This is a genomic window from Mesorhizobium sp. LSHC420B00 (genome assembly GCF_000503055.1).
GTDB lineage: Bacteria > Pseudomonadota > Alphaproteobacteria > Rhizobiales > Rhizobiaceae > Mesorhizobium.
Genome location: NZ_AYVY01000005.1, coordinates 55748 through 112477 on the forward strand (window position 1 = coordinate 55748; position 56730 = coordinate 112477).

Below are 56730 nucleotides of genomic sequence, written 5' to 3' on the forward strand. Positions count from 1 at the left end.
CGCCGTCTGGCTTGGCAATGACGACTTCACCGCGACCAACAAGATGACCGGCGGCACCCTGCCGGCCATGGTGTGGCAGCGCCTGATGCTCTATGCGCACCAGAATATCGACCTCAGACCGATCCCTGGCCTCGATCACCCCTTCGTCGATGCCGAAATCGCTGCCAAGGCCGAGGAAGCGGAAAAGAAGAGCGCCGAACAGGCAGCAGCCGATGCCGCCGCCGAGCGTCCGCCGGTGCTGTCCAGCCGGACCACCCAGACCCTGAAGGAACTCACCAAGCTGTTCCAGGCGGCACCCGTGCTCGACGCGCCCGCTGCACCGGAGACCCTCTCGGCGCTCTGAGCGGTCAATTCCACAGGGCCGCTTGCCACAAGCCCCCGCACCGCGATATCCCGAGCGACAGTCTTTCAGTCCCCGGCCTTCGGTTCCCCGGCTCCTCATGCTCAAGAATGCCTTCCTGACACTGCTTTCGCTTGCCATCGCCGTCGTCGGCGGTGGCGGCAGCGTCTGGTATGCACTGAAGCTGCAGGACGGCGTCGGCGCCATCAGGATCGGCCAATGGACCGCCTTCCCCGATATCGGCACGCCGACGGCGGATCCTTATTCGAAGGCCCGCGTGGCGCGCGAAGGCGTGCTGGCGCTCGGACAGGCGGAAGGACTGTCCTTCATCGCCGAGCGCGATTCCGGCGGCGAGCAACTCAAGCGGCAATGTGCCTACAAGATTGCGGGCGGCTTTCCCACCGCCCGGTTCTGGACCCTCTATGCCGCAGATCGGTCGCTTGGCGTGATCGAGACCGGCAAGCCGAGGCTGGCTGCGCTGCAGTCCTATCAAGTGCTGCGCGAGGCCGACAATTCGGTGATCATTTCCGTCGGCAGCCGCCCGGCGCCCGACAACTGGCTGCTGACCAGCGGCGCCGGCGGGATGTACTTCGTGCTCACGTTCTATGACACGCCGATCGCCAGCAGCACCGGCCTCTCGGACGTCACGCTGCCGCAGATCCAGAAGGTCGGCTGCAATGCGTAGCCTGCTGCATGCCGTGCTGCTCGGCCTGCTTGGCGGCGGCATCGTGCACATCATCGTGCTGCTGCTCGTCCCCGAGTTTTCCGAACGCGACGCCTGGTCGCGATTGGCCATGGCTTCGGATCTCTACAAGATGACCAGGCTCGACGCGGAAGCCGGCGGCGCGCCGGTGGTGAAATCGGTCGATCCGCTGTTTTATGCGGCGGCTTGCCGCTTCGACCTTGCCGAGGGGATGGTGCGGGTCAAGGCGCCGGGAAAGGTGCCGTTCTGGTCGATATCGGTCTATGACCGCGGCGGCCACAACATCTACTCGTTCAACGACCGCAGCGCGACCGCAGGCGTGCTCGACACCGTGGTGCTGACGCCGGCGCAGATGATCGAGGTCCGCAAGAATCTTCCCGCGGAACTGCAAGGGGCGATCTTCGTCGAAGCGCCGATAGCGGAAGGCATGTTCGTCATCCGCTCGTTCGTGCCCGACGACAGCTGGAAGCCGATCGTCTCGCGGTTTCTCGAACAGAGTTCCTGCGAACTGCAGGATTTTTAACCCACTTCCGATGCTCAGTGATGCGGTACCGGCAATGTCCCCGAAGGTCCCGGCTTATCGGGGCCGACCGGCCGCGTCTCGCCGGTCAGCGGCCGCTGCTCGTAGCGGACCCCGGGAAAGATGATCACCGCCGCCGGCGTTCCCGCGGTTTGTTGTGCTCGATTGGTTGCCGCCGTTCGCGGCACGAAAGACAGTACCATGCCCATGGTTCGCGTATTCCTCTCGGTTGCCCCGGAGCACAACGCAACGCCTCCATAGTCGATTAAGGAGGCAGTAGGTTAACGGAGCGCTAACGGATCGCCGCTAAATTGATCTTTGTTCTTGGGAAACGCGAAACCGGTACAGCCCGGCAGAGCGCAGTCCAGATCGTGTCGAGTGTCGGGCGTATCCTTCGTGTCAGCTTCGGATTTCAGGCAAATCGCAGCAGGAGCTGAATCGGGAAAGGCCGAGAGGCTGTTCCGCGCCGCGGTGTCGGCGTTCTGTTCGCTCACCCGACCTTCACGCCGCGAGATCGCGCAGCTCGAAGACCTGACGCTGCCGCTTTTCGACAATGTCTCGGTCGAATCGCGCCGCTACGTCGCGGCAGCCCTTTCCGAATGCGAATATGCACCCGCCGCGCTGGTGCGGCGGCTTTGCCAGGAGCGGGTCGATATCGCCGCTCCGCTGCTCATCCGCTCGCGTGCCCTCAGCGACGTCGACCTCATCGCGCTGATCGGGCGCCACGGGCTGCCGCATGCCCGTGCCATTGCCCGCCGCAAGGATCTCAATCAAACGATCGCGGATCTCATCAAAGTGCTCGAAAGGCCGACGCTGGTGCGGTCGCAACAGCAGCCGGAAACAACCGCCAAAGCCGCGTCCGAAAACGCCGAAGTGGTTGCGAGCGATGCCAACAGGCAAGAGGCTTCCGATGCCGCCGAAACAGTACGCCGCCGGTTGCGATCCATGATGCGCGCCGAGAGCGGCACCGCTATCGGTCCGTTCGTCGAGCCGCAAACCTATGTCAAGCTGCGCGAGACCGCGCTGACCGGCAATGCGGCATTCTTCCAGACAGCGCTCGCCGATGCGCTCGAAGTCGATTTTTCAACGGCGCGGACGCTCACCACGAGCCAAAATTACACACCGCTGCTGGCCGCCTTGCGCGCGCTCGACCTCAGCGAAGACAAGGCGTTCCTGATCACGGCCACCATCTATCCGACCGAGTTTCCGCACCCGCAGGCGATCCGCATCTTCCTCGACCGCTACCGCCTGCTGCACCGCGACGCGGCGTTGGACAGGCTCCGCGGCTGGAAGGCCGACACCGTGTCGAAAATCGTTCGCAAGCCCGGGCGCGTCGCCGCAAACGCCGACCTGCGCAAGCCGAACAGCGCCGATGTTGCCGCTGTCCCAAAGGCGCGTCGCGTCTGAAAAGTTACGGCAACTTGACCGAGATAAGCTCCTCAACGGGAATGGCGCCCGCCTCGACCTCGACCACCCAGATATCGGGATCGAATTTCTTCTCGCGCTCCAGCCGCGCGTCGAAGATGGCGGCATCGTCGCCCTCGCCGAGAAGGCTGAAGAAACGGTCGTCCGGCCTGGCCGAATCGTAGCTCGTCTGCGGCGCCGGCCCGAACAGCGCCATCTCCCCCAGCCTGCCCCGCGCCAGCACGAAAACCGCGCCGGCTTCCGTCGCGCCGCGCTTGACCACGGCGGCAAAGCCGCCGGCGCTGAAAACCCGACGCAACAGCGCCGATACCCACAGGTCGGTGGTTACCCGCATGGAGAATTCCTGGCCATGCGGCGGTCCTTACAGCATTGGCCGGAAGACTGTAACCGATCTTTGCCGAGCGACCGGCGTGCGGCCGTCACGACCCTCAGTTGGTCAGGCCGATCTCGCGCATCTTGACGTAGACGATCTCGTCGGGCTCGCCGGTCTCGGGCAGGCCGAAAAGCGCCTGGAATTCCTTGATCGCGGCCTTGGTGCGTGCGCCGACGACGCCGTCCAATTGCATGTCGTCATTGCCGAAAGCTTTCAGTCCGGCCTGGATCTTGACGATGCGGGGATCAGGTGCCGCCGCATTTGCCGGTGCGGACGCTGGAATGGCGGCTGGAACAGCGGCCGTTTCGACCGGCCGCGGCACGGGATGCGGCACCACGGCCGCGGTCGTCGGCGTGGCACCCAGTTGATCCAGCAGAATGCTGTCGATCTCGCCGGAGGCATTCAATCCGACCTTCTGCTGATAGGCCTGGATGGCCTTGCGCGTATTCGGTCCGGGAATGCCGTCGACGGTGCCGGAATAGAAATCGAGATCCTTCAATATGCCCTGGACCTGCTCGACGACCGGGTCGCTCTTGATCGGCGCAGCCGCCGGACGCACGATGTTGATGGTGGTTTCGGGCTCGTCGCTGTCCGCCCGGGGAAAGCGCTCGATGCTCCTGGTGACGAAAAACGCGCCGGCGTGCGGAAAGGGCTGGTACCAAAGAGCGTTCGCCGAGACGTAGAACAGCGTCACCAGGAATGCGGTGGAGCCGCCGACCACAACTGGATTGCGCGAGATCAGGCTGCCCAGAGCCATCGCTCCGTGCTCGAAGGCATTGCCGCGGCGTTTGACCGCCTTAGGCTGTTTTGCGGAGCGACCCATTGCTCTCCCCTTTGCCACCGTCCGCTCTGGCTTTGGCCGCGGACATCGGCACCACGCCGGTCTTCTCCGCCGAGTGGCCCGTCGGGCCGTTCACGGGAAGGCTGATCGTTACCGTGGTGCCCTCGCCCGGCATGCTTTCGATCGACATGGTGCCGTCGTGCAGCGCCACCAGCCCCTTCACCAGCGAAAGCCCGAGCCCGGTGCCTTCGAACCGGCGGGTATAGTCGTTCTGTATCTGCATGAACGGCTTGCCGAGATTGGCAAAATCTTCCTCGGCGATGCCAATGCCGGTGTCCCGGACCCAGAAATGCAGCCGCGAGCCGATCCGCTTGGCGCCGATGACGACGTTGCCGCCTTCGGGCGTGAACTTGATCGCGTTGGAGACGAGATTGATCAGGATCTGCTGCACGGCGCGACGGTCGGCATTTATTTCACCTGCGTCCGGCGCGATCTGGGCCTGCAGATCAATGGCTTTTGCCTCGGCTTGCAGGCGCATCATCGACTGGCACATCTCGACCGCTTCGCGGAAGCGGAACGGTTCCGGTTCGGTCGCATAGGCGCCCGATTCGATCCGCGATACGTCGAGTATCGAGGTGACGACGGCAAGCAGGTGCTGGCCCGAATCCCGTACCAAGCCGACATATTCCTTCTGGCGCGGATCCTTGAAGGTGCCGAACATCTCGTGCAGCAGCATGTCCGAAAAACCGATGATGGCATTGAGCGGGGTGCGCAGCTCGTGGCTGACGACGGCAAGGAAGCGTCCTTTCGCCACCTCGGCCGAGGCAGCCGCTTCATTGGCGGCGGCAAGCTCCTGGCGCAGTCCGGCCAGTTCATCATTCTCGCGCAGAACGAGCGTGAAGACAGTCTCCTGCCCCGGCGCGCGCATCATCTCGAGCGAGAACGGCCGGTAATTGTCGGCCGTCACGCCGCTGTTCTGCGGCAGCCGGACGCGAAGGTCGAGCCGGCGCGACAGAGCGCCATCGCGCATATCGGCCAGCGCGCTGAGATACGGGACGCGGTCGGACAGATGGATGCGATCGAAAAGCCCGGCGCCGAAAAGCAACTCCGGCGGCAGCCTCAGCATGGTGCGCGCCTTGGTCGAGGCGTCCAGAACCTCGCCATGCGCCGCTATTCGCAGCACGACAGCGTCGATCAGGTCTTCGAGCCGGTCGCTGCCGGCAGGATCGAGCTGTGCGTTGGCGGCGCCACGAAGTGGAGCGACACGCGGAAAGAGCGTGAGCGCCCAGGCCAGTGGTACCAGCCAGTGCCATGCGGCGATTTCGGTCTGGCCGAGCGGCAAGACGGAACCGGCGAAAGGCTGCAGCAAGACTGCGACAAGGGCCGATATGGCGCCCCAGATCACGGCACGGCGCGACTGGCCGATCCACCAGGCTTCAAACGGCAGCGCCACCGCAAGCACGGCAACCGGCGAGGCCACACCGCCGGCGGCAGCGACAAGGGCACCCAGGGCAACACTGCTCACGACCAAGGCTAGTTGGCCGGCCAGGGTGATCTTACCCGATGCAGCCACCAGCAGGGCGGCGAACCAGCAAAGGCCGAACGCGGCAAAGATCGCAGCCACAGTCACGGCCGCGCCCATGCCCGACGTGACCAGCGTCACCGCTGCACCTGCGCTGAAGAACGGAGCCGCCAGCATGACGCCAATGAACCGGCTGTGGCGGCGGCGGTCGTCCTGGCCGAGGACGGACGGATGAACCATCCGTTCGCAACCGGCGGCTATCGCGCCCGGCAACTCGGCGTATCTGGCCTTGATCGCACTCAACTCAACGCACCCGGTCGTGAACGGCCCTGCTTTGCAGGTGGCTTTTGTCGATCCGAAACTCGCATCCAGCGTTTAAGGAATGGATAAGGCTGGGCCGATCGTCCCCCGGCCGGCTGCAAATATCGGGATACCGGCGGCGAAAAACCGGGGCAATTGCCGCCATAGTAAACGGAGCGTTATCCGGACCGCCCGCGCCTGGACTTGGGCCGAGGGCATCAAACTGTCGCCGGGTCAAAAAACGAGCAGGAAAAACAACAGGTTGGATGGTTACCCTTTGCTGAATAAAATCTAAGTCGTTCGAGGCAAATGAATTTCAAAACGCTTCGTTTCGAATCTGCCTAAACTTTGAGGAAAACTGTTGCTTTCGGGACAAGCCGTCCTTTGCGCGTCCGTGCCAATATCGCCGTACAGGGGTCGTGCGGTTCGGATGCATGACCGTCATAAAGGACAGACAGATGGGCTTTCTGATAAGAGCTGCTTTCTGGTTTTCGCTGGTGCTTCTGGCGCTGCCGCTGGGTGTCGGCTCCGATGATGCGGGCCGCGAAAGCGTCGGGCCGCTCCAGGCGCTGTTTGCCGCGCGCGAAGCCGTCGGCGACATCGCCGGCATCTGCGAGCGCAAGCCGGACGTCTGCGAGACCGGCAAATCGGCAATGCACACCATCACCGCCCGGGCAAAGGAGACCGCCAAGATCGCGGCCGCCATGCTGGACGACAAGGCCGCTGAACCCGATACGGTGACGACCACCGGCAGCGTGCCCGAGGAAATCGTCTTGCCGGCGAAAGTCGATTTGCCGGCGAAAGTGCACTTGCCGGCAAAGAACTGAGACTGTTTCGGCCGAATCCATCGCTAAACCGCAGGGCGCCCCGCTCTCGGCGCCTGCGGCGTTTCTCCTCTTTTTCCGTGACGCGGCCGCGCCGGATGACTATATCCGGGGAAATGACCACGACGATCCAGACCATCCGCGACGACTTTTCCCTGCTCGACGAGTGGGAAGACCGCTATCGGTATGTGATTGAACTGGGTGAAGCGCTGCCGCCATTTCCCGACGAGCAACGCATACAAGCCAACAAGGTGCCCGGCTGCGTCAGCCAGGTCTGGCTGACCACCGAGCAAGGCGAGGGTGCCAATCCCGTTATCACCTTCAAGGGCGATTCCGACGCCCATATCGTGCGCGGCCTGGTTGCCATCATGCTGGCGCTGTTTTCGGGACGGCCCGCCAGCGAAATCCAGAGGACCGACGCAGAGGCAACGCTAAAGGCACTCGGACTTGACGAGCACCTGTCGCCGCAGCGCGCCAATGGTCTTCGCTCGATGGTCAAGCGTATCAAGCGTGACGCCGAGGCGGCGCTGAAGCAGACCGCCTGACCGGACGGCAATTACCGGCAGTATGAAGAACTGGCGGCCCGAGCTTGGTCTCCCCACAATACAAAACGGCGCCCGAAGGCGCCGCTTGAGTGTCAAACCGGAAGAGCCGCTTGTCAGCGTCCCTTGCGCTTGCGACCGAGACCCATCTTCTTGGCGAGCTGCGAACGGGCGGCCGCATAATTGGGCGCAACCATCGGATAGCTCGGGTCCAGGTTCCACTTTTCGCGATACTGGTCGGGCGTCAGATCATAGTGGGTCATCAAGTGACGCTTGAGCGACTTGAACTTCTTGCCGTCTTCGAGACAGATGATGTAGTCGTCATGCACCGAACGCTTCGGATTTACCGCCGGCTTCTGCTTGTCGGCAGGCGGCTGCTCGGCGGCCCCGCCGACGCGCCCGAGAGCGGCATGGACATCGGCGATGAGGTTCGGCAATTCGCCGACCGGCACGGGATTGTTGCTGACATAGGCGGCCACCACATCGGCGGTGAGCTCGATCAGCGCGTCACTGTTTCTGGAAGGTGTTTCGGTAATATCCATGGCGTTCAGGCCCCAACGAGAATTGTTTCTGTTTGCGCCCGTTTCGATAGTTGGGCATCGCGCGAACTTGTGCAGGAAAAAGCCTCCGCGATTCGCGTCGCGGCATCTTAATGGGCCTGAGCGTCAAGTAAGTCAATTCGCTTCTTGCGCTCTATTCAGCGATACAAGTCAAATCTTTCATATTCAGCTTCACTCTTTCGTGCAGAGTGTAACTTTGCCGTTTTTTCTGGTCAGACCAGCATCGACTGACGCCGCGGCAAGCAGCCATTACACAGACGGCAGCAGGTAAATAGAGCTCAATGCTTGATCCTGCCGGCAGCATTACAGCCTGGCCGATCGGCGGATTCAGTAAAATCATAGGTTGCGAAGGGTTACTGTTGCTCGTGAGCCGTCGGCCGGAGCGGCGTGCTGCGTCACTGAAACGGGGTGATGTATTTTCCGTAGACCCAGCCGGTGACGAACTGGCCGCTCTGTGCCGGATCGTGCCAGACTTCGCACCAGCGATGGCGGATCTTCTGTTTCTGCTGCCAGTAGGTTTGGCTGGTCATGTCGAGCAGGTTTATCCCACCGGTGCATTTGCCGGTCATCTGCAGAACCGTCCCGTTGGGATAGGCGGCCTGCTTCTGCGAAGTTCCTGAAGGATATTTGCGCACATTGAGCGTGTCGCCGAACGGCACATTGGCCACTTGCCAAGCCGCAAAGGCAGTTGCATGAGATTGACCGGCATTGGCCAGGGTCATCGCAGCGACGGCGAGGGCCGCGGCAGTCCGAGAAAAAATATTCATTGTCCTCTCCTCCAGCCCGTCCTCTTGAGCCACCACGACAATAGATCGTAGCCCTTGAACCCGCGCTGATCGGCGTGTTCATTCGCCATTCAAGTAGCTTCCACAGCGAGACGCAATGACCAGAACTCCAGTGTTTCCGACCGCCACCCCGCCACAGCCGGAGAAGCGGCCGATCTTCGACACGCATCACGGCATGACGCGGACGGACGACTATGCCTGGCTGAGGGCCGTGAATTGGCAAGAGATGTTCAGGGATCCGTCCCTGCTCGACGGCGAGATCCGCGCCCACCTGGAAGCCGAGAACGCTTATCAGGCGGCGCTGATGGCCGATACAGCCCGGCTGCAGAAGCAGCTTTTCGCGGAAATGAAGGGACGTATCAAGGAAGACGATTCTTCCGTGCCGATGAAGGACGGGCCCTACGCCTACGGCTCCTCCTTCAAGCTTGGCGGCCAGCAGCCGCGTTATTTCCGTACCTCGCGCGACGGCGGCGACAAGCAGATCTTGCTCGACGGCGATGCCGAGGCCGAGGGCAAGCCCTATTTCCGCCTGGGCGGCGTCGATCATTCGGACGACCACCGCAAACTGCTCTGGGCCTTCGACGACAAGGGTTCCGAATTCTACACGCTGCGCGTCCGCGATCTCGCCGGCGGCAACGATCTGGCGGACAGGGTCCCGGACACCGGCGGCGGCGGTGTGTGGGATGCCGGTAATGACGGTTTTTTCTACACCCGCCTCGACCCCAACCACCGTCCCTCCAAAGTGCTGTTCCATGCGCTTGGCGATGGTCCTGAAAACGACCGGCTGATCTATGAGGAAACCGATCCGGGCTTCTTCATGGATGTCGGCGGCACACGCTCCAACGAGTGGATCATGATCGGAATCAACGACCATGAGACGTCGGAATACCGCATCATGATCGCCAACGACCCGTTCGTAGAGCCGAAGCTGGTTGCAGCGCGCGAAACCGGCTTGCAGTACGACCTAGAGGAAGGCGGCGACGTCTTCTTCATCCTCACCAATGCCGACGGCGCCAAGGACTTCAAGATCATGACGGCGCCGGCCGATGATCCGGTGCGCGCCAACTGGCAGGAACTGGTGCCGCACGAAGCGGGCCGGCTGATCCTTTCGGTAATCGGCTTCAAGGACCACATGGTCCGGCTCGAGCGCAAGGAAGGCCTGCCACGCATCGTCGTGCGCGATCGCACGAGCGGCGAGGAGCACCTGATCTCCTTCGACGAGGAAGCCTTCTCGCTCGGCCTGTCCGGCTCCTACGAATACGACACCGAAATCATGCGCTTTTCCTATTCGTCGATGACGACGCCGGCGCAGGTCTTCGATTACAGCATGCGCACCCGCGAGCGCGTGCTGCTCAAGACCCAGGAAGTGCCGTCCGGCCACGACCCGGAGCACTATGTCACGCGCCGGCTGATGGCGCCTGCCGCCGACGGCGAACTGGTGCCGATCTCGCTCCTCCACCACCGCGACACGCCGCTCGACGGATCGGCGCCTTGCCTGCTTTACGGCTATGGCTCTTACGGCATAGCGGTGCCGGCCGCGTTCAACACCAATTTGTTTTCGCTGGTCGACCGCGGCTTTGTCTACGCGATTGCCCATGTCCGCGGCGGCAAGGACAAGGGCTATGGCTGGTACGACGACGGCAAGCGGGCGAACAAGATGAATACGTTCACCGATTTTGTCGCTGCCGCCCACCACCTCGTCGCCGAACGCTACACGCAGCATGACCGCATCGTCGCGCAAGGCGGCTCGGCCGGCGGCATGCTGATGGGCGCGGTCGCCAACATGGCGCCGCAATGCTTCGGCGGCATCGTCGCCGAGGTTCCCTTCGTCGACGTGCTCACCACCATGCTCGACGCAAGCTTGCCGCTGACGCCGCCGGAATGGCCGGAATGGGGCAACCCGATCCCTTCGGCGGAGGATTACCGGACCATCGCCGCCTACTCGCCCTACGACAATGTCGCCGCACTCGACTATCCACCGATCCTGGCGCTGGCCGGCCTGACCGACCCGCGCGTCACCTATTGGGAGCCGGCCAAATGGGTGGCGCGGTTGCGCGACCGCAAGACAGGGGGGAATCCGGTTCTGTTCAAGATCAACATGGATTCAGGCCACGCCGGCGCCTCCGGCCGGTTTTCCAGGCTGGAGGAAATCGCGTTCACCTATGCCTTCGCGCTCAAGGTAACAGGCAAGGCCGAACCAGCCGCGTGAAGTCGGGGGAGAGCGGTCATTGCCTTCCGTTCCGAGACGTGGCTTTCATTCGCGGTAAGAGTTGCGGAGACGCCCACCAATGATCGATCTCGCCACATTGATTGCGTATGTCGCGGTTGTGCTTGGCTTTGTCTTCATCCCCGGTCCGGCCACCCTTCTGACCGTGGCGCGGGCCACCAGTTCCGGAACCAGGGTTGGCATCGCGACCGGCGCGGGGATCGCGGCCGGCGACGTGGTTCACACCTTCATGGCGATCGTCGGCATTTCGGCGATCATTGCCACGTCGGCGGCGCTTTTCAGCATCGTGAAGTACATCGGCGCAGCCTACCTCATTTATCTCGGCATTCGCGCGATCATCGAGAAAACGCCTGCCTATCCGGCCGCCGGCGCACTTGCGATCCCCGCTACCAAAGCATTTCGGCAGGCTGTTTGACCGAGGTTCTCAACCCCAAGACCGCGCTTTTCTTCCTTGCATTTCTTCCGCAGTTCGTGCGGCCTGAAAACGGATCGGTGATGCTTCAACTGGCGACATTGGGCGTGATCTTTGTTCTGTTGGGCCTCATCAGCACGCTGGTTTTCGCCGTGGGTGCGGGTGGCCTCGGTGCATTCCTGCGCCGAAACCCGACGGTGCTGAGATGGCAAGGCAAGGCTGTCGGCGGCATCTATTGCGCCTTGGGCATCCGGCTGGCGCTGCAACAGCGCTAGGACCTCGACAGGCGACGCCGTATGAGGCTTCGGATAATGGGCAGGCACAGCTGATTTTCCGCTCGCAATTGCAAAGGCCGCGCGCTACCCAGTGCGCGGCTTTTCACAGCCGCGCCAACACACAATCACCCAGGGATCTGCCATGTTGCTCGTCGATGTCTATCTCGACAAATCGCCCATCCAGGGCATCGGCGTCTTTGCCAAAAACCACATTGCCCGCGGCACGCTGGTCTGGAAGCTCGACCCGAAATACGACCGGCGCATCGAGGTGGAGACCTACGAGCGGGAAACCGGGCCGGTCAAAACCTATCTCGACCGCTACGCCTATCCGGACCGGCGCGACCCGAATTACATCGTCTTCGAAGCCGACGATGCGCGCTACATGAACCATGCCGACAGCCCGAATTGCGACGTCTCGCAGCCGGAGGAGACCTATGCCTTGCGCGACATTGCGCCCGGCGAGGAAATGACCTGCGACTACAATCACTTCTTCGAAACCGGCTTCGACTTCCTCGGCGACCGCTGACCCAACGGCCCGTCAGCTCGCCGGCTTCTTGCGCGCCGGATAGCCGTTGGGATGCGGCGGCACGGCTTTCAGATAGGCGGCGATCGCCGCGCGGTCCTCCCGGGTCAGCACGGCCATGTTCCGTTGCACGTCGACCATCGCGCCGCCGACCGTATCGAAGTCCGGCGTGAAGCCGGTTTCGAGATAGTTGGCGATGTCGGCTTCCGACCAGTCGGCGATGCCGCCCTCGCCCGACGTGATGTTGGGCACGATGCCGCTGCCTTCCGCGGCCGCGGCGCCTGCCAGCCACTGGCTCTTCCTGGTACCGCCGGTAAGGTCCCGCGGCGTGTGGCATTCGCCGCAATGGCCGGGGCCTTCGACCAAATAGCGGCCGGCCTGCACCGGCTGCGGCGTGCCTTCGGGAAAGGAAACGACCGGCTTGTCGCTCAGATAGAGCAATTTCCACAGACCAAGGCCGCGTCGGACGTTGAAGGGAAACCCCAGCGAATTGGCGGGTGCCTTGCCGGCGACCGCGGGCAAGGTCTTCAGGAACGCATAGAGATCGGCAATGTCGGCCGGCTTCATGCGCGCGTATGAAATATAGGGAAATGCTGGATAAAGATGCTCGCCCGACGGCGACACGCCCTTCAGCATGGCGTTGGCAAAGTCTTCGACCGACCAGGCGCCGATGCCGTCCTTGGTATCCTGCGAGATATTCGGCGGCACGAAGGTGCCGAATGGCGTCTTGAGCTCGAGGCCGCCGACCAGCTGAAGGCGAGCGTCGCCTTGCGAGCCAGGCTTGGCATGACAGGATGTGCAGCCGCCAGCGTAGAAGATGCGCTTGCCCCTGTCAGCGTCACCGGGGCCAAGCTGCGCCAGCGTGGCGGCACCGAGCCTGACCGGAGCCGACAGGAACCAGCCGGCAATCGCGGCGACGCCGCCCAGAACGAGGGCGGCGCCGACGAGTTTCTTCAGCAAGGGCATTGCCCGCTATCAGCCTTTTTTCACCCTGTAGCTTTGATGACAGTTGCCGCAGCCGCCGCCGATGGTGTTGAACTGTGCCTTCAACGCGTCGGCATCCGCAGGTGCCGCGGCGACCGCCGCCTTGACGTCGGCGAGGTACTTGCCTTCAGCCGTCTTGAAGCCGGCCATGTCCTGCCAGATCTTGGGAGACGCCGTGGTGTCGCCGATGTCGCTGCCCGCCGGGAACAGCGCGTCGACGCCGGCATGGAATTTCTCGGCATTGGCCTGCAGTGCCTGCAACGCCGTCAGCACCGAAGCTGCGTCGTAGGGCGTCTCGCCCTTGACCACTTTCGACAAGCCGGCGGCGATCTTGCCACGTTCCTTCATCAGGGCCTGCCGGTCAGCGACCGGGTCGGCAAATGCCGCCGAACCGGCGAAGGCGAGCATCGAGATGGCGAGGATAAGCTTTCTCATTCACTTGGCTCCATGTTGAAGGCAATTCAGGGTGCGGTCCCACCCCGATGACAAACGGCAAGGATGGCTTAAAAATTCCGACGCTTCGCCTCACGCTTGCGTGAAATTTTTGCAACTGTCGTTCTGATGCTGAAAAAGAAAAGCCCCGGTTCTGCCGGGGCTTTCTGGAACGGATCAGGCCTTTTCGTAGAGTTCGAGCACATAGTCCCAGTTGATGAGACTGTCGACGAAGGCTTCGAGATATTTCGGCCGGGCGTTGCGATAATCGATGTAGTAGGAATGTTCCCAGACATCGACGCCAAGGATCGGCGTCGCGCCATGGACGAGCGGGTTCTCGCCATTCGGCGTCTTCGAGATCGCCAGCTTGCCGTCCTTGACCGAGACCCAGGCCCAGCCCGAACCGAACTGGGTGGTGCCGGCGGCGATGAAGTCGGCCTTGAACTTGTCGTAGCCGCCAAGATCGCTGTCGACCGCTTTTTGCAAGGCGCCCGGCAGCTTGTTGCCGCCGCCGCCCTTCTTCATCCATTTCCAGAAATGGATATGATTGTAGTGCTGGGCGGCATTGTTGAAGAGCCCCGCATTCTTGCCAAAGGACTGTTTGACGGCCTCTTCGACCGACAAATCGCCCAGGCCCGCCTCGGCGGCCAGCTTGTTGCCGTTGTCGACGTAGGCCTTGTGGTGCTTGTCGTGATGATATTCCAGCGTTTCCTTGGACATATAAGGCTGCAAAGCCTCGTAATCATAGGGCAAGGCGGGCAATTCAAAAGCCATCGGTCGTACTCCCTCGTGGAAAAATCCGGTGTCGATACCGGACTAACATAGGACTGGATTGGTCTGGAACAACTCCGGAAACGAAGCGCCGGGCCGCTTTTTAGCGGGTCAGCCGGGCGAAGTCGAATGCGCCCATTCCCAATAGAGTTCGCGCGCCTTCTTGGCCACCGGCCCGGGCTGCAGATTGCGATCCTCGATACGGGTGACCGGCACGACTTTCGAGTGGTTTCCGGTCGAGAAGATTTCGTCCGCCTCCAGGAAATCGCGGATCGACAGCGTCTTTTCCGTCGTCGTGAAACCGTACTCGCCAAGCAGGGCCATGGTGCGCGCGCGAGTGATGCCGGACAGGAAGGTGCCGTTCGGCGCCGGCGTCAGGACATGGCCGTCCTTGACCAGGAAAATATTCGAGGTCCCGGTCTCGGCGACATTGCCCAGCATGTCGAGCACGAGCGCATTGTCGAAGCCGCGCATCTTGGCTTCGAGGATGGCCCTGCCGTTGTTGGGATAAAGGCAGCCGGCCTTGGCGTTAGTCGGCATGGTTTCGATTGTCGGGCGGCGGAACGGCGACACCGTCACCGAAAAACCCGCTGGCGAGATCATCGGCGATTCATAGAGGCAAAGGCAGAAACGCGTCGAGGCCGGGTCGGCCGGCACGCCCATATAGCCGCCATGCTCGGCCCAATACATCGGCCTGATGTAGACCGCTGTGTTGCCGTCGAACTTCTTCAGCCCGTCCCAGGTCAGGCCGACGATCTTGTCGGTGCTCATCGTCGGTTTCAGGCCGAGCGCGATCGCCGAGGCGTTCACCCTTGCTGCATGGCGATCGAGGTCGGGAGCGACGCCCTCGAACCAACGGGCGCCGTCGAACACGCTGGTGCCGAGCCACATGGCATGGCTGCGCGGCCCGAGGATGGCGACGTTGCCCTCATACCAGTCGCCGTCGACGAAGGTCCATGTCGCGGATTGCGCCGCAGTCGCCAGTGTCATTGCCAGGTTCCGTTCGATGCTTGTTGCGGCGCATTGGAAGATGCTTTGGCGGCCGCCGTCAACCGGTTTGGCTGAGATTTGTTGAGGCCAGCGGGCTGGCGGACTGCAATCAGCGCTTGCGCCTTGCCTTGCGCAGCCTCAAAACTGTCGCATGCACCATGCAGCTTACGTTTTCGACGCCTATGGCACGCTGTTCGACGTGCACGCGGCCGTGCGCCGTCACGCCGACCAGATCGGGCCGGACGGCCAGTTGCTGTCCGAGATCTGGCGCGCAAAGCAGCTGGAATATTCCTGGGTGCGGACGCTGATGGGGGCCTATGCCGATTTCTGGCAGCTCACCGAGCAGGCACTCGATTTCGCCCTGCGCAAGGTTCCGTCCGCCGATGCCGGGCTGAAGGCGAAGTTGCTCGAGGCCTATTGGCGGCTGGACTGCTATCCGGAGGTGCCGGCCGTGCTCAAGGCGCTCAAGGCATCGGGGGCAAGGCTGGCGATCCTGTCCAACGGTTCGCCTGAAATGCTGGAGGCGGCCGTCAAGTCCGCCGCGCTCGACCAGGTCCTGGACGACGTCTTTTCCGTCGACAGCGTCAGGCGCTTCAAGACCGACCCGTCGGTCTACGACATAGTCACCACGGGCTGGCGCCTCTATCCAGGCGCTGTCTCTTTCCAGTCCTCCAACCGCTGGGACGTTGCCGGCGCCACCAAATTCGGCTTCCGGACGGTGTGGATCAACCGCGCCAATCACCCAGAGGAATACCGGGATTTCCCACCGGCCCTGATCCTGCCGTCCCTTGAAGGTCTGGTTGCCGCGGTTTGACACCGGAAATGTTGCGTCGGCGCAACAGTGGCGATCCAGTCACAGCTTTGCCTTTGTTTGTCCACCCTGCGGCCAGAATTGGAACCGCCTATCGCGCCGAGCATTGCTCGAGCACCTGCGCACAACCGGACGCATTCATGCTTTGTTGCGATTTGAGACTTAAAAAAGGCAATCATGTTCACACCTCCATCGTCCTCTCTGCGCCTTAGCCGTCGCGGTTTCCTCAACGCCGCAGCCCTTGGCGCCGCCTCGGTCGCGGTCTCCAGTTGCACCACGCTGTCGCAACAGCCGGTCGAGCCACCGCCGCCGACCTATGTCGAGCCGGCGCTCGGCGACTATATGACGATGTATGGGCCGATGTCTGATGGCGGCTTCGAGCTGCCGGCCATACCGGTCGACAAAATCGACCCGCAGTTCCTGCGCCAGATCGTGGACGATCCGACCGGGCAGCAGCCGGGCACCATCGTCGTCGACACCACCAATCACTTCCTCTACTTGGTGCGCCCGGGCGGCCAGGCTATCCGCTACGGCGTCGGCCTCGGCCGCGCCGGCTTCGAATGGTCGGGCGATGCCGTGGTCCAATGGAAGCAGAAATGGCCGAAATGGACGCCGCCGGATGAAATGATCTCCCGGCAGCCGGAGTTGAAGCCGTACAGCGCCGATAATGGCGGCATGCCCGGCGGGCTCAAGAACCCGCTTGGCGCGCGGGCGCTCTATCTCTTCCAGGGCAACCAGGACACGCTCTACCGCTTGCACGGTTCGCCGGAATGGCGGTCGATCGGCAAGTCGGTGTCGTCGGGCTGTGTTCGCCTGATGAACCAGGACATTATCGATCTCTACGACCGTGTGCCGAACAAGACCCCGGTCGTGGTGACGGCCGATATCGGCCAGCCGATGGTGGCGACCGCAAACCGCAAAGCCATTCCGATCGACGCCGGCGTGCCGGAAGGATCGATCCTGCTCGGCCCGGTCAAGGCGATCACAGACTCGATCTTCTGAGCTGACGGAAGCACGGGGGCGGGATATTCCTCGCTCCTGCTGGTTTTGCTGCGCGTCGGCTTGCCGGTGCCGGCGCCCGCCTTCAGGTGCGGTCCTTACGCCGAGCAGCGGATTTTGCCGCGCTCTGTGCAGACGCCGCCGGTGGACAGCTCATGATCCAAATCCGTCTTCGGCAGGCCGAGCGTTCGGATCACCGCTTTGCGCCTAATCTCGGCCGTATAGATTCGCTTTGCCGTTTCCTGAAAGCTGACGTCGCGGGCGACCGCGCTGGAGGTCGTGGTGGCGCCAGGAGCTGCCATTCCCGGCGCTTCTCCAAAACTGACCTTCGCGCTACGGCTTGAGTCGGCCCTTCTCTGCCCCTCCTGCGGAGCAGTCCTACGGCAAGCCGTGACCCGAAAGCGGACTTGCGAGCCGCCGCCGAGCGTCATCTTCCTTCAAGAAAGAACCTTGCCGAGGAAAGCACGCATCACGCCGTTGAATTGCTCTGGTCTTTGCAGGGGTGCGAAGTGGCTCACGCCGGACAGGATGATCAATTCCGCTGCCGGAATGCTCCGCGCGAGATATGCGGCATGTTCGGGCTTGATGAACTCGTCGTGCTCGCTTTGCACGATCGCAACGGGCACATGGACATGGGTCAAGTCGCCTGCAGAATAGTTAGGTTCGCTCTTCATCATCTTGCCGACCGCTTCGACAAATACATTGAATTGGTCCGGCGTGGCCGATTGGTCGGCATAGTCCTTGGCGTGCCGTCTGAAACACCGGTCGACGGTCGGAGTGGGCTCGAATTCCTTTGTGCCGCTGGGGTCCATGTTGCAGCCAAAGAAGAATACACCGGCAACCCGCTCGGGTGCGTTCATTGCGAGGATTAAAGCGATGCACGCGCCGTCGCTCCAGCCCACAACGGCCGTCTTTTCCAACTGCAGCGCGTCCATCACGGCGAGCACGTCGGATGCCATCAACTCATATGTAAAAGGCCGCTGATCGCGCGTGCTGCGGCCGTGGCCGCGGCTATCAATGAGCACGGCGCGATAGCCAGAGCTGACCAGCGTTGAAACTTGATAGCCCCAATTACCGCTATGGCCGAGGCCACCATGCAGCAGGATCACGGGAGAGCCGGACCCGTATGTCGCGTACCAAATTCGAGCGCCGTCGTGATCCACGAAGCCCTGATCGCTCGTAACGGGCAGAGGCGCAGCGCCATGGGCCTCGAAATTCTTGAGGTCGTCGTCGTGTGATTCCATGCTGATGTGACTCCAAGTAAACAGAAAGGCCTGCAAACTGCCGCTGATGCAGATCAAACCAACCGCTGACAGGAGCCAGTTGCCCAAGCGACATAACACCGAGCGACTAACTGGATCAATGTCCGCTTCTGTGCGCGCTTGCGTCATTCGTGTGTCTGCTGGGAATGACGCATTCCCACCCCAGCCAGTCCTTCGCCGTCGATTTCGGTCGTTCGGTAGCTTAGGGTTCTTGAACGAACGGACGCGCTTAAAGCGACTTTCATGGCGCTCCTTCAAGCTGCCTTTCGCGCATCGGCCGGAGTCGACCTTGGCGGAAATTCGAACCAAGACACTACCGCCGCGGTGCGTCCGTCTGGCGGACGTGGGCGCCGGAAGCATTTTCGTCGCCGCCTATCTGTTGGTGTAGATCGGCCCCCGCGTCGTCACGCCGGGAAAGACGATGCGCCGAGGCTTGTCATCATTTGGAAGTTCTTCGATGCACAGCGAAATCGCTTGCAGTTCTGCGAAGCGATTCGCAATTATCGCCGCAATCCACGTCCCACCTGGAGGCTCCCATGGCCGAGGTCCTGCTGTTCCACCACGCACAAGGGTTGACTCCCGGCGTGCGCGCGTTCGCTGACGACCTGCGGGCAGCCGGGCACACCGTGCATACGCCGGACCTGTTCGACGGACGCACATTCCAGAGTATTGACGAGGGTCTCGCCTACATCGGTGAGATCGGGTTCGACGACATGCGGGAGCGCGGCGTCCGCGTCGCCGGCGAACTGACCCCCGAGCTCGTTTACGCCGGATTCTCGTTCGGCGTGCTGCCGGCGCAGAAGCTCACACAGACACGACCCGGTGCCTGCGGAGCCCTGCTCTTCCACTCCTGTCTGCCGATTAGCGGCGAGTGGGCCTTCGGACCCTGGCCGGACGGCGTCCCGGTCCAGATCCACGGTATGGATAACGACCTGATCTTCGTCGGCGAGGGCGACATCGACGCCGCTCGCGAGATCGTGGAGAAGGTCGAGGACGCGGAGCTGTTCCTCTATCCCGGCGACCAGCACTACTTCGCCGACAGCTCGCTCCCGTCGTACGAGGCGGCTGCCAGCGCGCTGCTCACGCGGCGGGTGCTCGAGTTCTTGGACCGTGTCTAACCATGTCGGCGAGGGCCTTATTGAGGAGCAATGGCAGCTCTCGTCAAATCTCCCATAGGGTCGAAACCGCGATCACCACCCGCGGGTTCGTTCCCTGGAGGGCTTCCGGACGCCGGCCCCGGCGCACGGCACCTCCCAAAGAAGGCCGGCATCTGTAATCCTCCACAAGATCTGCCAAGGCATTTACTCGAGCAAGTGGCTGCTTTGGGGTCTCGGTGCTGGTTGCCGTGAATGTCAGCTATCAGGCAGCGTAATATGCTGATGAAGGGCGGGTCAGGGTCAGGTCACGACGATGTTCGCGACGACCTGAATGTCGGCTCTCGTGTATCCCAGCCTAAGGCGGCCTGTCCGCAATCGGCCCAAAGGCCGCAGGCTGCAATGCCCGCATGTCGGTCGCTGAAGGGGCGGTAGCCGCATCCCAGAGGCGGACACTAGAGCGAGCAGGCGGGGTGGCATGTTCACTCCCAAGTCTCGGGCGCATCCCGGAGGCTCTTTACCTTATCCGCCAAATAGACGGGAGCATAGCCGCCGCCCGCTGTCCTCCAGATCTGGCTACTGGCGCTTGATGCCAAGACAGCATTTGTCAAACTCGGTGGCCCGATGCTCCCTCACCGCCCCCTGGCCAAACTCCCCAGAATACCCCGCACGATCGCCCGTCCGACCGACGAGCCGACCGAGCGCACCACGGATTTGATCGCCGCCTCCGCCACCGTCTGGCGGTTGGAAGGCCGCGGCGCGCGGCGGCCGCCAGCTGGCTGGGGATCGTCATTGCCGAAGCCGGGAATGGTCCAGCGCGAACGGCCGCTCTCCTGCTGCTGCGCTTGTGCCTCCTGGGCGTCCTTGGCCTTTTTTTGCAGCATCTCGAAAGCCGATTCGCGATCGACGGTCTGGTCGTACTGTCCCGAAACCGGGCTCTCAGTGATCAGCTTGCGGCGCTCTTCGGGCGTGATCGGGCCAAGCCGCGAGGATGGCGGGCGGATCAGCGTGCGCTGTACCATGGACGGCACGCCCTTGGCTTCCAGCGTGGAGACGAGTGCCTCGCCGGTGCCGAGTTGCGTGATCACGGTTGCACAGTCGAAATCGGGATTGGGCCTGAACGTCTCGGCCGCCGTCTTGACGGCCTTCTGTTCGCGCGGCGTATAGGCACGCAGTGCGTGCTGCACGCGGTTGCCCAACTGCGCCAGCACCGTTTCAGGGATATCCAGCGGATTTTGCGTGACGAAATAAACGCCGACGCCCTTCGAACGGATCAGCCGGACCACCTGTTCGACGCGGTCGATCAGCACCTTCGGCGCGTCGTCGAACAGAAGATGCGCCTCGTCGAAGAAGAAGACCAGCTTCGGCTTGTCCGGGTCGCCGACCTCGGGCAGTTCCTCGAACAGTTCCGACATCAGCCACAGAAGGAACGTCGCATAGAGCCGCGGATTCATCATCAGTTTGTCGGCGGCGAGCACGCTGATGGCGCCGCGTCCATCGCGCGTGGTGCGCATGATGTCGGCGATCCGCAATGCCGGCTCGCCGAAGAAATTGGCAGCGCCCTGCTGCTCCAGGACCAGCAGCGTGCGCTGGATCGCGCCGACCGAAGGTTTCGTCACATTGCCGTAGCGGGCGCCGATCTCTTCGGCGCGGTCGGCGATGTTGGCAAGCAGTGACTGCAGGTCCTTCAAGTCGAGCAGCAAAAGGCCTTCCTCGTCGGCGATGCGGAAGGCGATGTTCATAATGCCTTCCTGCGCCTCGGAGAGGTTCATCAGCCGCGACAGAAGCAGCGGCCCCATCTCCGAGATGGTGGCGCGGATCGGGTGACCCTGCTCGCCGAACAGATCCCAGAAGATGACCGGAAATTCCTGGAACTCATAGGGATCGAGCTTGACCTGCTCGGCCCGCTTGACCAGAAAATCCTGCGCTGTGCCCATCATGGCGATACCCGACAGATCGCCCTTGATGTCGGCGCAGAATACCGGCACGCCGGCATTGGAGAAACCCTCGGCCAATATCTGCAGGGTCACCGTCTTGCCGGTGCCGGTCGCGCCGGTGACCAGGCCGTGACGATTGCCATATTGCAGCAAAAGCCGTTCCGGCCGCTGATAGCTGTCGTCCGGCTTGCGGCTGGCTCCCATGAAGATACTGGTGTCGTCGGCCATGTGTCCGGTCTCCGCAAACCTATAGGGTTGAATGCCCTGATCCCCTTGAAGAAAACGGAGGCCCGCCGCAGGTATAGTGAGGCCATTGCGCAGCGACAATGGGCATCGTCGAAAATGGCTTTTGGAGCTTGCGGAACCTGCCCATGTTTGGCAATCGGTTGACGGTCACCGTCACGGAAGGCGAGTTGCACGGCATGTGTGCTGCATTGTGATATGGGACCGGGGACCGTAGACTGACATAGTAGGCTGACACGGCCACTAGAACGAGGAGAACGGATGGGCGCCGGTGCCTTGACCCATGATGCCGACCTTCCGAACGCCGACCGGCAACGATGGCTGGCGCTGGCGGAGAAAGCGCTGGCCGGCGGTTCCTTCGAGGAAAAGCTCGTCTCGCATACGGACGACGCCATCCGCATCGAGCCGCTCTACGAGCGTTCGGTCACCGCCGAGCCTGTCGTGCGCGCCAACCCGGGATCACCGTGGATTGTCAGCCAGCGTATCGACGATCCGGACATAGTCCGCGCCAGGGCACAGGCGCTGGAAGACGTCGCGCAGGGTGCTACCGGACTGTCGCTTGTCTTCGAAGGCGCGCCGAACGCCTTCGGCTATGGCTTGCCGAGGACGGCCGAGGCGCTGGAGGGCGTGCTCGACGGCGTGCCGCTCAACCGCATCCAGATCCGCATCGATGCCCATCCCTGGAGCCGCGCCGTGGCCGACTGGCTGGTGGCGTTCTTGACCAAGCGCCGCTCCGACCCGGCAAAGCTCAACCTCTCCTTCGGCATCGATCCGGCGGCGATATTTGCCGGGACCGGCAGGCTGCGCATGTCGATCGAAGCTTTGCAGGCATCGATGCCGCAGTCGCTGGCGCATTTCTTTTCGATGGGGGTGCCCGGCGTGCTGCTGGAAGCCGACGGGCGGGTGTTCCACAATGCCGGCGCAACCGAGGCGCAGGAGCTTGGCACGATGCTCGCCTCGGCAGTCTCCTATTTGAGGCTGTTCGAGAAGGCGCGCCAGCCGCTTGTCTATGCGGCGCCGCATATCGGTTTTGCGCTCAGCGTCGACCAGGACCAGTTCGTGTCGACGGCCAAGGTCAGGGCGTTGCGGAGACTGTGGGCGCGTGTCCAGGAGGCCTGCTCGATACCGCCCTCCACCGCCAGCATCCATGCCGAAACCTCCTTCAGGATGATGACGGCGGCCGACCCGGAAACCAACATCCTGCGCACCACCATCGCCGCTTTTGCCGCTGCCGCCGGCGGGGCGGATTCGATCGCCATCCTGCCGCATACCATCGCGCACGGCCTGCCCGCGGGTTTTGCACGCCGCGTTGCCCGCAACGCGCAACTGATCATGGCCAATGAAAGCCACATCGACCACGTCGCCGATCCGGCTTGCGGTTCGGGCGCCGTCGAAACCCTGACTGCGGAGCTCTGCGCGGCGGCCTGGCAGGAGTTCCAGCAGATCGAGGCGGAAGGCGGCGTGCTGACCAGCCTCGAACAAGGCCACGTCCAGAGACGCGTGCAGGCAGCTTCCGCCCGCCGCAACGCTGCCTACCAGGCGGGCGAACGGGCGATCGTCGGCACGACGCTGCACCCGTCGAAAACCGAGCGTCCGGTCGAGACGCTGGCGGCGGAGCGGCGGCCAGCCTTCACCGAAGGCGTTGCGGTGTGCGAGCCGCTGTTTCCGATCCGCATCGATCAGTCGATCGGAGCCGTACCATGATCCCCGATTTCAGCCAGATCGGCTGGTCGCCGCCACGGCGGGCGCCGGTCGACGTCAAAGGCCAGCGGATGACGCCGGAAGGCATCGCCGTCAAGCATCTCTACAACCAGGGCGATCTCAAGGGCTTGCCGCATCTCGATACCTATCCGGGCCTGCCGCCCTTCATGCGCGGCCCCTATCCGACGATGTATGTCCAGCAACCCTGGACGATCCGGCAATATGCCGGCTTCTCGACGGCCGAAGAGTCCAACGCCTTCTACCGGCGCAACCTTGCCGCCGGCCAGAAAGGCCTGTCGGTCGCCTTCGATCTCGCCACGCATCGCGGCTACGACAGCGACCATCCGCGCGTCGCCGGCGATGTCGGAATGGCCGGCGTCGCCATCGATTCCATTCTCGACATGCGCCAGCTGTTCGAGGGCATCCCGCTTAACGAGATGACGGTATCGATGACGATGAACGGCGCGGTGCTGCCGATCATGGCGCTCTATATCGTGGCGGCGGAGGAACAGGGCGTCGCGCAGAAGGACCTCACTGGGACCATTCAGAACGACATCCTGAAAGAGTTCATGGTGCGCAACACCTACATCTATCCGCCCAAACCTTCGATGCGGATCGTGTCGGACATTTTTTCCTACACGTCGACGCATATGCCGAAGTTCAATTCGATCTCGATCTCCGGCTACCACATGCAGGAGGCGGGAGCGACGGCGGACCTCGAGCTCGCCTACACGATTGCCGACGGTATCGAATATGCCCGCGCCGGCGTCGCGGCCGGCCTCGACATCGACCGTTTCGCGCCGCGCCTCTCGTTTTTCTGGGCGATCGGCATGAATTTCTTCATGGAAGTCGCGAAGCTGAGAGCAGCGCGCCTTTTGTGGGCCAGCCTGATGCTGAAGAACTTTTCGCCGAAGGACGAGCGCTCGCTGTCGCTGCGCACCCATTGCCAGACTTCGGGCTGGTCGCTGACGGCGCAGGACCCCTACAACAACATCATCCGCACCATGATAGAGGCGATGGCGGCGACTCAAGGCCACACGCAGTCGCTGCACACCAATTCCTTCGACGAGGCAATGGCGCTGCCGACCGATCATTCGGCCCGCATCGCCCGCAACACACAGCTCATCCTGCAGAAGGAATCCGGCACGACCCGGAGCATCGACCCGTGGGGCGGCTCTGCCTATGTCGAGCGGCTGACGCATGATCTGGCGGCGCGCGCGCTTGCCCATATCGAGGAGGTCGAGAGCCTCGGGGGCATGGCCGCGGCGATCGAAAAGGGCCTACCGAAGCTGCGCATCGAAGAGGCTGCCGCGCGCACCCAGGCGCGCATCGATTCCGGCGAACAGATCGTGGTCGGCGTCAATGCCCACCGTCCCGGCACGGACATCGAAGTCGACGTGCTGAGGATCGACAACGCGGAAGTCAGGGCGCGGCAATTGTCGAAGCTGCAGCGGCTGAAAGGCACGCGTGACGTCGCCGCCGTCGAGAGCGCGCTCGATGCGCTGACCCGTGCTGCCGGGAGTAACGAAAACCTGCTGGAATTCGCCATCCGGGCGGCGCGCGCCAATGCCACGGTCGGCGAGATTTCGCTGGCGCTGGAAAAGGTCTTCGGCCGCCATGTCGCCTCGGTGCAGACGATCTCCGGCGTCTATCGCAACGCGCTTGGCGACAATCCGGTGGTCGACCGGTTGCAGGACAAGGTCGTAGCGTTCGAGGAGAAGTCCGGCGGCAAGCCGCGTATTCTGGTCGCCAAGATGGGGCAAGACGGCCATGATCGCGGCCAGAAAGTGATCGCCACCGCCTTTGCCGATCTCGGCTTCGACGTCACCGTTGGGCCGATGTTCCAGACGCCGGACGAGATCGCCAAGCTGGCGGTCGAGCATGACGTGCACATCGTCGGCGCCTCGTCGTTGGCGGCAGGCCATTTGACGCTCATTCCCGAACTCAAACAGGCGCTGAAGAAGCTCGGCCGCGACGACATGCTGATCGTCGCCGGCGGCGTCATTCCACCGAAGGATTACGATGCAGTCCGGCAGGCAGGCGCAGCGGAGATCTTCCCGCCCGGCACGGTCATCCCGGAAGCGGCGGAGCGGCTGATGGACCGGCTGCTGCAGGCGGGCTGACGCTTTGTTATAATGCCCGTTGCAACGACCGACACGCTGAGTTATAATCAGCGTTGCAACAGGATGTCTCACCATGAACACGACCATTCGCAAGATCGGCAATTCCGAAGGCGTGATCCTGCCGAGGGAGATTCTCGATCGTCTGAACCTGAAGGCCGGCGACCAGCTTCAAATCGTTGAAACAGGTGACGGTCTTGCGCTGAAGCCGGTGGACGACAGCTTCGAGCGGCAAATGAAAGCTGCCCGCGAGGTCATGGACAAATACAAGGTCGCGCTTCAGAAGCTCGCCGAATGAGCTGGGAGTTTCTGACGCGGCGTGCAGTCGAAGCGATGCACGCCGAGCAGTTGCGCCGACACGGCGGAGCACAAGGCTTGAGGGATGAAAATGCCATTGAATCGGCGCTCGCCCGTGCGGAGAACAAAGCCAACTACGGAGACCCGTCGGTTGAAGAACTCGCCGCCGTCTATGTCTTCGGCATCGCCCGAAATCATGCCTTTGTCGACGGCAACAAACGCACCGCCATTGTCGCTGCCGGCGCATTTCTGATTGTGAATGGTTATGCCCTGTCGGCCAATGACGGCATGCTTTACGAATTCGTCATGGGCGTCGCCGCCGGCGAAATCGACGAGGCCGGTGCCGCGGCGTTCTTCCGCGACCATGTCGTCAAGCTCGAAGACTAACTATCGGAGAGCTTGACGATCTCCCATTCCTTGCCGTTAACCACGGCAATTTCGCCGACCTTCTTGCCGAACAGCGCCATCGCCATCGGCGACATATGGGAAATTGACCCTTTGGCCGGGTTGGCCTCATCCTCGCCGACGATCTTCCAGTGCACCTTCTTGCCGTCGTCGCTCTCCAGTGTGACGCCCATACCGAAGCGAACCATGTCGCTGCCCGGTTCCGGCACCGAAAGCTCGGCGCTTTCACGCCGCGCCGTCCAATAGCGGAGATCACGCGACACCAGCGCGATGCGCTCGCGGTCGGCCCTCTTTTCGGCTCTGCCCAGTTCGTCGCGCAGAGCGGCCACCTCCGCATCGATCAGCGCCAGGCCGTGTTCCGTCACCAGATTGCGGTGATGGCTGATCGGCCGCTCGCCGATGCCGGCAATGGCGTTTTCGCTGTCTTCCTCGCGGGTGAAGGCCCTGCTCATCCGATGAACTTAGGCCCGGCGCGACGACTCCACAAGCCATAGCCGGCAAACCCGACCTCGGGGCCGATCCCGTCTGGCACGAATCCTGCCGCGTGAGCGTTGGACGCAAGGGATCTGTGCCGATGTTGAACAGAAGAACGCTGCTTACGCAGACCGCCGGCTTTGCCGTCATGGGGCTTTCGCTCGGCAAGGCAGCGGCGGAAAACCTGCACGGCATCGACAAAGCCGCGATGCGCGGGGCGATCAATGCGACCGATCTCGGCGTCCGGCCCGGCGCGCTTGAGGACCAGAGCAAGGCTTTCACCAAGCTGCTGCGCGAAGCGCACGTTCGCGACATGCCGGTGTTCCTGCCGCCGGGGACCTATATCGTTTCCAACCTGTCGCTGCCCGGCCGCGTGCGCCTGTCCGGCGTGGCGGGCGCATCGCGGATCGTCTATGGCGGCAACGGCCATCTCATCATGGCGGAACAGGCCGAGCATATCGTACTCAGTGGACTGGTGTTCGACGGCAGCAACCACTGGATGGGCGATTATACGCAAGGCCTGCTCGATCTGCGCCGCATCGCCCATCTCGTCGTCGACAATTGCCAGCTTACCGGCAGCGGCAAGAACGGTCTGGCGCTCGAACACGCCTCGGGCCGTATCGAACGCTCGGAGATATCCGATGCGGCCGATGCCGGCATCTATTCGGTCGAGGCCGATGGCCTGGAAATATCAGGCAATAGCGTCTCCGACTGCGCCAATGGCGGCATTCTGGTGCACCGCTGGCAGGCGGCGGAAGATGGTACCATCGTCAGCGGCAACCGCGTCGAACGCATCCAGGCGCGCAGCGGCGGAACCGGCCAGAACGGCAACGGCATCAATGCCTTCCGCGCCGGCAATGTCATCATCTCCGGCAATATTGTTTCGGATTGCGCGTTTTCGGCTATCCGCGCCAACAGTGCCAGCAATTTGCAGATCACCGGCAACACCTGCTCGCGCTCGGGCGAAACAGCCGTGTATTCCGAATTCTCATTCGAAGGCGCCATCATCAGCAACAACATCGTCGATAGTGCTGCGAACGGTATTTCGATCGTCAATTTCAACGAAGGCGGCCGCATGGGGGTCTGCTCCGGCAACATCGTCCGCAACCTGTCGACCAGCGGCCCCTACCCTGCCGATGCGCCCGGCTTCGGCGTCGGCATCAGCGTCGAGGCAGACACCACCGTTTCCGGCAATGTCGTTGAGAATGCGCCGCTCTACGGCATGCAGATCGGCTGGGGACCGTTCATGCGCAATGTGGTCGCCACGGGAAACGTCATCCGCAAGGCGGGGACCGGTATCGTCGTCACCGTGGTCGAAGGTGCCGGGACGGCAATCATCTCCGACAATGTCATCGACGGAGTCCAGAACGGCGCGATCGTCGGCCAGCGCTGGGCCGAGCCGGTGACCGGCGACCTCGCCGCGTCAGGCAATGCCGGCTATGCGCATTTGACCGTCGAGCGCAATCACGTCAGTTGAGGGCGGCGGTGGGCCGGAGCGCGCCGACTTTGGCGCCGATCCGGCTTTCGATAGGCGGATTTGCCTGTTCGATCAGCTTTGCCGCCAGCGGCTGGTCTGCGTGCAAAAGCTTTAACAGCACGGCCGCGAGCATGACTTCAGTTGCGCGGCCGGCGCCGTCGTCGCATTTCAGCGCGATGCCAAGGCCAAGCTCTGGAAGGGCGGCACAATGGACGCCCTCGGCGCCCCCCTTGGCAAAGATCCGGCCAGGCGCGGCCTCCATCATCGCGACGTCGGACCTGCCAGTGCCGGCGACGAAAAACGGCTCGGCCATGCAGGCGGAAAGCAGCCGCTTCGCCGCCCGGGCGCGCACCGGCTCGAAGCTGGCGCCTGTCGCCATGCGGGCAAAGCCAAGCGCAAAGCTGCGCAGCGGCACGGCATAGGTCGGAATCGAGCAACCGTCAGTGCCACGGTGATCGGCGTCATGGGCAGCACCGGTCACCGCCTGCATCGCTTCGCGCACCATCTCCTGCGAAGCATGGCCAGCCTTGACGTAACCGCGATGGGCGATGCCGCTGTGAACGCAGGTGCATAGGAAGCCTGAGTGCTTGCCGGAACAATTGTTGTGCAGCGCGTTCGGCACGCTGCCGGCGCGGGCAAGCGCCAGCGTCGCCCCATGGCTCGACGGCCAATGCGCGCCGCATTCGAGTGCCGTCTCGTCCAGGCCGGCCTTCGCCAGCATAGCCCTCGCGAGCTCGACATGTGGCGGCTCGCCGGAATGCGAGGCGCAGGCCAGTGCCAGCTCCCGGTCACCGAAGCCGTAGCCATCGGCAGCGCCGCTCTCGACCAGCGGCAACGCCTGGATCGCCTTGACCGCCGAACGCGGGAACACCGGTTGTGCCGTGTCGCCGATCTCCCAGACAGGCTTGCCGTCGGCGTCGAAGACGGCAACAGCGCCGCGATGCGCGCTCTCGACGATAGCGCCGCGCAAAACTTCGACCAGAACCGGATTTGTCATGAATTCCCCGCTAGCGCATGATCTCGAAACTCGGAATCAATTTTCGAAAAGGATCATGCGCAAAATCAAAGCGATATAGCGCCCTTTTGCGCGCGCGAAGCGGCGCGCGCGCTGTAATGCGGGGCCGCTTTTATCTGATCCGGTCGAGAATGGAAACGTAGTTGGCGACCGCCGCGCCGCCCATGTTGAAGATGCCGCCGAGCTTTGCTCCCGGCACCTGGATGCCGCCCGCCTCGCCGACGAGTTGCATGGCGGTAAGCACATGCATCGATACGCCGGTGGCACCGATCGGGTGGCCCTTGGCCTTCAGCCCGCCGGACGGATTGACCGGCAGCCTTCCGCCTTTCGCCGTATCGCCATCCAAGGCCAGCTTGGCGCCCTCGCCCGGCTTGGCCAGGCCCATCGCCTCATACTCGATCAGCTCGGCGATGGTGAAACAGTCATGCGTCTCGACGAAGGACAGGTCGCCGAGCGTCACGCCGGCCTGCTTCAGCGCCTGATTCCAGGCCTGCTCGCAACCTTCGAACGCGAGGATGTCGCGCTTCGACATCGGCAGGAAATCCTGCACATGCTCATTGGCGCGGAAGGCGACGGCGCGGCGCATCTTCAGCGCCGTCGCCGTGTCGGCGAGGACAAGGGCGGCGGCGCCGTCCGAAACCAGCGAGCAGTCTGTGCGCTTCAGCGGACCGGCGACGAAGGGGTTTTTTTCGCTTTCCTGCCGGCAGAACTCGTAGCCGAAATCCTTGCGCATCTGCGCGTAGGGATTGTCGACGCCGTTCTTATGGTTCTTGGCGGCGATCATCGCCAGCGCATCCGACTGGTCGCCGTAGCGCTGGAAATAGGCTTGAGCGATCTTGCCGAAGACGCCAGCGAAGCCTGCCGGCGTGTCACCATCCTCCGGCAGATACGAGGCCTTGAGCAGGTTCTTGCCGATCTCAGGACCGGGCGTCGTCGTCATCTGCTCGGCGCCGACCACCAGCACGATACGGGCGGCATTTGCGTCGATGGCGCGGATGCCTTGCCTGACCGCCGCCGAGCCGGTGGCGCAGGCGTTCTCGACGCGGGTCGCCGGCTTGAAGCGCAGCCGGTCGTCTGCCTGGAGGACCAGGCTCGCGGTGAAATCCTGGGCGGAAAACCCGGCGTTGAAGTGGCCGAGCACGATCTCGTCGACGTCATCTGGACCGATGCCGGCATGATCGAGCGCCTCGACCGCCACCTTGGTGATCAGGCCCTCCAGCGTCTCGCCTTCGAGCTTGCCGAAGCGCGAATGCGCCCAACCGACGATGCATGCTGTCATGGCGATCCCCATCCTGCAGGCCCGGCTGCGCGATGTCGCGGCCGCTCGGCATTGTTCAAGGATGAACCGTTCCGCCGGTTTCGTGAAGGGGCCAGAACCGCACAATCGCTTGATCTTGATATCTGGTCATAACGCCTGGCATTTGCCAGCAAATCAGGCTGAATTTTTTGTTGATTGATGCGTCAATAAAAAATAAACTTACCCAACAGGCCGGAGCAAGAATGCCGAAACTCGGAATGGAGCCGTTGCGCCGCAAGGCGCTCATCGACGCAACGATCTCGGCGATCGGCGAGCGCGGTTCGCTTGATGTCACGATGTCGGAAATCGCCGGGCGCGCCGGCGTGTCCTCGGCGCTTGCCCACCATTATTTCGGCGCCAAGGACGAATTGCTGTTGGCGACGATGCGGCACATCCTGAGCGGGCTCACCGCCGATACGCGGCGCGCGCTTCGCACGGCCGGCACGGCGCGCCAGCGCGTCTCGGCAGTGGTCGCGGTCAATTTCTCCGACGTCCAGTTCCAGCCGGAAACGATCGCCGCCTGGCTCGCCTTCTATGTCGAGGCGCAGAAATCGGCAGCACTTCGCCGGCTGCTCAAGGTCTATGCACGGCGGCTGCATTCCAATCTGCTTAGCGGGCTGACCGGTATCCTGCCGAGAAGCGAGGCCGACCGGGTTGCCGAAGCGACGGCGGCGCTGATCGACGGGCTCTATATCAGGCGCGCGCTGAAGGACGGCGTGCCCGATGCCGCGACCGCGATCGCACTGGTTGAGGACTATCTCGAAATGAAGCTTAGCGGACGGCAGAAGCAGTGACATCCAAGCGACCCAACATCCTGATCGTCATGGTCGATCAGCTCAACGGAACGCTGTTTCCAGACGGGCCGGCAGACTTCCTGCACGCGCCACATCTGAAGGCGCTCGCCGCGCGTTCGGCGCGTTTTTGCAACAACTACACCGCCTCGCCGCTCTGCGCGCCGGGCCGCGCCGCATTCATGAGCGGCCAATTGCCGTCACGCACCGGGGTCTATGACAACGCCGCCGAATTCACCTCGTCGATCCCGACCTTTGCCCATCATCTGCGCGCCGCCGGCTATCACACCTGCCTCTCTGGCAAGATGCATTTCGTCGGGCCGGACCAGTTGCACGGCTTCGAGGAACGGCTGACCACCGACATCTATCCGGCCGATTTCGGCTGGACGCCGGACTATCGCAAGCCCGGCGAGCGGATCGACTGGTGGTATCACAATCTGGGCTCAGTGAGCGGTGCCGGAACTGCCGAAATCACCAACCAGCTGGAGTATGACGACGAGGTCGCCTTCCATGCGGTGCAGAAGCTCTACGATCTTGCCCGCGTCTCCGACGACGTCGCACATCGGCCCTGGTGCTTGACGGTTTCCTTCACCCATCCGCACGATCCCTACGTCGCACGGCGGCGCTACTGGGACCTCTACGAGGATTGCCCGGCGCTCGAGCCCGAGATCGGCTTCATTCCCTACGACAGGCAGGACCCGCATTCGCAGCGGCTCTACCGCGCCAGCGACTATGATAGCTTTGACATCACCGCGGAGCAGATCCGCCGCGCGCGGCGCGGCTATTTCGCCAATATCTCCTATCTCGACGACAAGCTCGGCGAGTTGCTGTCGGTGCTCGAGCGCACGCACATGCTCGACGACACGGTCATCCTGTTCTGCTCGGACCACGGCGACATGCTCGGCGAGCGCGGCCTGTGGTTCAAGATGTGCTTCTTCGAAGGTTCGGCGCGGGTGCCGCTGATGATCGCCGGCAAGAGCATACGCACCGGGCTGATCGACACGCCGGTCTCCAACCTCGACGTGACGCCGACGCTTTGCGATCTCGCCGGCATCGACATCAGCGCGATTGCGCCGTGGACCGACGGCCAGTCGCTACTGCCGCTGCTGAACGGAAGGAAACGCTCCGCGCCGGTGCTGATGGAATATGCAGCCGAAGGCTCGAACGCGCCGATGGTGGCGATGCGCGAGGGCCGCTACAAATTCATCCATTGCGAGATCGATCCGCCGCAACTGTTTGATCTTGAATCGGATCCGCTGGAATTGACCAACCTCGCCGCCGATCCGGCCAATGCGGCTTTGGTCGCGGCTTTCACCGGCAAGGTGCGGGAGCGCTGGGACATGGCGGCGTTCGATGCCGCGGTGCGTGCCAGCCAGGCACGCCGCTGGGTGGTCTACCCGGCGCTGCGCAACGGCACCCACTACCCTTGGGAATTCCAGCCGCTGCAGAAAGCATCGGAGCGCTACATGCGCAATCACATGAACCTCGACCTGCTCGAAGAGCAGAAGCGCTTTCCGCGAGGCAAATGATGGCAGACAGTCTCGTCCCCTCGCTCGACCATCTCAGGCAGGCCTATGCCGCCACCTCCAAGGCGACGCAGATCACGCCGCTGCTGGAATCGGCGGCACTCGCCCGCGAGACCGGCGCCGCCCGCTTCTTCGTCAAGGCCGAGTCGCTGCAATGGGCAGGATCGTTCAAGGTGCGCGGCGCCTACTGGCGGCTGAAGCGGCTGTCGCCTGACGAAGCCAAAAAGGGCGTCGTCGCCTATTCCTCCGGCAATTTCGCGCAAGGGCTGGCGGCGGCGGGCCAGGCGCTCGGCATTCCTGTCACCATCGTCATGCCGATCGACGCGCCGGCCGCCAAGCGCGACGCCACATCGGGCTACGGCGCGCACGTCGTGCTGACCGACCATGGCGAGCGCGCGCGTGAGGAAGTCGCTGCCGCCAGGGCGCGCGAGATCGCCGCGAGCGAAGGCCTGGCGCTGCTGCACCCGTTCGACGATCCGGAGATCGTCGCCGGCCAGGCCGGTGCCGGGCTGGAGGCACTCGACCAGCTCGCCGCCAGGCAAACCGAGGCCGATCTCTTGTTCTGCTCGGTCGGCGGCGGCGGCCTGATCGGCGGTGTTTCGCTGGCCTTCCACTACCTGTCGCCAGCCACGAAGATCATCGGCGTCGAGCCGGAAGGTTTTGACGGCATGGGCTCGTCGCTGGCACATGGCGCCATCGAAACCATGCCGATCGGGCCGAAATCGATCTGCGACGGGCTGATGTCGCGGCGGCCTGGCGACGCGCCGTTCGCAGCGGTGAAGACCGCCGGCGTTCGCGGCGTCACCGTCGACGATGCTTCGGTGCGGCGCGCTATGCGGATCGCCTTCGAGCGGCTGAAGCTGGTGCTCGAGCCTTCGGGCGCTGCTTCACTCGCGGCGTTGCTCGGCGGCAAGGTCGACGTGACCGGCAAGACCGTTCTCGTAGTGGCAACCGGCGGCAACGTCTCGCTGGCCGATTTCATTGCGCATATGAACCATGGGCGCGCATGAACCATGCTTGAAGCGGATTTCGTCATCATCGGCTCCGGCTCGGCCGGCTCGGCCATGGCCTACCGGCTGTCGGAGGACGGCAAGCATTCGGTGATCGTCATCGAATATGGCGGCAGCGATATCGGGCCGCTGATCCAGATGCCGTCGGCGCTGTCGATCCCGCTCAACATGAGCCTCTACGACTGGGGCTTTGCCAGCGAGCCGGAGCCGCATCTCGGCGGCCGCGTGCTGGCAACGCCTCGCGGCAAGGTCATCGGCGGCTCATCCTCGATCAACGGCATGGTCTATGTGCGCGGCCATGCCCGCGACTTCGACCATTGGGCCGAACAGGGCGCGGCCGGCTGGGGCTTCGCAGACGTGCTCCCGTACTTCAAGCGAATGGAGGACAGCAATGGCGGCGAGAATGGCTGGCGCGGCCATGGCGGCCCGCTGACTGTGCAGCGCGGCTCGCGGACCAATCCACTCTACGGCGCCTTTGTCGAGGCAGGCCGTCAGGCCGGTTTCGAGCTAACCGATGATTACAATGGCGCGAAGCAGGAAGGTTTTGGGCCGATGGAGCAGACCATTCGTGGCGGTCGCCGCTGGTCGGCGGCGAGCGCCTATCTCAGGCCGGCACTCAGGCGGAAAAATGTCAGCTTGGTCAAGGGGTTCGCCCGACGGGTAATCATCGAGAATCAACGCGCCACCGGAGTCGAGATCGAAGCGCGCAAGCGGATTCAGGTGATCAGAGCGCGGCGTGAGGTGATCGTTGCCGCGTCCTCGATCAACTCGCCCAAGATCCTGATGCTGTCCGGCATCGGCCCCGGCCAGCACCTCAAAGAGAACGGCATTCCGGTGATTGTCGACCGGCCCGGCGTCGGCCGCAATCTGCAGGACCACATGGAACTCTACATCCAGCAGGAATCGACAAAGCCGATCACGCTGAACTCCATCTTGAACCCGTTCTCGAAGGCATTGATCGGCGCGCAGTGGCTGTTCTTCAAGTCCGGCCTCGGCGCCACCAATCATTTCGAGGCGGCCGCCTTTGTGCGCTCGCGCGCCGGCGTCGATTATCCCGACATCCAGTATCACTTCATACCGGCAGCAGTCCGCTATGACGGCAAGGCGGCGGCGAAGGCGCATGGCTTCCAGGCGCATGTCGGGCCGATGCGGTCGAAGTCGCGCGGTTCGGTCACGCTGCGCTCGCCCGATCCCAAATCGAAGCCGGTGATCCGCTTCAACTACATGTCGCATCCGGACGACTGGACGGAGTTCCGCCACTGCATCCGGCTGACCCGTGAGATCTTCGGGCAAGCGGCCTTCGATCCTTACCGCGGCAAGGAACTGTCGCCGGGTTCGCACGTACAATCGGACGACGAGCTCGACGCCTTCATCCGCGACCACGCCGAAAGCGCCTATCACCCTTGCGGCACCTGCAAGATGGGCCGTGCCGACGATGCGATGAGCGTCGTCGATCCGGAATGCCGCGTCATCGGCGTCGAAGGGCTGCGGGTCGCCGATTCCTCGATCTTCCCGCGCGTCACCAATGGCAATCTCAACGCGCCGTCGATCATGACTGGCGAGAAGGCCGCCGACCACGTTCTCGGGCGCTCGCCGCTGGCGCCGTCCAACCAGGAACCATGGATCAATCCGCGCTGGCAGGCGTCGGACAGATAGGCCATGATCCGGCGGACGCACATTCCGCCTGCCGCGAAAGACGATTGGAGAACAGTCATGCGCGCCCAGCCAACGGCATCGCATTATGTCAACGGCCGCTATATCGACGACGAGCGCGGCGCGCCGCTGCCGGTCATCTATCCGGCGACCGGCGAGACCATTGCCATGCTGCGCTCGGCGACGCCGAACGTGCTTGAACTCGCGATCGAAGCCGCGCGTGCGGCACAGCCGGCCTGGGCACGGCTGAAGCCGGTCGAGCGCGGCCGCATACTGCGCCGTGCCGCCGACATTTTGCGCGCCCGCAATGCCGATTTGGCGCGTATCGAGACGCTCGACACCGGCAAGCCGATCCAGGAGACGCTGGTTGCGGACGCCCCTTCGGCGGCGGATTGCCTCGAATATTTCGGCGGCGCGGTCGCCGCCTTTAATGGCGAGGCCGTCGATCTCGGCGGTCCCTTTGCCTATACCAGGCGCGAGGCGCTCGGCGTCTGCGTCGGCATCGGCGCGTGGAACTACCCGATCCAGATCGCCGGCTGGAAATCCGCACCCGCCCTCGCCATGGGCAATGCGATGGTGTTCAAACCGTCGGAAAACACGCCGCTTTCAGCGCTGGCGCTCGCCGAAATCTACACCGAGGCCGGGCTGCCCGACGGGCTGTTCAATGTCGTGCAAGGTTTTGGCGATGTCGGCGCCGGCCTTGTCGGCCATGAGGTCGTCGCCAAAGTCTCGGTGACCGGCTCAGTGCCGACCGGCCGCAAGGTGCTGTCGCTCGCCGGCTCGAAGATGAAGCACGCGACGATGGAGCTCGGCGGCAAGTCGCCGCTGATCGTCTTCGAAGACGCCAACCTCGAAAACGCCATCGGCGGCGCGATGCTCGGCAATTTCTATTCGACCGGTCAGATCTGCTCCAACGGCACACGGGTCTTCGTGCAGCGCAGCATCCATGACCGTTTCGTCGAAAGGCTGACCGAGCGGACCAAGAAAATCCGCATCGGCGACCCGCTCGACCAGGACACGCAGATGGGGCCGCTGGTCTCGAAGGCGCAGCACGACAAGGTCGTCTCATACATCGAGGCCGGCAAGCAGGATGGTGCGGTGCTCGCCTGCGGCGGCAATGTGCCTTCGCTGCAGGGTTTTCAGGGCGGCTTCTTCGTCGAGCCGACGGTGTTCACCGGTGTCACCGACACGATGCGCATCGCCCGCGAGGAGATTTTCGGGCCTGTCATGAGCGTGCTGAAGTTCGACAGCGAGGACGAGGTGATCGAGCGCGCCAACGACACCGAATTCGGCCTCGCTGCAGGCGTGTTCACGCGCGACCTGGCGCGCGCCCACCGTGTCATCGCCGAATTGCAGGCCGGCACCTGCTGGATCAACGCCTACAATCTGACGCCGGTCGAAATCCCGTTCGGCGGCTTCAAGCAGTCCGGCATCGGCCGCGAGAATTCGCTCGCGGCATTGGCACTCTATTCGCAGCTAAAGTCGGTCTACGTCGAGACCGGTGATGTCGCCAGCCCGTACTGATCCTTGCGGGCCGTACCGTCCAGATACTGCGTCAGCGCACAGACCAGATGGTAGAAGATGCTGGCCGGCACCTCGCTTGCCAGCGAGCGGCCACGCTCGTCGATGCGGTCGATCCACAGGCCGAGCGGTGCCGGATTGATGTGCCAGCGGAACAGCCGGCCGACACGCGCCTCGATTTCCGGCTTCAGGTCGGGACCGCCCGAGCCGTCCAGCGCGATCGCTGCCTTGATTGCTTCGGCCTGCGGCCAACTGCGCGAGACGCGGTCGAGCGGCAGCCCTTGCCGCGAGACGGCGCCGTAGGCGAGGCCTGTGGCGCGGTTCAGGCCATTGGCAATCGCCGACGCGTAGAGTTTCCTGGCGAGGCCGGTCAAGCCGCTTTGGCCGCTGCGGCCCGCGAAGTCGACCAGCAGCGAGGCCCATTCGAAATGATGGCCCGGTTCGGTCCACGTGCCTTTCTCGCCAGGGGCTGGCCGCCATTCATTGTCGAAATACTCACCCAGCGTCCAGCTTTCCGGGTCGAAGAAATGGCTGCGGAACAGATCGACGATGCGCGCGGCGCGGCGAAGATAGGCGCGCTCGCCGGTCGCCTGATGCCAGGCCAAAAACGCCTCGAGCAGATGCATGTGCGGGTTGGAGCGGCGTTCGCCCTCGCCGCTCGAGGTCTCGCGGAAGCCGGTCAGGCGTTCGTCCTCGAGATGCGCGTCGATGAACGCAAAGGTCTCCTCGCCAAGCCGCAATGCATCCGGATTGCCGCACATATGGGCATGCGCCAGCGCCAGAAGCACGCAGGAATGGTCATAGGCATCCTCGGCGGCATCGGCGACGGTGCCGTCGACGTTGAGCGTGCGCACCCAGCCGCCATTATCGGTGCGGCCGTTCCTGGCCATGAATTCGAGGCCGTGGCTAATCAGCCGATCGGCCGGGCCGTTCCAGCCGCGCGCCTTGGCGACGGCGAAGGCATAGATCTGCCTGGCCTGCGTGCGCATGCGCTTGGGTTTCATCAGCGGGGTGGCGTCGAAACCGAGCGCCTCATGGAACCCGCCATGGCGCTCATCGACGCCGATCGTCGACCACAGCGGCACCGTCTCCTCGAACAGCCAATGGTGCACGCGGCGTTGCCAGGCGCCGCTTTCGATGACGCGATCGTCGGCGGGCGTGAACCTGGTCTCCAGGCGGCCGCTCTTTTCGAGCTGCTCGACGATCTTCTTGACGTTCTGGCTGTGGCTGACCGGCGCGACGAAAGTGGCGTCGGCGGTCGAGACGATGGCGACGTCCTTCAGGCCAATGGCCGACAGCAGGCGGCCGTCGCTGCGGATATAGGAGTTCTCGCAATCGATGGCGACGACGTCGCCGACAATGACGTTGCCCTGCTTGTCGGACGGCCCGACATCGAGCAGCGATTGCCAGGAACCGAGATCGTTCCAGCGAAAGCCGGCCGGCACCATGGCGATGCCGCTGGCGCGCTCCATGATCGCATAGTCGATCGATGTCGAAGGGATGGCGGCATAGAGCTCCAGAGGCATGTAGAGGCCGGAAAGATCCGATGTCGCAGCCTGGTAGGCAGCCTCTGTGGCGCTCCAGATGTCTGGCTGGAAAGCCATGAACGCGTCGCGCATGGCACTGGCGCGAAACAGGAAGATGCCGGTGTTCCAGTAGAAATTGCCGGCCTCAAGATAGCTCTGCGCGGTGGCGAGATCGGGTTTTTCGACGAAACGCGAGACATCGCAGATGCCATCGCGCTCGCCGGCCACCTCGATGTAGCCATACCCGGTCTCCGGTTGGGTGGGCTTGATGCCGAACACCACCAGCCTGCCTTCGCGCGCCGCCGCCGTGCCGGCCTCGACGCTCCGCCAGAATTGCTGCGCGGTCGCGATCTCATGGTCGGACGGCACCACCAGCACCAGGCTGTCGCCGAATTCGGACAAAGTGCGCAGGCTTGCCAAAGCGACGGCCGCGGCAGTGTTGCGTCCGGTCGGCTCGAACAGCGGGCCGCCGCCGGAAAGCTCGTGGCCGGCAATGTCGGCATGAACGCGGTCGGCGTGCCTTTCCGAGGCAATCAGGAAAACCGGCGTTTCGCCTTCCGGCCGCGCAGTCAGCCGGCGTAGCGTCTTGGCCAGCATCGAGCCGTCGCCGGAGAAATCATGGAACTGCTTGGGATTGTCCTCGCGCGACAGCGGCCACAGCCGCGAGCCGATGCCGCCGCTCATCACAAAACTGACGATCCGTTCGGTCATGAAAATAAGTCCCGCTCAAAAGGTCTGATTGTAGGCGCCGACTTCCGGGCTGCGGCGCAGCACCGCGTCGACGGCTTCGAACATCTGGCGACGCCGCTCGGACGATACCGGGCTTTCGACCACCACCACAAGCTCCGGCTTGTTCGATGATGCCCGCACCAGCCCCCAAGTACCATCCTCCGCCACGACCCTGACGCCGTTGACGGTGATCAGCTCGGCGATCTTCTGGCCGGCGAAGACTGCGCCCTCGTCCTTCATCTTGCGAACATCGCCTACGACCCGCTCGACGACGCCGTATTTGAGCTCGTCGGCGCAGTGTGGCGACATGGTCGGCGTGCCGAACGTCAGCGGCAGATCGCGGTAGAGGTCGGCCATGCTGCTTTGCGGGCTGCGATCCAGCATCTGGCATATAGCAATGGCCGTGACCAGGCCATCGTCATAACCGCGGCCAATCGGCGGATTGAAGAAGAAGTGGCCCGATTTCTCAAAACCGGCGACAGCGCCGAGTTCGGCGACGCGCCGTTTGATGTAGGAATGACCGGTTTTCCAATAGTCGGTGACCGCGCCATTTTCCCGCAACACCTTGTCGGTCATGAACAATCCGGTCGACTTGACGTCGACGACGAAAGTCGAGCCGGGATAGAGGTGTGAGATGTCGCGCGCAAGCATGACGCCGACCTTGTCGGCGAAGATCTCGTTGCCTTCATTGTCGACCACGCCGCAGCGGTCGCCGTCGCCGTCGAAGCCGAGCCCAACATCGGCGCCAGTTTCCAGCACCTTGTCGCGAATGGCGTGCAGCATCTTCATGTCTTCGGGGTTGGGATTGTAATTCGGAAACGTATGATCGAGCGCGACGTCGAGCGGAATCACCTCGCAGCCGATCCTTTTCAGTGCCTCGGGAGCGAAAGCCCCGGCGGTGCCGTTGCCGCAGGCGGCCACCACCTTGAGCTTCCTCGAGATACGCTTTCCCGCTGTCAGATCGTCGAGGTAGGTTTTGCGGAAATCCGCAACGAAGTCATAGGAGCCGCCACCGACAAGGTCGAAATCGCCTGAGAGCACGATCGCCTTCAGCGCGCTCATCTCCTCCGTACCAAAAGTCAGCGGGCGCGCCGCGCCCATCTTGACGCCGGTCCAGCCATTCTCGTTATGCGAGGCGGTGACCATGGCGACGGACGGCGTGTCGAGCGCGAATTGGGCGAAATAGGCCATCGGCGACAAGGCCAGCCCGACATCCTTGACCCGCGCGCCGGCGGCCATCAGCCCGGAAACCAGCGCCAGCTTGATGGCAAGCGAATAAGAGCGGAAATCGTGACCGGTGACGATGTCGGGTCCGGCACCCAGACGGCGGATCAGCGTGCCGAGCCCCATGCCGAGCGCCTGGACGCCGATCAGATTGAGCTCCGGCGGCTCGTTCGAACCGGGATGGCCAAACCACCAGCGCGCATCATATTCGCGAAACCCGGATGGCTTGATCAACGCCGAGGTTTCGAACTCAAAAGTGTTTGGTTTGACATCGCTAACGATCTTCATCGACAAGGCTGCAACTCCAGGCGGCTGAATCAGATGCTTCGAGGCAAGTGGACGGTTACCTAGAAGCCCCTTTAAGCCGTGTTTGTGCGACAGGAAACTGAAACCTGTATGACGTAGCGGCTAAAGCGAAAGAAATGCGACGGAAGCGCTGCCATTGGCGCTTGCAGTAACCAAATGCGGCGGCTATAAGCCCGCGGTCTGGTCACGGAGTGTAGCGCAGCCTGGTAGCGCACATCGTTCGGGACGATGGGGTCGCAGGTTCAAATCCTGCCACTCCGACCAGAAAAAACAGCGGCTTAGCTGTTCTTGTTCCCGAAACAACCACCTTCCGCCGCAGTTCTGACCAATCGCGCTATGCGCTCAGGCGAAATCGCGTCACATCGATGGCCGCGGCCATCAGTGTCTGCGTATAGGTTGCCTGCGGATTGCTGAAGATCGCCTCGGACGGCCCCTCCTCGACGATCTTGCCCTGCTTCATGACGATGATGTAGTCGGCCATGGCGCGCACGACCGCGAGATCGTGGCTGATGAACAGATAGGACAGTTCGTGGTCGGCCTGCAGCTTGCGCAGCAATTCGACGATCTGCTTCTGCACGGAGCGGTCCAGCGCCGAGGTCGGCTCGTCCAGCACCACCACTTTCGGCTTCAGTATCATGGCGCGCGCAATGGCGATGCGCTGCCGCTGACCACCGGAGAATTCGTGCGGATAGCGGTTGCGCGTGTTCGGGTCGAGCCCGACTTCGAGCAAGGCATCGACGGCGCGGAGATCGCGCTGCCTGCCCGACAGATTGGGCTCGTGGACCAGGAGCCCTTCGGTGATGATCTGGCCGACGGTCATGCGCGGCGACAGCGAGCCGAACGGGTCCTGGAAGACCAGCTGCAATTCGCGCCGCAGCGGCCGCATCGCCTGGCGGTCGGCGTGGGAGATGTCGCGGTCGCCAAGCCGGATGATGCCGTCGCTGGGCAGGAGCCGCAGCAAGGCGCGGCCGAGCGTCGACTTTCCCGAACCGGATTCGCCCACGATGCCGATGGTCTGGTTGCGCTTCAGCCGGATCGAAATGCTATCGACAGCGCGCAATATCAGCGGTTCTCCACCAAGAAAGCCGCCGCCGATCTTGAAGGTCACTTCGACGTTCCTGCCTTCGAGCAGGACGGGGGCATTCGGAGGCGGCGGGGCCTTGGTGCCGGTCGGCTCGGCGGCAAGCAACATCTTGGTGTAGGCGTGCTGCGGGTTGACGAAGATTGCTTCCGCCTCGCCCTCCTCGACGACCTCGCCATAGCGCATCACATAGACCCGGTCGGCAAAGCGCCTGACGATTCCGAGATCGTGGGTGATGAAGACGATCGCCATGCCGAGCTTGCGCTGCAGTTCGGCGAGCAGCATGAGGATCTGCGCCTGGATGGTCACGTCGAGCGCCGTCGTCGGCTCGTCGGCGATCAATATGTCGGGGTCATTGGCCAGCGCCATGGCAATCATGACGCGCTGGCGCTGACCGCCCGACATCTCGTGCGGATAGGATTTCATCCGCCGCTCCGGATCTGGAATATGGACCAGCCGCAGCAGCTTGAGCGCCTCTTCGCGCGCCTCGGCGGCGCCAAGCCCGCGATGCTTGCGGATCGGTTCGATCAACTGGCTACCGATCGAATAGAGCGGGTCGAGCGAAGTCATCGGCTCCTGGAAGATCATGCTGATCTTGCGGCCGCGGATCTTGTTGAGCTCGGGCTTGCTCAGGGTCAAAAGATTGCGGCCGCGGTAGTCGACGCTCCCGGTGGCTTCGCCGTTCGAGGCCAGCAGGCTCATCGCCGCCATCATCGTCTGGCTCTTGCCGGAGCCGGATTCGCCGACGACGGCTACCGTCTCGCCTGATTTAACATGGATATTGATGCCCTTCACCGCCTCCACCACGCCGTCGAGCGTGCGGAAGCGGACGCGAAGATCCTTGACGCTGAGAATGGTTTCGGAAGCAGCCATCTCAACGATCCCTCGGGTCGAGCGCGTCGCGCAGCCCATCGCCGACGAAATTCAGCGCGAACAATGTCGAGACGAGAAAGAAGGCCGGGAACAAAAGCAGCCAGTTGGCCGAGCCGATATTCTGGGCGCCGACCGAAATCAGCACGCCCCAGCTGGTCATCGGCTCCTGGACGCCGAGCCCGAGGAACGACAAAAAACTCTCCAGGATGATGACCTGCGGCACCAGCAGCGTCATGTAGATCACCACCGGCCCGAGCAAATTGGGGATCACATGGCGCAGCAGAATGCCGCGCTGCCCGACGCCCATCGCCTCCGCCGCCTGGACATATTCCTGCCGGCGGATCGATAGCGCCTGTCCGCGCACGATGCGCGCCATGTCGAGCCACAGCACGGCGCCGACGGCCAGGAACATCAGCACGAAGTTCCTGCCGAAGAACACCACCAGCATGATGACGAAGAAGATGAACGGCAAAGAATAAAGCACGTCGACGATACGCATCATCACCTCGTCGACCCTGCCGCCGGCAAAGCCGGCGGTGGCGCCATAGAGCACGCCGATCACCACCGCCACAATGCCGGCAAGCAGGCCGATGGCCAGCGATATGCGCCCGGCCATCAGCGTTCGCGACAGGAGATCGCGGCCGGTATTGTCGGTGCCGAACAGGAAATATTGCTGCTTGATCGATGCACTCATCACCATTTCGAGACCGTCCGGCGATTTGCTCTCGATCTTTGTGTCATCGAAGGTATCGGAACGATCAAGGTAGCGAATGTTGCGGTCGTCGATCGGCTTGGACGATCTGACGGTAACGAACACACGGCTGCCCTCCTGCCGCCACTCCTTGATGTCGACGCGCATACGCCTGATCGCCTCGTCGAGAGCGCCTTCGATCATGTCGGCCTTTGGATAGGCGGAGAAGCTCGGCGGCGTGCGGACATAGTCGCCATAGATGGTGGTGTATTGGTGCGGCACGAAAGAGGGTCCAAACACGCTGATGACGGCGATGAAGGCAAGATAATAGAGGCTGAACATGGCCGCGCGGTTGGCCTTGAGGCGCGCCCACGCATCCCCCCACAGGGATCGGCCGACGACCGGTGCTGCAACTGCGATATCAGTCATAGCGCACCCTCGGATCAACGACACCATAGAGGACGTCGACGATCAGGTTGAAGACAATGGTGAAGAGCGCGATGACCACCACCGTCCCCATCACCAGTGTGTAGTCGCGATTGAGTGCGGCAACGACAAAATGGCGGCCGATGCCCGGGATAGAGAAGATGGTCTCGACGATGATCGAGCCGGTGAGAAGGGCTGCGGCCGCCGGACCGGTGAAGGAGACGATCGGCAGGATGGCGCCGCGCAGCGCATGCTTGACGACGACCGACCAGTTCGACAACCCAAGCGCGCGGGCGGTGCGGATGTGATGCGAGTGCAGCGATTCGATCATCGAGCCGCGCATCAATCGAGCGACGATGGCGATCTGCGGCAGAGCGAGCGTCAGCACCGGGCCGACCTTATTGATGACGGCTCCATCGCCCCAGCCGCCGATCGGCAGCAGCTTCCAGGTCAATCCGAATACAAGCTGGATCACCGGAGCGATGACGAAGGTCGGAATGGTGCTGCCGGCGGTCGCCAACGCGATCACCGAATAGTCGGCAAGCTTGTTCTGGTTGAGCGCGGCAACAGTGCCGAGCACGCTGCCGAGAAGCAGCGCCAGAACGAGCGCCGAAGCGCCGAGTTGGATCGAGATAGGCAGGCCTTCCCTGAACAACTCGCCGACGGTGAAATCCGGCATGTTGTAGCTGGGGCCGAAATTGCCGCGCAGAAGATTGCCTAAATAATGGAGGTACTGCAGCCAGAGCGGGTCGTTGAGCCCGAACTGGGCTTCGAGATTGGCCCTGATCTCGGGGCTCAGGCCCCGCTCCTGGTTGAACGGGCCGCCCGGCGCGACGCGTATCAGGAAGAACGCTATGGTCACGATGACGAACAGCGTCGGGATGGCGGTCAGCAGCCGCCGAAATACGTAACGCAGCATCGGTGCCCCGCTTGATCCAGAGCAGCGCGCGTCCAACTGGACGATTGCGCTCTAGCCTTCAAATCTTCGCACCGACATTGTCGAAAATCGAATCCGGTTCCCGGGCCGATGCGATGGCAAACCAGCGCCGCCGCGCATCGAGTTGCGCGGCGGCCTGGCTAAGGGATCAGTCCTTGCTGATGAAGCGGGACGGATGGATGTCCATCACATTGTCGTCGAAGCCGTGCAGCTTCGAGGAAACGATGTCGTGGTAGCTGTAGTAGAGAAGCGGGATGTTACCGACATCGTCGACGAGGATGCGCTCGGCCTTGGCGAGTTCCTTCATGCGCTCTTCGGGCTTGCCGCCGGCGGCGGCGGCCTTGTCCATGGCCTCTTCGTATTTCGGGCTGACGTAGCTCGAATAGTTGTTGCCGCTGGCCTTGCGGGTGATGCCAAGGAAGGTTTCCGGATCCTTGTAGTCGGCGATCCACGCGGCACGCGCCACATCATAGTCGCCCTTCTGCTCAAGGAAGGAGTAGTGGGTCTTGGTATCGGTGTTGAGCAGCGTGACCTCGACGCCAAGCGGCTTCAGCTGTTCCTGGATGGCGACAGCGGTGTTCTTGTGGTTTTCCGAGGTGTTGTAGCGGATCTGCATCTTCAACGGATGCTCGGGCGTATAGCCGAGCTTCTCCAGGATTTTCTTGGCTTCATCCTCGCGGTCGATCTGCGGCATGTCAGCGTATTTGGCCAGTGCCGGCGTGTAGCCCTCGATGCCCGGAGGCACCATCGAATAGCCGGGCAGCATCGAATTCTGCCAGACTTTTTCGGCGAGAAAGTCGCGATCGATCGCCATCGAGATGGCGTTGCGCAGTTCGACATTGTCCCACGGCGCCTTGTCGGTCTTGATCGCATAATAGTAGGTGCCGAGATATGGCCCGACACGGACCTGGTCGCCGAATTTGGACTTGAGATCGGCGAGCTGTTCCGTCGGCAGGTCACCGTAACTGTCGAATTCGCCGGCCTCGAAGCGCTTCATCGCAGACGAGCGATCCTCGGTCGGGATGTAGTTGACCACGTCTAACTTGACGCTGGCGGCGTCCCAGAATTTCGGATTCTTCACCAGCTTGAGATGGTCGTTGGGAATCCACTCCGCCGCTGTAAAGGCCCCGTTGGAGACCAGCTTGCCTGCCTTGATCCAGTCGGCGCCAAGCTTTTCGATGGACGCCTTGTTAACCGGAAAGGTCGCCTGATGGGTCAGCATCTCCAGGAAGTAAGGCGTTGGCGCCTTGAGGGTGACTTCGAGGGTATTTGCGTCAATCGCCTTGACGCCCATATCCTCCGGCTTTCCCTTCTTGGTGTTGACTTCCTCGGCACCCTTCACCGGATAGAGCATGGAAGCGTATTCGGCAGCGGTGGCCGGATCTTCCAGCCGACGGAACGAATAAACGAAGTCGTCCGCCGTCACCGGGCTGCCATCCGACCAGAGGCCGTCCTTGCGCAGCTTGAAGGTGTAGACAGTGCCGTCGTCGGACACCGTCCAGCTTTCGGCTGCGCCCGGAATGAGGTTCGTCTTCTGGTCATGCATGACGAGGCCCTGGAACAGGTCGCGTATGATATCGGCTTCGTAGACCGTCGAGGTCTTGTGCGGATCGAGCGTCTCCGCTTCGGCGGCGGCTCCGCGGTTGTAGACGGTTTCGGCGAAAGCCGGCGTGTAGAACGTACCGGCGGCCAAGACCATGGTCGTGGCGAGTACCGTCGCCTTCAGCACATGTTTCAGCATGGAGTTCTCCCTAATGACGTCGCCCTTCAGCTACGTCTCTAAGTGTTGACGCCCCGAAACCGATTGGCTGGTTCCTTTCGAGCGCGCAGCCGGTTCCCTTTCCGGCAGCTGGTGGCCAAACAGTAACGTGGAGATTTTTTATTTCAACAGACTCTCGGGGTCACCCAAAGTAAGGGGGCCGGGGCAGCCGCTTTGCGAACCGCCAATCAATGATCGAAAGCATGAGTTTGGCTGGGTTTCCTGGCCAGAACGCCGATAATCTGGCTGATCATTTCAGTTTACCGGAATGTATTAATTGGTTCTTAGGCAACCAAGGGTTACAAATCCCGATGGGTTCGGCACATCGACCTTTATGGTCCAACGGGCAAGGGCAATGAACAAGATAGACAGTAATACTGTCACATTAAAGCGTAAAATATTGCGCCCAATAAGGGCAAATCTACGCAAAATTGGAGAAGAATCCGGAACTTCCGCGGTCGAATTCGCCCTGCTTTCCCCGATCTTTATCCTGCTCGTACTCGGAATGGTTGCATATGGTATCTATTTTGGTGCAAGCAACTCGTTGCAGCAAATCGCCGCCGATGCCGCCCGTACTGCAATTGCCGGATTGAACCAAACCGAGCGCCAGGCGCTGGTGGCGGGTTTCGTCAAAAACAATGCCAGTGGATACCCGTTCGTCGATTCCGGCAAGCTGACCTATCAGGCGACGGACAGCACGGCCGACGGAAATCAGTTCGTCGTGTCGATCCAGTACGATGCCAGCAACCTGCCGATCTGGAACCTGTTGCCCAGCCTTGCGATGCCGCAAACCACGATCTCGCGCAGGTCTACCATCAGGATTGGAGGCATTTGAAATGTCGCAGTTCTTGCTGAGGGGCATCGGGCGGATCGCTCGCTCCATCGTTGGCGACAAGAAGGCGAACTTTGCCGTCATGACTGCGCTGATAGCGCCATTCGCGCTGGGGCTGGCGGCCTTCGCTGTCGACGAAGGTTCGATCTACACGGAGCGCAGGGAAGCCCAGGCGATGACCGATCTGGCGGCGATCACCGCGGCGTCGAACATCAACAATATGGAAGCCGCGGCGGTAACCACGCTCAGTGACAACCGAATGCCCGGCATCATTGTTCAAAAGCCGGGTGAGACAATCGTTCCCACGGTTGGGAAAACCGTCGTGTCCGTCACCGGCGGCCGATACTCAGCGGCGTCCTCGGTCGGGGTCGACAAGCGCTTCGAAGCCGGTAAAACGCCTTACAACGCCGTTCGCGTCACTCTACACAAAATCCCCGCCCGGTATTTCGCCAGTTCGCTCATCCCTACTCCGGTTGTCGGCACCGAAGCCATTGCCAGCATGACGCCGCAAGCGATGTTCTCGGTTGGATCAAGGCTTCTCAGCGTCAACGGCGGCATCCTCAACGCGCTTCTCAGTAAGCTGCTGGGCGGAAACATCTCGCTCAGCGTCATGGACTACAACGCGCTGATTTCGGCCGACGTCAACGTGCTTTCGTTCGTCGATGCCCTTGCGGTGCAGTTGCAACTGACCGGCGTCAGCTATTCCGAAGTGCTGGCCTCGAAAGCGACGGTAGGCCAGATCGCGACCGCCATGGCCAATGCTTCGGGGACGGGCAGCGCCAGCAAACTTGTCCTACAGACAATCGCGTCGAGGGCTACCAACACGGCCAAGATACCGCTCAATCATCTTGTCGACCTTGGTTCGATCGGCAAGCTCGGCCTCGGACAAAAGTCTCCAGGCTTTTCCGTCGACGCAAGCGCGATGGGCATGCTGGGTGCCGCCGCCTCGCTGGCCAATGGCTCAAACCAGGTCCAGGTCGATCTCGGCGCCACTATTCCGGGACTTACCTCCACCACGCTCGCCGTCGCCATCGGTGAACCGATGCAATATTCACCCTGGCTGGCCGTCGGGGAAAAAGGCACCGTGGTGCGCACTGCGCAGACACGAATCAAGCTGGTCACCACAGTCGGCATCGGCAATTCCAATCTCGGCGGCGGCATCAGTCTGCTGTCCGTCAACCTGCCTCTGCATGTCGAAGTCGCCTATGCGGAAGCCAAACTAACCGACATCAGCTGCCCGACGGGCCGGCCGGATAGCATCAAGGTCTCGATCGCCGCGCAGCCTGGCGTGGCCTCGCTGCACCTTGCCGCCAGCGACGCCGACAACAACCCATCGGCCTTCGCCGATTTCAGCAATCCGCAATCGTTCTCCGATGCCACGATTGCACAGGTAAGCGTGAAGCTCCTGCTGCTCACCCTCAATCTGCTCGATGTGAAGGGTTCTTCAGCACTTGCGATCACCAACAACGATCCGACCACATTGACGTTCGACAGCACCGATATCGCCAACAAGACGATAAAGACGGTTTCGACGAAGAACCTGACGCAATCGCTCACCACGTCACTGGTCAGCGGGCTGTCGCTCTCGGTCAATGCGCTGGGCCTCGGGCTGGACGTGACGGCTCTGCTCGGAACGGTGAAGCCGGCGGTGGTAACGGTTCTGAACGGCGTGACGGCGCCTGTCGACGCACTGGTTTATAACGTTCTTGCAGCGCTTGGCGTGCATGTCGGCGAGGCCGATGTCCGGGTTGTCGGCGCGACTTGCGGGCGCTCCGTACTCGTTCAATGAGATCAAATAGAGATCAGCCGATCCGGCCGAGAAAGCAGCCGAGCGGCGGCAGGGATAGAGCTCCTTCCTGCAAGACGCCGGTAGTACTGCCAAGATCTATCGGCTCTATCACATCCAGATCCGGCGGCGATTGCCAGCCGGCCGGCTCATCGGCAAAATTGAAGACGCAGAGCAGCTTTTCGTCACCGCCTTCGCGAATGAAGGCAAGGACGTCGCCCTCAGCATCGAGAAACCGGATCGAGCCTCGAACCAGCGCCGGATGCTGCTTGCGCAAGGCCAGCATCGCCCGGTAGCTCGCCAGGACGGAGGTTTGCTCGCCGTCCTGGACATCGACCGCGCGGGCGCGATGGTTTGCCGGGACCGGAAGCCACGGCTTGCCGGTTGAAAAGCCGGCATTATCGGCGCCAGCCTCCCAGACCATCGGCGTGCGGCACCCATCCCGCCCCTTGATCTCCGGCCAGAAGCGGATGCCGAAAGGATCGCGCAAATCCTCGAACGCCAGCTCGGCCTCCTCCAGCCCGAGCTCCTCGCCCTGATAGAGGCAGATCGACCCGCGCAGGCAAGAAAGCAGCACGATTGAGAATTTCGCCACCCTGTCCGGATCGCCGCCCGGCCTTGTCCAGCGGCTGACATGGCGCACGACATCGTGGTTGGAGAATGCCCAGCAAACCCAGCCGTCGAACACCGTACTCTCGAAGGCCTCGACACAACCGCGCACATGCGCCGCGGAGAATTGCGGGCCAAGCAGGTCGAACGTGTAGGACATTTGGAGCTTGTCGCCGCCGCCCGTGTAGGCGGCAAGCGTCTGCAACGAACGGCTTTCGTCACCAATCTCGCCGACCGCGGCGCGGCCTTCGTACTCGTCAAGCAACGCCCGGAAGCGCCTGAGAAAAGCAAGGTTTTCCGGCTGCGTCTTGTCGAACAGATGCTCCTGGTAAAAATAGGGGCTGGTTGCCGTATTGGTGCCGGCGACGCTTTCCGCCAAAGGCGGGTTGCTGCGGAGCCAGCGGTCGTGGACGTAATAGTTGACCGTATCCAGCCGGAAACCGTCGACGCCACGCTCGAGCCAGAACCGCACCGTTTCCAGCAAGGCGTCCTGCACCTGCGGATTGTGGAAATTCAGGTCCGGCTGCGAGGCGAGGAAATTATGCAGGTAATATTGCCTGCGCGTTGCGTCCCATTCCCAGGCGGGGCCGCCGAAAAGCGACAGCCAGTTGTTGGGCGCGGTGCCGTCGGGCTTCGCATCGGCCCAGACGTACCAGTCGGCCTTGGCGTTATCGCGGCTCGTTCGGCTTTCGACGAACCATTCGTGCCGATCCGACGAATGTGACAAGACCTGGTCGATGATCACTTTCAGGCCGAGCCGGTGCGCCTCTGCAATCAGCGCGTCGAAATCCTCTGATGTGCCGAACATCGGATCGACGGCGCAGTAATCCGATACGTCGTAGCCCATGTCGGCCATTGGCGACTTGAAGAAAGGCGACAGCCAAACGGCGTCGACACCGAGCGATGCGACATGGGCAAGCCTCGAGGTGATGCCGAGGAGATCGCCGCTACCGTCGCCTGTCGTGTCCTGGAAGGAGCGCGGGTAGATCTGGTAGATGACGCAGCCGCGCCACCATTCGGCATTGTCACCCATCATGGCTCTCCCCTGCGCCCGCCTGCGCGGCCCTGCTTTCGATCATGAATATGACCGTTCGCCCCAAAACCGGCCGTGAGATATCGCCACTATCCGTTTCGATGGCTGGGCACCAATGAAAACCCGCCCGTTCCGGCAGCGTGAACATGCAGGCCCGACGGTCACCATTGATGATCACGGCAAGGCGACCGTCCTCATCGCCGAGAACCATGACCAGCCGATGCCGCCTAGGATCGTGCCAGGCTGCTTCGTCGAGCGGCACGCCGGTTTCGCTCAGCCAGACGACGTCAGCTATTTCCGAGCCGGCCGCAGGCTCGCCGGTGAGAAAGCTTGCGTCCAAAAGCGCCGGCGCGGCACGCCGCATCTTGGCGAGCAGAGCCGTGTACCGCTCCAGCGCCCGGTCGCGCCCGGCCCAGTCGAGCCAGGTGATGTCATTGTCCTGCGCGTAGGCGTTGTTGTTGCCGCGCTGCGTGCGGCCGAATTCGTCGCCGGCCGTCAGCATGATCGTGCCGCGCGAGGCAAAGAGCGTCGCCAGCAGTGCGCGTTGGTCATCGAAACGGGCCGTAACGATTGACTGGTCGTCGGTCTGGCCCTCGACGCCATTGTTCCAGGACAGGTTGTCGTCGTGGCCGTCGCGGTTCTGTTCGCCATTGGCCTCGTTGTGCTTGTGTTCATAGGCAACGATGTCGGCCAGTGTCATCCCGTCATGTGCGGCGATGAAATTGATGCTGCGGACCGTTGCCTGGCCTGGTTTGGCAAAGACATCGGACGACCCCGCAAGCCGCGTCGCCAGCGCACCGATCATGCCGCCGTCGCCGCGCCAGAAGCGGCGGATATCATCACGGTATTTGTCGTTCCATTCGAGGAAGGGCGGCGGAAAATTGCCGAGCTGATAGCCATCCGGTCCGATGTCCCAGGGCTCAGCGACCAGCACACGGTCGGCAAGAACTGGGTCGTTGCGAATGGCGTTCAGCAGCGGCGCATCGGCGTCGAAAACGCCGTCGACGCGGCCAAGGATCGGCGCCAGGTCAAAGCGGAACCCGTCGACACCGGCGTGCTGGACAAAGTGGCGAAGCGTGTCGAGGACCATTTCCCGGACGACCGGATGATCGCAGGCAACCATATTGCCGGTTCCGGTGTCATTGACCAGAGCGCCGTCGGCCTCGTGCCGGTAGTAGGCGCGGTTGTCGAGCCCGCGCAGCGACAATGTCGGGCCGAGCCGGTCGCTTTCGCCGGTGTGGTTGAACACCAGGTCGAGAATGGTACCGATGCCAGCCTCGCGCAGCGCGGCGACCGTTTCGCGCAGCTCAGCCAGACCGCCGGGCGCCAGTCGCGGATCCAGCGCCATGAAGGTCACGGGATTGTAGCCCCAGGCGTTGCCCAGCCCGAGCGGCGGCAAATGCCGTTCGTCGATCGATGCAGTCACCGGCATCAACTCCACGGCTGCAACGCCGAGTTTTTGCAGATGCTCGACAACAAGAGGATGAGCGAGGGCTGCAATGGTGCCGCGTTGCTTCTCGGGAATGTCGGGATGCAGCTTTGTGAAGGCGCGCACCTGCACCTCGTAGATGAGGCCGCCGGGCCTAAACAGAGGCGGCAAGGCGGGCAAGGGTTCCGGCAAGGCGCCGGCAATGGCCTTCGGCATCAGCGACGCCGTGTCGCCCCCCTCGCCCTGGCGTGCGGCGAGCCGGCCGTCATAGGCATAGGGTCTGTCGATCTCGACGGCATAGGGATCGGCCAGCAGCTTGTCGGGATCGAACCAGAGCCCCTGTTCCGGCGCGTAGTCGCCATCGGCGCGGAACCCGTATCGGGTGCCGGCGGCGAGACCGGCAACAAAAAGCGTATGCACGCCGTCGCCCTCGGGCTGCAGTTCAAGCCGGTCGATCTCGCGCCTTCCTCGCTCGTCGAAAATCGAGACCCAGATGCGCCGAGCCGACGAGGACCATACGGCGAAGCGAATGCCTTCTTTGGTGATGGTTGCGCCGAGTTGGCTCACGCGCGCTCACAGCAGCAGGTCGTAGACAGTTTGAGGCGTTGCCAGGTTAGCTCCCCCTTCTCCCCTTGTGGGAGAAGGTGTCGCCGAAGGCGACGGATGAGGGGTGCTCCAGCTTGGCGCGGACGGCATTCCTTCCAACACCCCTCATCCGTCTCGGCGCTTCGCGCCGATCCACCGCCCGGGGGCGAGCCACGGGTCTCGCCCCGTCCTTCGGACCCCACAAGGGGAGAAGGAAAGGCGCGCCGCTCCAAGCTCACGTAATCACGCTCGGCTTGGCGCGGCCGGTATGGCTGCGAATCCCGGCAATGTCGTCGGCCGCCGCAATCAGATCGGCAAGCGCCTCCTGGGTGTCGAGATCGTGGCGGCTCTTGTCTGGCTCGTAGCGCTCGAAATAAAGGCGCAGCGTCGCGCCCGAGGTGCCGGTGCCGGACAGGCGGAAGACGACGCGCGAGCCGCCTTCGAACAATACTCTTATGCCCTGGTTCTTGCTGACCGAGCCGTCGACCGGATCGTGATAGGCGAAATCGTCGGCGCTGGCGATTGTCATGCCGCGCACGCTGGTGCCCGGCAGCGAGCCAAGTTTGCCGCGCAGTTCGTCGACAAGCGCATTGGCGCGATCGGTCTCGACCTCCTCGTAATCGTGGCGCGAATAGTAGTTGCGCCCATAGGCCGCCCAATGCTCGGTGACGATCTGCCTGGCGCTTTCGCCGCGCGCGGCAAGGATGTTGAGCCACAAAAGCACGGCCCACAGGCCGTCCTTTTCGCGGACATGATTGGAGCCGGTCCCCGCACTCTCCTCGCCGCAGATCGTCGCCATGCCGGCATCGAGCAGATTGCCGAAAAACTTCCAGCCGGTTGGCGTTTCATAGATGCCGATGCCGAGCTTTTCGGCGACCCGGTCGGCAGCACCGCTGGTCGGCATCGAACGGGCGATGCCTTTCAGCCCGGCCTTGTAACCCGGAGCCAGATGGGCATTGGCGGCGAGCATCGCCACCGAATCCGACGGGGTGATGAAAATGCCCTTGCCGATGATCAGGTTGCGGTCGCCGTCGCCGTCGGAGGCCGCGCCAAAGTCGGGCGCATCCGGCCCCATCATCTCGTCGTAGAGGTGTTTTGCATGCACCAGATTGGGATCGGGATGGTGGCCGCCGAAATCCGGCAGCGGGATAAAATTACGAGCGGTGCCGTTCGGCGCCCCTAGCCGGTTTTCGAGGATCTCCTTGGCATAGGGGCCGGTCACCGCATGCATGGCGTCGAAGCGCATGCGGAAGCCTGATTTGAACAACGCCCGCAAGGCATTGAAATCGAACAGGCTTTCCATCAGTTCGGCATAGTCGGCGACCGGATCGATGATCTCGACGGTCATGTCTCCTGCCTCGACCGTGCCGATCGTGTCGATGTCGACCGGTCGGATATCGGCGATCTTGAAGCTCGAAATCACCTTGGTTTTTTCGAAGATCGCGTCGGTCAGCTTTTCCGGCGCCGGGCCGCCATTGCCGGCATTGTACTTGATGCCGAAATCCTCATGCGGGCCACCCGGATTGTGGCTGGCGGACAGGATGATGCCGCCGAAGGTCTTGTATTTGCGGATGACATGCGAAGCGGCCGGCGTGGATAAGATACCGCCCTGCCCGACCATCACCTTGCCGAAGCCGTTTGCCGCGGCCATGGCGATGGCCTTCTGGATGACCTCGCGGTTATAAAAGCGGCCGTCGCCGCCGATCACCAGGGTCTTGCCTTCGAACCCGTCCAGCGCGTCGAAGATCGACTGGATGAAGTTCTCGGCATAGTGCTCCTGCTGGAACACCGGGACCTTTTTACGCAGCCCGGAGGTGCCGGGCTTCTGGTCGGGATAGGGTTTGGTGGCGACAGTGCGGATCATCAGTCAGGCAGCCCTTTTCGAAAGCAACAAGCGATAGAGTTGGACATATTTTTCGGCGCTTTTGTCCCACGACACGTCGGCCTTCATGCCTTGCCGCTGCATCGACGCCCACACCGCGGGATTGGCATGCGCTTCGACAAGGCGGCGGATGGCGTGCAGCAGGGCGCCAGCAATGGGGGGCGCAAACTGGAAGCCGGTCGCCACGCCGGCAGAGATGGCGGCTTCGTTGGCATCGATAACCGTGTCGGCAAGGCCGCCGGTACGCGCGACGACCGGCACGCAGCCATAGCGCAGGCCGTAAAGCTGCGTCAGCCCGCAAGGTTCGAAGCGCGACGGGATAATGATGGCGTCGCAGCCGCCCTGCATGGTGTGGGAGAGCCCCTCGTCATAGCCGACGACGACGCCAATGCGACCACGATGGCGGGCTGCGGCGGCAAGCAACGCGCCTTCGAGCCCGGCGTCGCCAGACCCAAGGATTGCCAGCCGTGCACCTGCCGCGACGATACCGTCGACGGCGGCCGCCAATATGTCCATGCCCTTTTGCCAGGTCAGCCGGCTGACAACGCAGACGATCGGGCTGTCATCGCGATCGAGGCTGAAACGGTCCTCGACCGCGGCCTTGTTGGGCATTCGCGCCTTAAGCGTCTTTGCCGTGTAGTTGGAGACCAGATGCGTGTCGGTTTCCGGGTTCCAGATCTCGGTATCGATGCCGTTGACGATGCCATGGAGATCGACGGAGCGCATGTTGATCAGGCCGTCGAGGCCCATGCCGAATTCGGGCAAGCGGATTTCCTGCGCATAGGTCGGGCTGACCGTGGTGATCGCCCAGGCGGCCTGCAGGCCGGCCTTGAGGAAGCCGACGCCGCCATAATATTCGACGCCGTCGAGCGCCATCGCCGCCGCCGGCAGGCCAAGCTCGCCAAAGATGCCGGCGCCGAACTGGCCCTGGAAGGCGAGGTTATGGACGGTGATCATCGACGGCGTGCCGACCGCCTTGCCGTAGCGCATATAGGCGAGCGTCATTGCCGACTGCCAGTCATGGGCATGGACGATATCGGGCAGGTAGCCGGAGATGGCGCCGGCAGCAATATCACCGCCGACCTGGCTCAAGGCCGCGAACCGCCGCCAATTGTCCGGCCAGTCGGCGCCGGTCGCGTTGCCGTACGGGCCGCCGGGACGGTCGAAAAGATGCGGCGCGTCAAGCACGAACAGGTCGAGCCCGGCGATCTGGACGGCATGCACCGAAGCCTTGCCACCCTGCAGCAATGGATATTGCTGAACCGCCTTCTTTTTCCTGAAGGCGCCCATCACCTGAGGATAGCCGGGGACGAGCGTGCGCATGGTGACGCCGTTGCCGGCCAATGCCACGGGCAAGGCGCCAGTCACGTCGGCGAGCCCTCCGGTTTTGACCAGCGGAAAGATCTCGGGCGCCACCGACAGAACCTGCATGCACTACGATCCCAGCCTGTTGACCATGTCCTGCGTGACCAGGCAGATGCCTTTTTCCGAAACGCGGAAACGCTTGGCGTCGAGGACAGGATCCTCGCCGACCACCAGCCCCTCCGGGATCCTGACGCCGTGATCGATGACCACGCGCTTCAGCCTGGCGTTGCGGCCGACATGGACGTCGGGCAGCATGACGACCTCCTCCAGCGTCGAATAGGAATTGATGCGCGCCCCGGTGAAGATCAGGCTTCGCTTCAGCGAAGCGCCCGAAACGATGCAATCGCCCGACACGAGAGACGACACGGCCGACCCGCGGCGGCCATCTTCGTCATGCACGAACTTTGCCGGCGGCTTCAACTCGGCGTAGGTCCAGATCGGCCAGTCGCGGTCGTAGAGGTCGAGTTCCGGCGTGATGTCGGTCAGGTCGATATTGGCTTCCCAATAGGCATCGACCGTGCCGACGTCGCGCCAATAGGCCTCGTTCTCGGCGGTCGAGCGCACGCATGATTTGGCGAAGCGATGCGCGATCGCCTTTCCGTGTTCGACGATGTAGGGGATGATGTCCTTGCCGAAGTCGCGGCTGGAGCCGGGCTCCGCCGCATCGCGACGCAATTGCTCCATCAGGAACTTGGTCTTGAACACATAGATGCCCATCGAGGCCAGCGCAAAATC

51 protein-coding genes, 1 tRNA gene and 1 pseudogene (2 of these 53 only partly in view) are annotated in these 56730 nt (G+C 62.8%); 26 read left to right on the forward strand and 27 right to left on the reverse strand.

Translation table 11 applies throughout. The features are described 5' to 3' along the window. From X760_RS50690 to X760_RS50700, 3 genes are all read left to right on the forward strand, one after another. On the forward strand, positions 1-343 hold the final stretch of the coding sequence (locus X760_RS50690) for a penicillin-binding protein 1A (RefSeq protein ID WP_023718399.1). 1817 nt of this gene lie to the left of the window's left edge; 343 of the gene's 2160 nt are visible here — the last part of the coding sequence; its start codon lies beyond the left edge, outside the window; its stop codon occupies positions 341-343. Between the two features lie 97 nt (positions 344-440). After that, positions 441-1025, forward strand: coding sequence for a DUF1214 domain-containing protein (locus X760_RS50695; protein ID WP_023718400.1), 585 nt, complete (start codon positions 441-443; stop codon positions 1023-1025). Further along, positions 1018-1566 (forward strand): DUF1254 domain-containing protein, encoded by a 549-nt coding sequence (locus tag X760_RS50700; RefSeq protein WP_023718401.1) that lies wholly within the window; start codon positions 1018-1020, stop codon positions 1564-1566. The genes X760_RS50695 and X760_RS50700 overlap by 8 nt, the downstream gene beginning before the upstream one ends. Before the next feature lie 14 nt (positions 1567-1580). Here the strand turns inward: X760_RS50700 and X760_RS50705 are convergent, their stop codons facing one another. Beyond that, the gene (locus X760_RS50705) at positions 1581-1772 is read right to left on the reverse strand and encodes a hypothetical protein (protein ID WP_031193791.1); all 192 of its coding nucleotides are present in this window, start codon (positions 1770-1772) and stop codon (positions 1581-1583) included. A gap of 187 nt (positions 1773-1959) precedes the next feature. Between X760_RS50705 and X760_RS50710 the strand changes: the two genes are divergently transcribed. Then, positions 1960-2970: a DUF2336 domain-containing protein gene (locus X760_RS50710; protein WP_023718402.1), complete on the forward strand. Its 1011-nt coding sequence runs from the start codon at positions 1960-1962 to the stop codon at positions 2968-2970. Positions 2971-2974: 4 nt separating this feature from the next. Here X760_RS50710 and X760_RS50715 read toward each other — a convergent pair whose 3' ends face one another. The 3 genes from X760_RS50715 to X760_RS50725 all read right to left on the reverse strand — a co-directional run bounded on the left by X760_RS50715 (position 2975) and on the right by X760_RS50725 (position 5904). Further along, complete coding sequence (locus X760_RS50715; protein ID WP_023718403.1) at positions 2975-3322, reverse strand: DUF1491 family protein; 348 nt, start codon at positions 3320-3322, stop codon at positions 2975-2977. Positions 3323-3416: 94 nt separating this feature from the next. Beyond that, entirely contained in the window at positions 3417-4184 is a 768-nt protein-coding gene (locus X760_RS50720; protein ID WP_023718404.1) for a peptidoglycan-binding protein, read from the reverse strand. After that, entirely contained in the window at positions 4159-5904 is a 1746-nt protein-coding gene (locus tag X760_RS50725) for an ATP-binding protein (protein WP_023718405.1), read from the reverse strand. Before X760_RS50725 ends, X760_RS50720 begins: the two co-directional genes overlap by 26 nt. 518 nt (positions 5905-6422) lie before the next feature. On the opposite strand from X760_RS50725, the gene X760_RS50730 reads away from it, so the two are divergent. Further along, positions 6423-6791 carry a DUF5330 domain-containing protein gene (locus X760_RS50730; RefSeq protein ID WP_023718406.1) on the forward strand — a complete coding sequence of 123 codons (369 nt, stop codon included), beginning with the start codon at positions 6423-6425 and terminating at the stop codon, positions 6789-6791. Between the two features lie 113 nt (positions 6792-6904). Further along, positions 6905-7333, forward strand: coding sequence for a SufE family protein (locus X760_RS50735; protein WP_023718407.1), 429 nt, complete (start codon positions 6905-6907; stop codon positions 7331-7333). Positions 7334-7446: 113 nt separating this feature from the next. On the opposite strand, the gene X760_RS50740 is transcribed toward X760_RS50735, so the two are convergent. Both X760_RS50740 and X760_RS50745 read right to left on the reverse strand, forming a co-directional pair. Next, entirely contained in the window at positions 7447-7872 is a 426-nt protein-coding gene (locus X760_RS50740) for a MucR family transcriptional regulator (RefSeq protein ID WP_023677844.1), read from the reverse strand. 413 nt (positions 7873-8285) lie between these two features. After that, positions 8286-8657 (reverse strand): hypothetical protein, encoded by a 372-nt coding sequence (locus tag X760_RS50745; RefSeq protein ID WP_023718408.1) that lies wholly within the window; start codon positions 8655-8657, stop codon positions 8286-8288. Positions 8658-8772: 115 nt separating this feature from the next. Between X760_RS50745 and X760_RS50750 the strand changes: the two genes are divergently transcribed. From X760_RS50750 to X760_RS50760, 3 genes and pseudogenes are all read left to right on the forward strand, one after another. Further along, positions 8773-10884: a S9 family peptidase gene (locus X760_RS50750; RefSeq protein WP_023718409.1), complete on the forward strand. Its 2112-nt coding sequence runs from the start codon at positions 8773-8775 to the stop codon at positions 10882-10884. A 79-nt stretch (positions 10885-10963) separates the two neighbouring features. Beyond that, positions 10964-11589: pseudogene (locus tag X760_RS50755) on the forward strand (LysE family translocator). Positions 11590-11731: 142 nt separating this feature from the next. Beyond that, a complete protein-coding gene (locus X760_RS50760) occupies positions 11732-12115 on the forward strand; it encodes an SET domain-containing protein-lysine N-methyltransferase (RefSeq protein WP_023718410.1) in 384 nt (127 codons plus the stop codon). Positions 12116-12127: 12 nt separating this feature from the next. On the opposite strand, the gene X760_RS50765 is transcribed toward X760_RS50760, so the two are convergent. The 4 genes from X760_RS50765 to X760_RS50780 form a co-directional block, all read right to left on the reverse strand. Continuing rightward, positions 12128-13078 (reverse strand): cytochrome c, encoded by a 951-nt coding sequence (locus X760_RS50765; RefSeq protein ID WP_023718411.1) that lies wholly within the window; start codon positions 13076-13078, stop codon positions 12128-12130. A gap of 9 nt (positions 13079-13087) precedes the next feature. Further along, positions 13088-13531 (reverse strand): cytochrome c, encoded by a 444-nt coding sequence (locus tag X760_RS50770; protein ID WP_023718412.1) that lies wholly within the window; start codon positions 13529-13531, stop codon positions 13088-13090. 174 nt (positions 13532-13705) lie between these two features. Further along, positions 13706-14302 carry a superoxide dismutase gene (locus X760_RS50775; protein ID WP_023718413.1) on the reverse strand — a complete coding sequence of 199 codons (597 nt, stop codon included), beginning with the start codon at positions 14300-14302 and terminating at the stop codon, positions 13706-13708. A 108-nt stretch (positions 14303-14410) separates the two neighbouring features. Next, complete coding sequence (locus X760_RS50780) at positions 14411-15289, reverse strand: branched-chain amino acid aminotransferase (protein ID WP_023718414.1); 879 nt, start codon at positions 15287-15289, stop codon at positions 14411-14413. Positions 15290-15440: 151 nt separating this feature from the next. Between X760_RS50780 and X760_RS50785 the strand changes: the two genes are divergently transcribed. Further along, complete coding sequence (locus X760_RS50785) at positions 15441-16103, forward strand: haloacid dehalogenase type II (protein ID WP_023718415.1); 663 nt, start codon at positions 15441-15443, stop codon at positions 16101-16103. A gap of 174 nt (positions 16104-16277) precedes the next feature. Beyond that, on the forward strand, positions 16278-17102 hold the full coding sequence (locus tag X760_RS50790) for a L,D-transpeptidase (RefSeq protein WP_023718416.1): 825 nt from the start codon (positions 16278-16280) through the stop codon (positions 17100-17102). A 95-nt stretch (positions 17103-17197) separates the two neighbouring features. Here the strand turns inward: X760_RS50790 and X760_RS50795 are convergent, their stop codons facing one another. Beyond that, positions 17198-17401 carry a hypothetical protein gene (locus tag X760_RS50795; protein ID WP_023718417.1) on the reverse strand — a complete coding sequence of 68 codons (204 nt, stop codon included), beginning with the start codon at positions 17399-17401 and terminating at the stop codon, positions 17198-17200. 135 nt (positions 17402-17536) lie between these two features. Continuing rightward, positions 17537-18343: an alpha/beta hydrolase gene (locus X760_RS50800; protein ID WP_023718418.1), complete on the reverse strand. Its 807-nt coding sequence runs from the start codon at positions 18341-18343 to the stop codon at positions 17537-17539. Positions 18344-18897: 554 nt separating this feature from the next. On the opposite strand from X760_RS50800, the gene X760_RS50805 reads away from it, so the two are divergent. Next, on the forward strand, positions 18898-19479 hold the full coding sequence (locus X760_RS50805; RefSeq protein WP_023718420.1) for a dienelactone hydrolase family protein: 582 nt from the start codon (positions 18898-18900) through the stop codon (positions 19477-19479). Between the two features lie 608 nt (positions 19480-20087). On the opposite strand, the gene X760_RS50810 is transcribed toward X760_RS50805, so the two are convergent. Beyond that, positions 20088-21620: a helicase HerA-like C-terminal domain-containing protein gene (locus X760_RS50810; protein WP_023718421.1), complete on the reverse strand. Its 1533-nt coding sequence runs from the start codon at positions 21618-21620 to the stop codon at positions 20088-20090. A gap of 276 nt (positions 21621-21896) precedes the next feature. Here X760_RS50810 and X760_RS50815 point away from each other — a divergent pair, with 276 nt between their 5' ends. The 4 genes from X760_RS50815 to X760_RS50830 all read left to right on the forward strand — a co-directional run bounded on the left by X760_RS50815 (position 21897) and on the right by X760_RS50830 (position 26140). Next, entirely contained in the window at positions 21897-23339 is a 1443-nt protein-coding gene (locus tag X760_RS50815) for a methylmalonyl-CoA mutase subunit beta (RefSeq protein ID WP_023718423.1), read from the forward strand. Beyond that, positions 23336-25459 carry a methylmalonyl-CoA mutase gene (gene scpA, locus X760_RS50820; protein WP_023718424.1) on the forward strand — a complete coding sequence of 708 codons (2124 nt, stop codon included), beginning with the start codon at positions 23336-23338 and terminating at the stop codon, positions 25457-25459. The genes X760_RS50815 and scpA overlap by 4 nt, the downstream gene beginning before the upstream one ends. Positions 25460-25532: 73 nt before the next feature. Then, positions 25533-25754: an AbrB/MazE/SpoVT family DNA-binding domain-containing protein gene (locus X760_RS50825; RefSeq protein WP_023718425.1), complete on the forward strand. Its 222-nt coding sequence runs from the start codon at positions 25533-25535 to the stop codon at positions 25752-25754. Continuing rightward, positions 25751-26140 (forward strand): type II toxin-antitoxin system death-on-curing family toxin, encoded by a 390-nt coding sequence (locus tag X760_RS50830; RefSeq protein ID WP_023718426.1) that lies wholly within the window; start codon positions 25751-25753, stop codon positions 26138-26140. Before X760_RS50825 ends, X760_RS50830 begins: the two co-directional genes overlap by 4 nt. On the opposite strand, the gene X760_RS50835 is transcribed toward X760_RS50830, so the two are convergent. Further along, positions 26137-26610: a GreA/GreB family elongation factor gene (locus tag X760_RS50835; protein ID WP_023718427.1), complete on the reverse strand. Its 474-nt coding sequence runs from the start codon at positions 26608-26610 to the stop codon at positions 26137-26139. The genes X760_RS50830 and X760_RS50835 overlap by 4 nt on opposite strands. A 122-nt stretch (positions 26611-26732) precedes the next feature. On the opposite strand from X760_RS50835, the gene X760_RS50840 reads away from it, so the two are divergent. After that, the gene (locus tag X760_RS50840) at positions 26733-28109 is read left to right on the forward strand and encodes a TIGR03808 family TAT-translocated repetitive protein (protein ID WP_023718428.1); all 1377 of its coding nucleotides are present in this window, start codon (positions 26733-26735) and stop codon (positions 28107-28109) included. On the opposite strand, the gene X760_RS50845 is transcribed toward X760_RS50840, so the two are convergent. Together X760_RS50845 and X760_RS50850 are read right to left on the reverse strand one after the other, a co-directional pair. After that, a complete protein-coding gene (locus tag X760_RS50845; RefSeq protein WP_023718429.1) occupies positions 28102-29106 on the reverse strand; it encodes an asparaginase in 1005 nt (334 codons plus the stop codon). The genes X760_RS50840 and X760_RS50845 overlap by 8 nt on opposite strands. A gap of 130 nt (positions 29107-29236) precedes the next feature. Further along, on the reverse strand, positions 29237-30403 hold the full coding sequence (locus tag X760_RS50850) for an acetyl-CoA acetyltransferase (protein ID WP_023718430.1): 1167 nt from the start codon (positions 30401-30403) through the stop codon (positions 29237-29239). Here X760_RS50850 and X760_RS76230 point away from each other — a divergent pair. From X760_RS76230 to betB, 6 genes are read left to right on the forward strand one after another with little or no spacing between them, the layout of a single operon-like run. Then, positions 30402-30581 carry a hypothetical protein gene (locus X760_RS76230; protein WP_156948046.1) on the forward strand — a complete coding sequence of 60 codons (180 nt, stop codon included), beginning with the start codon at positions 30402-30404 and terminating at the stop codon, positions 30579-30581. The two genes, X760_RS50850 and X760_RS76230, sit on opposite strands and share 2 nt — an antisense overlap. A 43-nt stretch (positions 30582-30624) precedes the next feature. Next, entirely contained in the window at positions 30625-31215 is a 591-nt protein-coding gene (gene betI, locus X760_RS50855; RefSeq protein ID WP_023718431.1) for a transcriptional regulator BetI, read from the forward strand. Continuing rightward, a complete protein-coding gene (betC, locus tag X760_RS50860; RefSeq protein WP_023718432.1) occupies positions 31212-32741 on the forward strand; it encodes a choline-sulfatase in 1530 nt (509 codons plus the stop codon). Before betI ends, betC begins: the two co-directional genes overlap by 4 nt. Then, positions 32738-33748, forward strand: a complete 1011-nt coding sequence (locus X760_RS50865; RefSeq protein ID WP_031193794.1) for a threonine/serine dehydratase — start codon at positions 32738-32740, stop codon at positions 33746-33748. The genes betC and X760_RS50865 overlap by 4 nt, the downstream gene beginning before the upstream one ends. A 3-nt stretch (positions 33749-33751) precedes the next feature. Next, on the forward strand, positions 33752-35404 hold the full coding sequence (gene betA / locus X760_RS50870; protein WP_023718434.1) for a choline dehydrogenase: 1653 nt from the start codon (positions 33752-33754) through the stop codon (positions 35402-35404). 57 nt (positions 35405-35461) lie between these two features. After that, complete coding sequence (gene betB / locus X760_RS50875) at positions 35462-36925, forward strand: betaine-aldehyde dehydrogenase (protein ID WP_023718435.1); 1464 nt, start codon at positions 35462-35464, stop codon at positions 36923-36925. Here the strand turns inward: betB and X760_RS50880 are convergent. Together X760_RS50880 and X760_RS50885 are read right to left on the reverse strand one after the other, a co-directional pair. Beyond that, positions 36889-39159 carry an AGE family epimerase/isomerase gene (locus X760_RS50880; RefSeq protein ID WP_023718436.1) on the reverse strand — a complete coding sequence of 757 codons (2271 nt, stop codon included), beginning with the start codon at positions 39157-39159 and terminating at the stop codon, positions 36889-36891. The genes betB and X760_RS50880 overlap by 37 nt on opposite strands. Positions 39160-39174: 15 nt before the next feature. Beyond that, on the reverse strand, positions 39175-40695 hold the full coding sequence (locus X760_RS50885) for a phosphomannomutase/phosphoglucomutase (protein WP_023718437.1): 1521 nt from the start codon (positions 40693-40695) through the stop codon (positions 39175-39177). Positions 40696-40894: 199 nt separating this feature from the next. Between X760_RS50885 and X760_RS50890 the strand changes: the two genes are divergently transcribed. After that, positions 40895-40971, forward strand: a tRNA-Pro gene (locus tag X760_RS50890). A gap of 70 nt (positions 40972-41041) precedes the next feature. On the opposite strand, the gene X760_RS50895 is transcribed toward X760_RS50890, so the two are convergent. The 4 genes from X760_RS50895 to X760_RS50910 all read right to left on the reverse strand — a co-directional run bounded on the left by X760_RS50895 (position 41042) and on the right by X760_RS50910 (position 46456). Next, the gene (locus tag X760_RS50895) at positions 41042-42661 is read right to left on the reverse strand and encodes an ABC transporter ATP-binding protein (RefSeq protein WP_023718438.1); all 1620 of its coding nucleotides are present in this window, start codon (positions 42659-42661) and stop codon (positions 41042-41044) included. Between the two features lies 1 nt (position 42662). Further along, positions 42663-43781, reverse strand: coding sequence for an ABC transporter permease subunit (locus tag X760_RS50900; protein WP_023718439.1), 1119 nt, complete (start codon positions 43779-43781; stop codon positions 42663-42665). Then, positions 43774-44697 (reverse strand): ABC transporter permease subunit, encoded by a 924-nt coding sequence (locus X760_RS50905; protein ID WP_023718440.1) that lies wholly within the window; start codon positions 44695-44697, stop codon positions 43774-43776. The genes X760_RS50900 and X760_RS50905 overlap by 8 nt, the downstream gene beginning before the upstream one ends. Positions 44698-44863: 166 nt before the next feature. Then, positions 44864-46456 carry a peptide ABC transporter substrate-binding protein gene (locus X760_RS50910; RefSeq protein ID WP_023718441.1) on the reverse strand — a complete coding sequence of 531 codons (1593 nt, stop codon included), beginning with the start codon at positions 46454-46456 and terminating at the stop codon, positions 44864-44866. Between the two features lie 373 nt (positions 46457-46829). On the opposite strand from X760_RS50910, the gene X760_RS0137565 reads away from it, so the two are divergent. Together X760_RS0137565 and X760_RS50915 are read left to right on the forward strand one after the other, a co-directional pair. Further along, positions 46830-47309, forward strand: coding sequence for a TadE/TadG family type IV pilus assembly protein (locus tag X760_RS0137565; protein ID WP_084642568.1), 480 nt, complete (start codon positions 46830-46832; stop codon positions 47307-47309). A 1-nt stretch (position 47310) separates the two neighbouring features. Further along, complete coding sequence (locus tag X760_RS50915) at positions 47311-49095, forward strand: pilus assembly protein TadG-related protein (RefSeq protein WP_023718443.1); 1785 nt, start codon at positions 47311-47313, stop codon at positions 49093-49095. A gap of 13 nt (positions 49096-49108) precedes the next feature. Here the strand turns inward: X760_RS50915 and X760_RS50920 are convergent, their stop codons facing one another. The 5 genes from X760_RS50920 to glgC form a co-directional block, all read right to left on the reverse strand. Beyond that, on the reverse strand, positions 49109-50737 hold the full coding sequence (locus X760_RS50920) for an alpha-glucosidase family protein (protein WP_023718444.1): 1629 nt from the start codon (positions 50735-50737) through the stop codon (positions 49109-49111). Next, a complete protein-coding gene (gene glgX, locus X760_RS50925) occupies positions 50727-52730 on the reverse strand; it encodes a glycogen debranching protein GlgX (protein WP_023718445.1) in 2004 nt (667 codons plus the stop codon). Before glgX ends, X760_RS50920 begins: the two co-directional genes overlap by 11 nt. Positions 52731-52983: 253 nt before the next feature. Continuing rightward, entirely contained in the window at positions 52984-54612 is a 1629-nt protein-coding gene (locus X760_RS50930; RefSeq protein WP_023718446.1) for an alpha-D-glucose phosphate-specific phosphoglucomutase, read from the reverse strand. 3 nt (positions 54613-54615) lie between these two features. Beyond that, the gene (gene glgA, locus X760_RS50935) at positions 54616-56061 is read right to left on the reverse strand and encodes a glycogen synthase GlgA (protein ID WP_023718447.1); all 1446 of its coding nucleotides are present in this window, start codon (positions 56059-56061) and stop codon (positions 54616-54618) included. Positions 56062-56064: 3 nt separating this feature from the next. Then, on the reverse strand, positions 56065-56730 hold the 3' portion of the coding sequence (glgC, locus tag X760_RS50940) for a glucose-1-phosphate adenylyltransferase (RefSeq protein ID WP_023718448.1). It continues 600 nt past the right edge of the window; only the last 666 of its 1266 coding nucleotides appear in the window; its start codon lies off the right edge, out of view; the stop codon is at positions 56065-56067.

Excerpts from the sequence above, each read along its gene's own strand:
- X760_RS50770 (WP_023718412.1), bottom strand. The coding sequence starts at position 13,531 with ATGAGAAAGCTTATCCTCGCCATCTCGATGCTCGCCTTCGCCGGTTCG.
- X760_RS50760 (WP_023718410.1), top strand. The coding sequence starts at position 11,732 with ATGTTGCTCGTCGATGTCTATCTCGACAAATCGCCCATCCAGGGCATC.
- X760_RS50735 (WP_023718407.1), top strand. The coding sequence starts at position 6,905 with ATGACCACGACGATCCAGACCATCCGCGACGACTTTTCCCTGCTCGAC.
- X760_RS76230 (WP_156948046.1), top strand. The coding sequence starts at position 30,402 with ATGGCGATCCCCATCCTGCAGGCCCGGCTGCGCGATGTCGCGGCCGCT.
- X760_RS50745 (WP_023718408.1), bottom strand. The coding sequence starts at position 8,657 with ATGAATATTTTTTCTCGGACTGCCGCGGCCCTCGCCGTCGCTGCGATG.
- X760_RS50765 (WP_023718411.1), bottom strand. The coding sequence starts at position 13,078 with ATGCCCTTGCTGAAGAAACTCGTCGGCGCCGCCCTCGTTCTGGGCGGC.
- X760_RS50845 (WP_023718429.1), bottom strand. The coding sequence starts at position 29,106 with ATGACAAATCCGGTTCTGGTCGAAGTTTTGCGCGGCGCTATCGTCGAG.
- betB (WP_023718435.1), top strand. The coding sequence starts at position 35,462 with ATGCGCGCCCAGCCAACGGCATCGCATTATGTCAACGGCCGCTATATC.
- X760_RS50850 (WP_023718430.1), bottom strand. The coding sequence starts at position 30,403 with ATGACAGCATGCATCGTCGGTTGGGCGCATTCGCGCTTCGGCAAGCTC.
- X760_RS50775 (WP_023718413.1), bottom strand. The coding sequence starts at position 14,302 with ATGGCTTTTGAATTGCCCGCCTTGCCCTATGATTACGAGGCTTTGCAG.
- X760_RS50780 (WP_023718414.1), bottom strand. The coding sequence starts at position 15,289 with ATGACACTGGCGACTGCGGCGCAATCCGCGACATGGACCTTCGTCGAC.
- X760_RS50705 (WP_031193791.1), bottom strand. The coding sequence starts at position 1,772 with ATGGGCATGGTACTGTCTTTCGTGCCGCGAACGGCGGCAACCAATCGA.
- X760_RS50910 (WP_023718441.1), bottom strand. The coding sequence starts at position 46,456 with ATGCTGAAACATGTGCTGAAGGCGACGGTACTCGCCACGACCATGGTC.
- X760_RS50895 (WP_023718438.1), bottom strand. The coding sequence starts at position 42,661 with ATGGCTGCTTCCGAAACCATTCTCAGCGTCAAGGATCTTCGCGTCCGC.
- X760_RS0137565 (WP_084642568.1), top strand. The coding sequence starts at position 46,830 with ATGAACAAGATAGACAGTAATACTGTCACATTAAAGCGTAAAATATTG.
- X760_RS50865 (WP_031193794.1), top strand. The coding sequence starts at position 32,738 with ATGATGGCAGACAGTCTCGTCCCCTCGCTCGACCATCTCAGGCAGGCC.
- X760_RS50835 (WP_023718427.1), bottom strand. The coding sequence starts at position 26,610 with ATGAGCAGGGCCTTCACCCGCGAGGAAGACAGCGAAAACGCCATTGCC.
- X760_RS50800 (WP_023718418.1), bottom strand. The coding sequence starts at position 18,343 with ATGGAATCACACGACGACGACCTCAAGAATTTCGAGGCCCATGGCGCT.
- glgA (WP_023718447.1), bottom strand. The coding sequence starts at position 56,061 with ATGCAGGTTCTGTCGGTGGCGCCCGAGATCTTTCCGCTGGTCAAAACC.
- X760_RS50725 (WP_023718405.1), bottom strand. The coding sequence starts at position 5,904 with ATGGTTCATCCGTCCGTCCTCGGCCAGGACGACCGCCGCCGCCACAGC.
- scpA (WP_023718424.1), top strand. The coding sequence starts at position 23,336 with ATGATCCCCGATTTCAGCCAGATCGGCTGGTCGCCGCCACGGCGGGCG.
- X760_RS50905 (WP_023718440.1), bottom strand. The coding sequence starts at position 44,697 with ATGCTGCGTTACGTATTTCGGCGGCTGCTGACCGCCATCCCGACGCTG.
- X760_RS50840 (WP_023718428.1), top strand. The coding sequence starts at position 26,733 with ATGTTGAACAGAAGAACGCTGCTTACGCAGACCGCCGGCTTTGCCGTC.
- X760_RS50880 (WP_023718436.1), bottom strand. The coding sequence starts at position 39,159 with ATGACCGAACGGATCGTCAGTTTTGTGATGAGCGGCGGCATCGGCTCG.
- X760_RS50805 (WP_023718420.1), top strand. The coding sequence starts at position 18,898 with ATGGCCGAGGTCCTGCTGTTCCACCACGCACAAGGGTTGACTCCCGGC.
- X760_RS50900 (WP_023718439.1), bottom strand. The coding sequence starts at position 43,781 with ATGACTGATATCGCAGTTGCAGCACCGGTCGTCGGCCGATCCCTGTGG.
- X760_RS50830 (WP_023718426.1), top strand. The coding sequence starts at position 25,751 with ATGAGCTGGGAGTTTCTGACGCGGCGTGCAGTCGAAGCGATGCACGCC.
- X760_RS50930 (WP_023718446.1), bottom strand. The coding sequence starts at position 54,612 with ATGATCCGCACTGTCGCCACCAAACCCTATCCCGACCAGAAGCCCGGC.
- X760_RS50740 (WP_023677844.1), bottom strand. The coding sequence starts at position 7,872 with ATGGATATTACCGAAACACCTTCCAGAAACAGTGACGCGCTGATCGAG.
- X760_RS50920 (WP_023718444.1), bottom strand. The coding sequence starts at position 50,737 with ATGATGGGTGACAATGCCGAATGGTGGCGCGGCTGCGTCATCTACCAG.
- betA (WP_023718434.1), top strand. The coding sequence starts at position 33,752 with ATGCTTGAAGCGGATTTCGTCATCATCGGCTCCGGCTCGGCCGGCTCG.
- X760_RS50795 (WP_023718417.1), bottom strand. The coding sequence starts at position 17,401 with ATGGCAGCTCCTGGCGCCACCACGACCTCCAGCGCGGTCGCCCGCGAC.
- X760_RS50730 (WP_023718406.1), top strand. The coding sequence starts at position 6,423 with ATGGGCTTTCTGATAAGAGCTGCTTTCTGGTTTTCGCTGGTGCTTCTG.
- X760_RS50815 (WP_023718423.1), top strand. The coding sequence starts at position 21,897 with ATGGGCGCCGGTGCCTTGACCCATGATGCCGACCTTCCGAACGCCGAC.
- X760_RS50825 (WP_023718425.1), top strand. The coding sequence starts at position 25,533 with ATGAACACGACCATTCGCAAGATCGGCAATTCCGAAGGCGTGATCCTG.
- X760_RS50715 (WP_023718403.1), bottom strand. The coding sequence starts at position 3,322 with ATGCGGGTAACCACCGACCTGTGGGTATCGGCGCTGTTGCGTCGGGTT.
- X760_RS50695 (WP_023718400.1), top strand. The coding sequence starts at position 441 with ATGCTCAAGAATGCCTTCCTGACACTGCTTTCGCTTGCCATCGCCGTC.
- betI (WP_023718431.1), top strand. The coding sequence starts at position 30,625 with ATGCCGAAACTCGGAATGGAGCCGTTGCGCCGCAAGGCGCTCATCGAC.
- X760_RS50750 (WP_023718409.1), top strand. The coding sequence starts at position 8,773 with ATGACCAGAACTCCAGTGTTTCCGACCGCCACCCCGCCACAGCCGGAG.
- X760_RS50700 (WP_023718401.1), top strand. The coding sequence starts at position 1,018 with ATGCGTAGCCTGCTGCATGCCGTGCTGCTCGGCCTGCTTGGCGGCGGC.
- X760_RS50785 (WP_023718415.1), top strand. The coding sequence starts at position 15,441 with ATGCACCATGCAGCTTACGTTTTCGACGCCTATGGCACGCTGTTCGAC.
- X760_RS50810 (WP_023718421.1), bottom strand. The coding sequence starts at position 21,620 with ATGGCCGACGACACCAGTATCTTCATGGGAGCCAGCCGCAAGCCGGAC.
- X760_RS50915 (WP_023718443.1), top strand. The coding sequence starts at position 47,311 with ATGTCGCAGTTCTTGCTGAGGGGCATCGGGCGGATCGCTCGCTCCATC.
- X760_RS50720 (WP_023718404.1), bottom strand. The coding sequence starts at position 4,184 with ATGGGTCGCTCCGCAAAACAGCCTAAGGCGGTCAAACGCCGCGGCAAT.
- X760_RS50790 (WP_023718416.1), top strand. The coding sequence starts at position 16,278 with ATGTTCACACCTCCATCGTCCTCTCTGCGCCTTAGCCGTCGCGGTTTC.